General features: G+C 60.1%; 54 protein-coding genes and 1 riboswitch (1 of these 55 running past the window's edge). Of the genes, 42 read left to right on the forward strand and 12 right to left on the reverse strand.

Features of this window, described 5'->3' with window-relative positions:
• The first annotated feature begins 123 nt into the window (after window positions 1–123).
• The 3 genes from F6V25_RS04325 (at window position 124) to F6V25_RS04335 (ending at window position 3,114) form a co-directional block, all read left to right on the forward strand.
• Window positions 124–1,443, forward strand: a complete 1,320-nt coding sequence (locus F6V25_RS04325) for a GGDEF domain-containing protein (RefSeq protein WP_151127397.1) — start codon at window positions 124–126, stop codon at window positions 1,441–1,443.
• A complete protein-coding gene (locus tag F6V25_RS04330; protein ID WP_151127398.1) occupies window positions 1,433–1,960 on the forward strand; it encodes a tetratricopeptide repeat protein in 528 nt (175 codons plus the stop codon). Before F6V25_RS04325 ends, F6V25_RS04330 begins: the two co-directional genes overlap by 11 nt.
• Before the next feature lie 485 nt (window positions 1,961–2,445).
• Window positions 2,446–3,114: a hypothetical protein gene (locus tag F6V25_RS04335; protein ID WP_151127399.1), complete on the forward strand. Its 669-nt coding sequence runs from the start codon at window positions 2,446–2,448 to the stop codon at window positions 3,112–3,114.
• Between the two features lie 28 nt (window positions 3,115–3,142).
• Here F6V25_RS04335 and tgt read toward each other — a convergent pair whose 3' ends face one another.
• Window positions 3,143–4,270 carry a tRNA guanosine(34) transglycosylase Tgt gene (gene tgt, locus F6V25_RS04340; RefSeq protein WP_151127400.1) on the reverse strand — a complete coding sequence of 376 codons (1,128 nt, stop codon included), beginning with the start codon at window positions 4,268–4,270 and terminating at the stop codon, window positions 3,143–3,145.
• 450 nt (window positions 4,271–4,720) lie between these two features.
• On the opposite strand from tgt, the gene F6V25_RS04345 reads away from it, so the two are divergent.
• The 18 genes from F6V25_RS04345 to F6V25_RS04430 all read left to right on the forward strand — a co-directional run bounded on the left by F6V25_RS04345 (window position 4,721) and on the right by F6V25_RS04430 (window position 22,907).
• Complete coding sequence (locus tag F6V25_RS04345; protein ID WP_151127401.1) at window positions 4,721–5,389, forward strand: succinate dehydrogenase cytochrome b subunit; 669 nt, start codon at window positions 4,721–4,723, stop codon at window positions 5,387–5,389.
• 10 nt (window positions 5,390–5,399) lie between these two features.
• The gene (locus F6V25_RS04350) at window positions 5,400–7,313 is read left to right on the forward strand and encodes a fumarate reductase/succinate dehydrogenase flavoprotein subunit (protein ID WP_151127402.1); all 1,914 of its coding nucleotides are present in this window, start codon (window positions 5,400–5,402) and stop codon (window positions 7,311–7,313) included.
• Window positions 7,313–8,071: a succinate dehydrogenase/fumarate reductase iron-sulfur subunit gene (locus F6V25_RS04355; RefSeq protein WP_149305619.1), complete on the forward strand. Its 759-nt coding sequence runs from the start codon at window positions 7,313–7,315 to the stop codon at window positions 8,069–8,071. Before F6V25_RS04350 ends, F6V25_RS04355 begins: the two co-directional genes overlap by 1 nt.
• A gap of 326 nt (window positions 8,072–8,397) precedes the next feature.
• The gene (gene cas6, locus F6V25_RS04360; protein WP_151127403.1) at window positions 8,398–9,078 is read left to right on the forward strand and encodes a CRISPR system precrRNA processing endoribonuclease RAMP protein Cas6; all 681 of its coding nucleotides are present in this window, start codon (window positions 8,398–8,400) and stop codon (window positions 9,076–9,078) included.
• 91 nt (window positions 9,079–9,169) lie between these two features.
• Window positions 9,170–10,006: a polysaccharide deacetylase family protein gene (locus tag F6V25_RS04365; RefSeq protein WP_151127404.1), complete on the forward strand. Its 837-nt coding sequence runs from the start codon at window positions 9,170–9,172 to the stop codon at window positions 10,004–10,006.
• Window positions 9,988–10,650: a glycosyltransferase family 2 protein gene (locus tag F6V25_RS04370; RefSeq protein WP_151127405.1), complete on the forward strand. Its 663-nt coding sequence runs from the start codon at window positions 9,988–9,990 to the stop codon at window positions 10,648–10,650. The genes F6V25_RS04365 and F6V25_RS04370 overlap by 19 nt, the downstream gene beginning before the upstream one ends.
• A gap of 55 nt (window positions 10,651–10,705) precedes the next feature.
• Window positions 10,706–12,082, forward strand: a complete 1,377-nt coding sequence (locus F6V25_RS04375) for a radical SAM protein (RefSeq protein ID WP_151127406.1) — start codon at window positions 10,706–10,708, stop codon at window positions 12,080–12,082.
• Window position 12,083: 1 nt separating this feature from the next.
• Window positions 12,084–13,001, forward strand: coding sequence for a lysophospholipid acyltransferase family protein (locus tag F6V25_RS04380; protein ID WP_151127407.1), 918 nt, complete (start codon window positions 12,084–12,086; stop codon window positions 12,999–13,001).
• A 47-nt stretch (window positions 13,002–13,048) separates the two neighbouring features.
• Window positions 13,049–13,306, forward strand: coding sequence for a phosphopantetheine-binding protein (locus tag F6V25_RS04385; protein WP_151127408.1), 258 nt, complete (start codon window positions 13,049–13,051; stop codon window positions 13,304–13,306).
• Entirely contained in the window at window positions 13,303–14,589 is a 1,287-nt protein-coding gene (locus F6V25_RS04390; protein WP_151127409.1) for a B12-binding domain-containing radical SAM protein, read from the forward strand. The genes F6V25_RS04385 and F6V25_RS04390 overlap by 4 nt, the downstream gene beginning before the upstream one ends.
• 76 nt (window positions 14,590–14,665) lie before the next feature.
• Window positions 14,666–15,994, forward strand: a complete 1,329-nt coding sequence (locus F6V25_RS04395; protein ID WP_151127653.1) for a B12-binding domain-containing radical SAM protein — start codon at window positions 14,666–14,668, stop codon at window positions 15,992–15,994.
• Complete coding sequence (locus F6V25_RS04400) at window positions 15,991–17,430, forward strand: B12-binding domain-containing radical SAM protein (protein WP_151127410.1); 1,440 nt, start codon at window positions 15,991–15,993, stop codon at window positions 17,428–17,430. The genes F6V25_RS04395 and F6V25_RS04400 overlap by 4 nt, the downstream gene beginning before the upstream one ends.
• Window positions 17,427–18,263 carry an ACP S-malonyltransferase gene (locus F6V25_RS04405; RefSeq protein WP_151127411.1) on the forward strand — a complete coding sequence of 279 codons (837 nt, stop codon included), beginning with the start codon at window positions 17,427–17,429 and terminating at the stop codon, window positions 18,261–18,263. Before F6V25_RS04400 ends, F6V25_RS04405 begins: the two co-directional genes overlap by 4 nt.
• On the forward strand, window positions 18,260–18,682 hold the full coding sequence (locus tag F6V25_RS04410) for an acyl-CoA thioesterase (RefSeq protein WP_151127412.1): 423 nt from the start codon (window positions 18,260–18,262) through the stop codon (window positions 18,680–18,682). The genes F6V25_RS04405 and F6V25_RS04410 overlap by 4 nt, the downstream gene beginning before the upstream one ends.
• On the forward strand, window positions 18,679–20,058 hold the full coding sequence (locus F6V25_RS04415) for a lipid biosynthesis B12-binding/radical SAM protein (protein ID WP_151127413.1): 1,380 nt from the start codon (window positions 18,679–18,681) through the stop codon (window positions 20,056–20,058). Before F6V25_RS04410 ends, F6V25_RS04415 begins: the two co-directional genes overlap by 4 nt.
• Window positions 20,059–20,074: 16 nt before the next feature.
• Window positions 20,075–21,262, forward strand: a complete 1,188-nt coding sequence (locus F6V25_RS04420; protein ID WP_246166956.1) for an MFS transporter — start codon at window positions 20,075–20,077, stop codon at window positions 21,260–21,262.
• Window positions 21,263–21,419: 157 nt separating this feature from the next.
• Window positions 21,420–22,406 (forward strand): aldo/keto reductase, encoded by a 987-nt coding sequence (locus F6V25_RS04425; RefSeq protein WP_151127414.1) that lies wholly within the window; start codon window positions 21,420–21,422, stop codon window positions 22,404–22,406.
• Window positions 22,407–22,442: 36 nt separating this feature from the next.
• Window positions 22,443–22,907, forward strand: coding sequence for a pyridoxamine 5'-phosphate oxidase family protein (locus tag F6V25_RS04430; RefSeq protein ID WP_151127415.1), 465 nt, complete (start codon window positions 22,443–22,445; stop codon window positions 22,905–22,907).
• A 134-nt stretch (window positions 22,908–23,041) separates the two neighbouring features.
• On the opposite strand, the gene ribB is transcribed toward F6V25_RS04430, so the two are convergent.
• Complete coding sequence (gene ribB, locus F6V25_RS04435) at window positions 23,042–23,689, reverse strand: 3,4-dihydroxy-2-butanone-4-phosphate synthase (RefSeq protein WP_151127416.1); 648 nt, start codon at window positions 23,687–23,689, stop codon at window positions 23,042–23,044.
• Window positions 23,690–23,809: 120 nt separating this feature from the next.
• Window positions 23,810–23,961: riboswitch (FMN riboswitch) on the reverse strand.
• Between the two features lie 195 nt (window positions 23,962–24,156).
• Between ribB and fabG the strand changes: the two genes are divergently transcribed.
• The 7 genes from fabG to F6V25_RS04470 all read left to right on the forward strand — a co-directional run bounded on the left by fabG (window position 24,157) and on the right by F6V25_RS04470 (window position 31,674).
• Window positions 24,157–24,897, forward strand: coding sequence for a 3-oxoacyl-ACP reductase FabG (gene fabG / locus F6V25_RS04440; RefSeq protein WP_151127417.1), 741 nt, complete (start codon window positions 24,157–24,159; stop codon window positions 24,895–24,897).
• 92 nt (window positions 24,898–24,989) lie between these two features.
• Window positions 24,990–26,195, forward strand: a complete 1,206-nt coding sequence (locus tag F6V25_RS04445; RefSeq protein WP_151127418.1) for a beta-ketoacyl-[acyl-carrier-protein] synthase family protein — start codon at window positions 24,990–24,992, stop codon at window positions 26,193–26,195.
• Window positions 26,192–27,277, forward strand: a complete 1,086-nt coding sequence (locus tag F6V25_RS04450) for a beta-ketoacyl synthase N-terminal-like domain-containing protein (RefSeq protein WP_151127419.1) — start codon at window positions 26,192–26,194, stop codon at window positions 27,275–27,277. Before F6V25_RS04445 ends, F6V25_RS04450 begins: the two co-directional genes overlap by 4 nt.
• On the forward strand, window positions 27,267–27,647 hold the full coding sequence (locus F6V25_RS04455; RefSeq protein ID WP_151127420.1) for a hotdog domain-containing protein: 381 nt from the start codon (window positions 27,267–27,269) through the stop codon (window positions 27,645–27,647). The genes F6V25_RS04450 and F6V25_RS04455 overlap by 11 nt, the downstream gene beginning before the upstream one ends.
• A complete protein-coding gene (locus tag F6V25_RS04460) occupies window positions 27,644–28,306 on the forward strand; it encodes a LolA family protein (protein WP_246166957.1) in 663 nt (220 codons plus the stop codon). Before F6V25_RS04455 ends, F6V25_RS04460 begins: the two co-directional genes overlap by 4 nt.
• Window positions 28,307–28,434: 128 nt before the next feature.
• Window positions 28,435–29,136, forward strand: coding sequence for a lipoprotein insertase outer membrane protein LolB (locus tag F6V25_RS04465; protein ID WP_191966073.1), 702 nt, complete (start codon window positions 28,435–28,437; stop codon window positions 29,134–29,136).
• A 3-nt stretch (window positions 29,137–29,139) separates the two neighbouring features.
• Complete coding sequence (locus tag F6V25_RS04470) at window positions 29,140–31,674, forward strand: MMPL family transporter (protein WP_151127422.1); 2,535 nt, start codon at window positions 29,140–29,142, stop codon at window positions 31,672–31,674.
• 6 nt (window positions 31,675–31,680) lie between these two features.
• Here the strand turns inward: F6V25_RS04470 and F6V25_RS04475 are convergent, their stop codons facing one another.
• The 5 genes from F6V25_RS04475 to F6V25_RS04495 form a co-directional block, all read right to left on the reverse strand.
• Window positions 31,681–32,268, reverse strand: coding sequence for an acyloxyacyl hydrolase (locus tag F6V25_RS04475; protein WP_151127423.1), 588 nt, complete (start codon window positions 32,266–32,268; stop codon window positions 31,681–31,683).
• Window positions 32,269–32,320: 52 nt separating this feature from the next.
• Window positions 32,321–33,214 carry a YihY/virulence factor BrkB family protein gene (locus tag F6V25_RS04480; RefSeq protein WP_151127424.1) on the reverse strand — a complete coding sequence of 298 codons (894 nt, stop codon included), beginning with the start codon at window positions 33,212–33,214 and terminating at the stop codon, window positions 32,321–32,323.
• Between the two features lie 2 nt (window positions 33,215–33,216).
• Entirely contained in the window at window positions 33,217–33,930 is a 714-nt protein-coding gene (locus tag F6V25_RS04485) for a TVP38/TMEM64 family protein (RefSeq protein ID WP_191966074.1), read from the reverse strand.
• Between the two features lie 67 nt (window positions 33,931–33,997).
• Window positions 33,998–35,416, reverse strand: coding sequence for a B12-binding domain-containing radical SAM protein (locus F6V25_RS04490; protein WP_151127426.1), 1,419 nt, complete (start codon window positions 35,414–35,416; stop codon window positions 33,998–34,000).
• Window positions 35,413–35,811, reverse strand: coding sequence for a cupredoxin domain-containing protein (locus F6V25_RS04495; RefSeq protein WP_151127427.1), 399 nt, complete (start codon window positions 35,809–35,811; stop codon window positions 35,413–35,415). Before F6V25_RS04495 ends, F6V25_RS04490 begins: the two co-directional genes overlap by 4 nt.
• A gap of 217 nt (window positions 35,812–36,028) precedes the next feature.
• Between F6V25_RS04495 and ruvB the strand changes: the two genes are divergently transcribed.
• From ruvB to F6V25_RS04515, 4 genes are all read left to right on the forward strand, one after another.
• Window positions 36,029–37,048, forward strand: a complete 1,020-nt coding sequence (gene ruvB / locus F6V25_RS04500; RefSeq protein ID WP_151127428.1) for a Holliday junction branch migration DNA helicase RuvB — start codon at window positions 36,029–36,031, stop codon at window positions 37,046–37,048.
• A 2-nt stretch (window positions 37,049–37,050) separates the two neighbouring features.
• Window positions 37,051–37,761 (forward strand): DnaA/Hda family protein, encoded by a 711-nt coding sequence (locus tag F6V25_RS04505; protein ID WP_149305646.1) that lies wholly within the window; start codon window positions 37,051–37,053, stop codon window positions 37,759–37,761.
• Window positions 37,758–39,086, forward strand: coding sequence for a J domain-containing protein (locus tag F6V25_RS04510; RefSeq protein WP_151127429.1), 1,329 nt, complete (start codon window positions 37,758–37,760; stop codon window positions 39,084–39,086). The genes F6V25_RS04505 and F6V25_RS04510 overlap by 4 nt, the downstream gene beginning before the upstream one ends.
• Window positions 39,087–39,217: 131 nt before the next feature.
• Window positions 39,218–41,509: a Tex family protein gene (locus tag F6V25_RS04515; protein ID WP_151127430.1), complete on the forward strand. Its 2,292-nt coding sequence runs from the start codon at window positions 39,218–39,220 to the stop codon at window positions 41,507–41,509.
• 138 nt (window positions 41,510–41,647) lie between these two features.
• On the opposite strand, the gene metG is transcribed toward F6V25_RS04515, so the two are convergent.
• Window positions 41,648–43,168: a methionine--tRNA ligase gene (gene metG, locus F6V25_RS04520; protein WP_191966089.1), complete on the reverse strand. Its 1,521-nt coding sequence runs from the start codon at window positions 43,166–43,168 to the stop codon at window positions 41,648–41,650.
• 55 nt (window positions 43,169–43,223) lie between these two features.
• Between metG and F6V25_RS17215 the strand changes: the two genes are divergently transcribed.
• A complete protein-coding gene (locus tag F6V25_RS17215) occupies window positions 43,224–43,514 on the forward strand; it encodes a hypothetical protein (RefSeq protein ID WP_246166958.1) in 291 nt (96 codons plus the stop codon).
• 62 nt (window positions 43,515–43,576) lie between these two features.
• Here the strand turns inward: F6V25_RS17215 and F6V25_RS17220 are convergent, their stop codons facing one another.
• From F6V25_RS17220 to tmk, 3 genes are all read right to left on the reverse strand, one after another.
• Window positions 43,577–44,215 (reverse strand): PSP1 domain-containing protein, encoded by a 639-nt coding sequence (locus tag F6V25_RS17220; RefSeq protein WP_476739185.1) that lies wholly within the window; start codon window positions 44,213–44,215, stop codon window positions 43,577–43,579.
• 162 nt (window positions 44,216–44,377) lie between these two features.
• The gene (holB, locus tag F6V25_RS04530; protein ID WP_151127432.1) at window positions 44,378–45,352 is read right to left on the reverse strand and encodes a DNA polymerase III subunit delta'; all 975 of its coding nucleotides are present in this window, start codon (window positions 45,350–45,352) and stop codon (window positions 44,378–44,380) included.
• The gene (tmk, locus tag F6V25_RS04535; protein ID WP_151127433.1) at window positions 45,339–45,995 is read right to left on the reverse strand and encodes a dTMP kinase; all 657 of its coding nucleotides are present in this window, start codon (window positions 45,993–45,995) and stop codon (window positions 45,339–45,341) included. The genes holB and tmk overlap by 14 nt, the downstream gene beginning before the upstream one ends.
• A gap of 174 nt (window positions 45,996–46,169) precedes the next feature.
• Between tmk and rnc the strand changes: the two genes are divergently transcribed.
• From rnc to F6V25_RS04575, 8 genes are all read left to right on the forward strand, one after another.
• Window positions 46,170–46,871 carry a ribonuclease III gene (rnc, locus tag F6V25_RS04540; RefSeq protein ID WP_151127434.1) on the forward strand — a complete coding sequence of 234 codons (702 nt, stop codon included), beginning with the start codon at window positions 46,170–46,172 and terminating at the stop codon, window positions 46,869–46,871.
• 1 nt (window position 46,872) lies between these two features.
• Window positions 46,873–47,931 carry an elongator complex protein 3 gene (locus F6V25_RS04545; RefSeq protein WP_151127435.1) on the forward strand — a complete coding sequence of 353 codons (1,059 nt, stop codon included), beginning with the start codon at window positions 46,873–46,875 and terminating at the stop codon, window positions 47,929–47,931.
• A 3-nt stretch (window positions 47,932–47,934) separates the two neighbouring features.
• Complete coding sequence (locus F6V25_RS04550; protein WP_151127436.1) at window positions 47,935–49,008, forward strand: M42 family metallopeptidase; 1,074 nt, start codon at window positions 47,935–47,937, stop codon at window positions 49,006–49,008.
• Window positions 49,009–49,284: 276 nt separating this feature from the next.
• A complete protein-coding gene (gene guaB, locus F6V25_RS04555; protein WP_149305656.1) occupies window positions 49,285–50,754 on the forward strand; it encodes an IMP dehydrogenase in 1,470 nt (489 codons plus the stop codon).
• 145 nt (window positions 50,755–50,899) lie between these two features.
• Window positions 50,900–52,450: a glutamine-hydrolyzing GMP synthase gene (gene guaA / locus F6V25_RS04560; protein WP_149305657.1), complete on the forward strand. Its 1,551-nt coding sequence runs from the start codon at window positions 50,900–50,902 to the stop codon at window positions 52,448–52,450.
• Between the two features lie 80 nt (window positions 52,451–52,530).
• Window positions 52,531–53,001, forward strand: a complete 471-nt coding sequence (locus F6V25_RS04565) for a chemotaxis protein CheX (RefSeq protein ID WP_246166960.1) — start codon at window positions 52,531–52,533, stop codon at window positions 52,999–53,001.
• A gap of 3 nt (window positions 53,002–53,004) precedes the next feature.
• Window positions 53,005–54,249, forward strand: a complete 1,245-nt coding sequence (locus F6V25_RS04570; protein WP_151127438.1) for a polysaccharide deacetylase family protein — start codon at window positions 53,005–53,007, stop codon at window positions 54,247–54,249.
• A complete protein-coding gene (locus tag F6V25_RS04575) occupies window positions 54,246–54,902 on the forward strand; it encodes a YkgJ family cysteine cluster protein (RefSeq protein ID WP_151127439.1) in 657 nt (218 codons plus the stop codon). Before F6V25_RS04570 ends, F6V25_RS04575 begins: the two co-directional genes overlap by 4 nt.
• Before the next feature lie 3 nt (window positions 54,903–54,905).
• Here F6V25_RS04575 and F6V25_RS04580 read toward each other — a convergent pair whose 3' ends face one another.
• Window positions 54,906–57,023 carry a thioredoxin domain-containing protein gene (locus tag F6V25_RS04580; protein WP_151127440.1) on the reverse strand — a complete coding sequence of 706 codons (2,118 nt, stop codon included), beginning with the start codon at window positions 57,021–57,023 and terminating at the stop codon, window positions 54,906–54,908.
• Between the two features lie 134 nt (window positions 57,024–57,157).
• On the opposite strand from F6V25_RS04580, the gene F6V25_RS04585 reads away from it, so the two are divergent.
• On the forward strand, window positions 57,158–57,671 hold the 5' portion of the coding sequence (locus F6V25_RS04585; protein ID WP_151127441.1) for a DUF4410 domain-containing protein. 80 nt of this gene lie beyond the right edge of the window; 514 of the gene's 594 nt are visible here — the first part of the coding sequence; the start codon lies at window positions 57,158–57,160; its stop codon lies beyond the right edge, outside the window.

The following is a 57,671-nucleotide window of genomic DNA, read 5'->3' on the forward strand; positions in this document are numbered from 1 at the left end:
GACGTGCATGCGGCGACAATGAATTGCATTTGCCCCCGTTTCTGTACTACCATAGGCGGGCCGTGTCGGATACCCTTACCTGCCGTGCCACCGAACGGAGTTTACGCACTAGAGGCTGATGCCATGCCATTCCCCGGACATTTTCGCTTGAGCCTGATCCAGAAGATGATCATCAGTTTTGCCCTCTGCGGTATATGTATGATGGCCGCGCTGATATATGCCGTTGCCGGACTGGGGTCGATGCATCGCATGGAGGAGGAGATCGCCAGAAGCGATCTGTCCGCGGCCACCATTACCATTACCCTGCGCGAGATGATGCTGACGCAGGAACGCTATGTCGGCAAGTTTCAAATTCTGCGGCAGGCGGAATTCCGTGAGCTTTACAACCAAAATGCGGAAAAATTCCGCTCGGAGTTGGCTTCTTTGCGGCGTGTCTACCAGGGCAAGGACGGCGACAAGCTTGTTGCGGCGTATGCGGCCTATGCAAACCTGGCCAGGCAGGTGTTCAGCGGCAGGGAGGTCGACGCCAAGGCCATGAAACAGGTTACGGCACGGGTGGAAAATCTTATCGAACAGATTCGGGTGGAACAGAAGGAATCCCTGGCGAACAAGTTGAAAGTATCCGATGAAAAGGAGGCCAAGACCGTCACCCGCTCCATAGGGTTGGCTTTTGTTGGCGTGCTGTCCGCCTTCTTGGTGGCAGTCTATCTGATCTATACCTTCGCCTCCTCCATCGGCAAGCTGCAAACCGCCACCCACCGCATTGCCGCCGGCGACTTCGACCACGATCCGGGTATTCCGCCGGGTGACGAGATCGGCACCCTGGCGCAAGATTTCACGCGGATGGCGGCCAGACTCAAGGAGTTGGAACAGATCAGTCTCGACGCCAGCCCCCTGACCCGGCTGCCGGGAAATATCGCCATCGAACGTTCCATCAGCCGGCGGCTGCGCGAACGGCTGCCGTTTGCCATGTGCTACCTGGATCTGGACAATTTCAAATCCTACAATGATCGCTACGGTTACATCAAGGCCAGCGAGATACTGCGTGAGACCGGCGAACTGATTCATAATGCGGTCAAGCGCCTGAATGATCCCCAAGCCTTTGTCGGGCACATCGGCGGCGACGATTTTGTCGTCATCGTCGGCGCGGGGCTGGCCAAGACGGCCTGCCAGACAATCATTCAGGAATTCGACGCCATGGTCCCATTCTTTTATTCGGAAGAGGATCGCGCTGCCGGCTCATTTGAAGGTGTTGACCGTTATGGTGTGCCCCGGGTGTTTCCGCTCATATCCATGTCGATTGCCGTATTGGTCTGCGAGCCGGGCGATTATGCCACCGCAGCCGAGATCGCTACGGCTGCGGCCGAGGTCAAGGATCACGTCAAGGAGTCATCGGGGAGTAACTATATCATCGTGAGAGAGGCGGGAAACTATGATGTTTGAGCGGGCTGCCGTTGCGCTCATACTGTCGTTGGTGGTGGCGTTTTCCGGTGGCTGTAGCATGTTGCGGGGCAAGCCGCCTTCAACGGCCACTCCAGTCATGGAACAGGAACGCCGTTTTGCCGGCGCGCTGCAGTATCTGATACAGGGGAAAGAACGGGAGGCACAGGGGGGGCTGGAACAGGTCGTCGCTGGACAGGCGTTGCCCGGTGTGACGGATGAAGCGCTTTTCCGGTTGGCTTTGCTTCACCTGCGGGACGAGGGAGGAAAGGGGGACGCCCATGCCCATGCCTTGTTGGTGCGATTGAAAAAGGAGTACCCTCGCAGTGCCTGGACCCGACAGGCGGCGCCCTTGGCCGCCTACCTGGTGGGTGTGAGCGCTCTTCGCGACAGCCTGCACGACGTGAGAACCCTGCGGGAGCGAAATCTGTCCCTCACCCGGGATAACAAGGAACTACGCCAGAGTCTCGAACGTTTGAAAAATCTTGATCTTGAGTTGGAGCAGAAGATAAAACGCTGAAAAAAACTTTTGCGTGCCAATTTTGCTCTGCCGTTGGACAGCAAAGCGCTGTTCGCCCTCGCCCCCCCTCTTTCGAAACTTGAATCAATTTTTCCATGGGAGGATCCACGGAAGAAACGGTTCGTTTTTTTTCGCCAATTCACCGGCCATGGCTGTGCAAAGAAGCAATTTGGCGGCACCGCTTGTGCGATAGCTCTCCGCTTTTATAAACGCCCCACGACAGAGGTTCTTCTTTTTGATCGTAAAATCCGGGTATTGTGTGAAATGGCTGATCAACCTTGATCCTGGTTCGATACTTGCTTCTTTTAAATATGGGTGCCGCAACGCTTGGCAGGCAAAAACAGGAAAGGGTGGCAATCAATTCGCAATTCGTTCATATGGGTATTGAGGCAGAACGACGTCGCTGGTTGAGGATGGACCTGCTTGGGCTTGAACAGTTTCCGCTTTGATAGCTTTAAAAATGATCTGTGGATTTTAGACTTAGAATGATCATGGCTTCGGTTGTACCGATTGTATTCTGTTATCTGAATGCAACGGCAGCTTTTTGCGGCTGGTATGCCGGGACGGGTGTTTCCGGGTCAAAGCATGATCTCAATATGTTCAGTAGCTCAAGCGACCTGCAGGAGCGGGTTTGTATCTACTGCCACGTTCCGCATCATGCTGCTGGAGATACCCTGGCCTCGACCCCGGTCTGGGATGAGGTAAAGTCCGGCAAGGTGTTTACGCCATACAAAAGCGCAACATTCGATGCTACCGTCGTTGATCCTCTCGTCGGGCCGACAAGGTTGTGCCTCTCATGCCACGACGGCGTCGTGGCCAGCGATAACCACCCAAACTTGAGAAGCGACAGCTATGGTGGGGCGGGTATTGCGATTAATGGTGATCTGAGCAACGATCATCCTGTCGGTTTCAGCTATCTGGAAGTGGTAAACAATAAGCCGAATGCGTACAGGTCGCCGAATGCGCTATGGCTTGACGGAAACGGCTCAGTCACGGTGGCAAGCTGTCTGTATAATAATGCCATTGTTACCTGTGTTACCTGTCACGACCCTCATAATAAAAAGAATGTGTCAGACCCCAACAATACCTATAATTACTTTGTCTATTCCCGGCAGGCACACTCATCTCTCTGCCAAAGCTGCCATATAAAATAGTACCTCCTGCAGCAGGCAATGAGGCGCATCACTCGTCGCGCTTCACCTTCCGTTCATTCCCCAGGTATTCCCTCAGAAACGCACCCTTGTATTCCATGAACCGGTCATTGGCGATTGCCTCCCTGATCTCAGCCATCATGGTCAGGTAGAAGTGGATGTTGTGCAGGGCGGATAAGATCGCCGAAAGCACCTCGTTGGCCACAAACAGATGGTGAAGGTAAGCGCGGGTGAAATGGCGGCAGGTGTAGCAGTCGCAGCTGGGGTCAATGGGGAAAAAATCCCGTTTGTAGTTCTTGTTGGTTAGACGGATCTTGCCCCGCCGGGTGAAGAGTGTCGCGCTCCGGGCGTAGCGGGTGGGAATGACGCAGTCGAACATGTCGACACCACGCTCAACGCTCTCCAGGATGTCTTCCGGGAGGCCGACTCCCATCAGGTAACGCGGCTTGTTTTCCGGCAGATGCGGCGCCGTCCAGCCCACCACTTTTTTGAGCAGTTCCAATCCTTCGCCGACACTGACACCGCCAATGGCATAGCCGGGCAGGTCCAGCTTGCGCATCTCCCGGGCGCACATGGCCCGCAGATCCTCGTACACACTCCCCTGGACGATGCCGAACAAGGCCTGGCCGTTGTCGGTCATGGCGTTACGGCACTCCTTGAGCCAGCGGATGGTCTTTTTCGTGGACTGCTCGGCGTACGCCTTGTCGCAAGGGTAGGGGATGCACTCGTCGAAGGCCATGATGATATCGGCCCCCAGGTCCTGTTGAATACGGGTGGCGCTGGCCGGGTCGAGATAGATTTCCTCACCGGTCACCTCGTGTTTGAAGAAAACGCCATCCTCGGTGATCCGTTTATTGGGAAGGGAAAAAACCTGAAATCCGCCCGAGTCGGTCAGAATCGGTTTGTCCCACGACATGAATTTGTGCAGACCGCCAGCCTTTTTCACCAGACCTTCGCCCGGTTGTAAATGAAGGTGATAGGTGTTGCTGAGAATGATCCGCGCCCCGGTTTCCTCTATCTGCGCAGGGGTGAGCGGTTTCATGGCGCCGTGGGTGGCCACCGGCATGAAAATCGGCGTGGGAATCTCCCCCCGCGAGGTAGTGATAAGGCCCAGTCGGGCGGCACAATGCTTGTCTTTTTTTATTAATTGGAATAACATCTAACCCCTCGTTATCAATTCTGTTCTAAATCTTGTTCGCATCGTAGCTACGGTGACCGGGTCACGGAGAGGTACAGGTGTGAATCATATCATATGTTCGTAACAAAATGCTTACGATAGCGTGTAGTTTACTATCAGAATGTCGCTCCAAATGCAATCCCGGTGATGCTTGACGCCTGGAGCTGTTTCGCCTGTATTCTGTATACACAAAACCCTTGCAATTTTTTATAACGGTGTTTACTATGCCCTGTCTGGATTCCACAGAGAAAATGACATGGCATTAATTGCATGACTGCCGCATCAAATACACTCGAAGGAGGATAGAATGCAGGTCGTCTCAAGGTCGTGTTGGCGTGGTCCCCCGCCTTTCCCTTATCATCTCGCTATCCCCATGCTTTATTTCCATTGATGCTCCGAGCGTTATTACCATCTTAAAAAGGAAGGAACTCTATGCAACTACTATCATCGTCTATCGGCAGAAAGATCGTGATGGCGATCACGGGACTGCTCATGATCTTGTTTGTCGTGGTCCATCTGATCGGCAATACGACCATTTTTGGCTGGATCAGCGGAGGCATCAACGCCTATGCCCACCACCTCCATGCGTTTCCTCCCCTGGTGTGGGCATTCCGGGCCTTCATGCTGGCTGCCGTTTCCATCCATATCTGGTACGGCATTCAGTTGACCATTGAGAATCGCGGCGGCCGGTCCCAACCGTATGCCGTCAAGGCGACCCAGAAGGCCACGTTTGCCAGCGAGAACATGATCTGGACCGGCCTGCTCCTTCTCTGCTTCATTATTTATCACCTGTTGCACTTCACCATGAAGGTCGTCCCCGGCATGGCCCTGGTGCCCGATGCCGAAGGGGCGATCAACGTCTTTACCATGGTAGTCTCCAGCTTCCAGAACTTTTTTGTGGCCTTCATCTATGTGGCGGCTATGGTGACCCTGTTTCTGCATCTGTCACACGGCATCCAGAGCTTTTTCCAGACGATGGGGTGGAGTACCGACAGGACGCTGCCGGTCTATGTCAAGGCTGGCACCCTGGTTGCGCTGGTTTTGTTTCTGGGGTACGTCGCCGTTCCGTTGTCAATCTTTGCTGGAATTCTGAAAGGTTAAGGGGGTTACCGTGATACTTGATGGAAAATGTCCAACCGGACCGATTGAGCAAACCTGGGACAAACACCGCTTTGACCTGAAACTGGTCAATCCTGCCAATAAACGGAAGTACAACGTCATCGTGGTCGGCACCGGCCTGGCCGGGGGCGCTGCCGCGGCTTCCCTGGGAGAGTTGGGCTACAATGTGCAAGCGTTCTGTTATCAGGACAGCCCGCGCCGCGCCCACTCCATAGCCGCTCAGGGTGGTATCAATGCTGCCAAGGCATATCCCAACGACGGCGACTCCATCTATCGCCTGTTTTATGACACCATCAAGGGGGGGGACTTTCGCGCCCGCGAAGCCGACGTCTGGCGTCTGGCCCAGGTGTCCAACAACATCATCGACCAGTGTGTGGCCCAAGGCATCCCCTTTGCCCGCGACTATGCCGGCTATCTGGATAACCGCTCCTTCGGCGGCGCCCAGGTCTCCCGAACTTTCTACGCCCGCGGTCAGACGGGTCAGCAACTCCTGTTGGGGGCCTACTCGGCTCTGTCCCGCCAGATCAAGGCCGGCACGGTCAAGATGTATAACCGCCGCGAGATGCTTGACCTGGTCGTGGTGGACGGCGTGGCTCGCGGTATCACCGTGCGCAACCTGGTGACCGGCGCGCTGGAAAGTTACGCCGCCGATGCCGTCTGCCTCTGCACCGGAGGGTATGTCAACGTATTCTACCTCTCCACCAACGCCATGGGGTGTTCGGTTACGGCCAACTGGAAGGCCCACAAAAAGGGCGCCCTGTTTGCCAACCCTTGCTACACCCAGATACATCCGACCTGCATTCCCCAGGCCGGCGACTACCAGTCCAAGCTGACCCTCATGTCGGAGTCGCTGCGTAACGACGGGCGTTGCTGGGCACCCAAGAAAAAGGGTGACACCCGTCCTCCCAACCAGATCCCCGAGGAAGATCGCGATTACTATCTGGAGCGCAAGTACCCGAGCTTCGGCAACCTGGCCCCGCGTGACATCGCCTCCCGCGCCGCCAAGGAACAGTGTGACGAGGGGCGCGGCGTCGGTCCGGGTGGCCGCGGCGTGTATCTGGATTTTGCCGATTCCATCAAACGCCTCAGCGAGGACACCATCCGCGAGCGCTACGGCAACCTGTTCGAAATGTATGAGAAGATCACCGACGAGAACGCCTACAAGTCGCCGATGCGCATCTACCCTGCACCCCATTACTCCATGGGTGGTCTCTGGGTCGATTACAACCTGATGAGCAATGTCCCCGGCCTGTTCGTGCTAGGTGAGGCCAACTTCTCGGTCCACGGCGCCAACCGCCTGGGGGCGTCGGCCCTGATGCAGGGGTTGGCCGACGGTTACTTCGTCATTCCCTATACTATCGGCGGTTATCTGGCCACCGTCAAGCCGGGTCAGGTCAAGGAAGATCACGCCGAGTTCAAGAAGTCCATGGAGGACGTCAACAAGGACGTCAACAAGCTCCTCTCCATCAATGGTAAGCGCACTGTTACCGACTTCATGCGGGAACTGGGCACCATGATGTGGGAAAATTGCGGCATGGCGCGTACCAAGGAGTCCTTGGAGGCAAATATCAAGAAGATTCCGGCCCTGCGCGAGGAGTTCTGGAAGAACGTCAAGGTCTCCGGCAGCGGCGCCGATCTCAATCAACAGTTGGAGAACGCCGGCCGCACCGCCGACTTCCTGGAGTTCGGCGAACTCCTGTGCCGCGACGCATTGCACCGCAACGAGTCCTGCGGCGGCCATTTCCGGTCGGAATACCAGTACGATGACGGCGAGGCCAAGCGCGACGACGTCAACTACTGCTATGTGGGCGCCTGGGAGTTCAAGGGCGTGGGTGTTGAACCCGAACTGCACAAGGAGCCGTTGAAATTCGAGAACGTACATCTCGCCGTAAGGAGCTACAAATAATGAGCGATCACAAGACCATGACACTGACACTGATCGTGTGGCGCCAGAAAAATGCCAGCGATCCGGGCAAATTTGAAACCTATACCGCTAAGAACATCACCGAGCACCATTCCTTTTTGGAGATGCTCGACTGCGTCAACGAGGACCTGATCCTCGAAGGCAGGGAGCCGATCGTATTTGACCACGACTGCCGCGAGGGTATCTGCGGCATGTGTTCCCAGGTGATCAACGGCGCACCCCATGGCGGTCAGGTGCGCACCACCGTCTGCCAACTCCATATGCGCAAATTCAAGGATGGCGATACCATCTACATTGAGCCCTGGAGGGCGCGCGCCTTTCCGATCATTAAAGACTTGATCGTCGACCGCTCCGCCCTGGATACCATTATCCAGGCCGGTGGCTATACCTCCTGCCATACCGGTGGGGTGGCCGACGGCAATGCCATCCTGATCCCCAAGCCGGTAGCCGACGAGGCCATGGATGCCGCCGAATGCATCGGCTGCGGAGCCTGCGTGGCTGGTTGCCCCAACGGCGCCGCCATGCTGTTCACCGGGGCCAAGGTTTCCCAGTTAGCGCTCCTGCCCCAAGGCAAGACAGAGGCGGCCGCCCGCGTCACCGCCATGACCAAGGCCATGGCTGAATGCGGTTTCGGCAACTGCACCAATCATTACGAGTGCCAGGCCGCCTGCCCCAAGGGGATCAACGTCAAGTTCATCGCCCGCATGAATCGGGAGTTTTTGAAGGCGCAATTCGCCTAATTCTGATACGTTTTACGGCAATATGTGTTACAATCGGGGCATCCTGCAGGACGCCCCGATTTTTTTATCGAGAATGAGGATTTTACTTGGATTTCAGTTTCGTTCACCTGCGTTTTACCATCCATACCAGTGATGTTTCCCGTGTGGTTTCGTATCTGTACCGCAGTGGCCCGGACTTTGCCGAGGTGTTCAGAAAGCTCGTCTGCACTGGAAATGCATTCGCATGCTCAACGGGCTCCGATTGTACGGAGTGCCCCTATTGTGTATTGTTCAGCCAGCAGCTTGGTGCCGACCCTTCTGCAGTGAGGTGCCATCAAAAGCCCCCCTTGCCGTTCATCTTTTCGTTCCCGCCCCACGGCGCCGCCCCGAGACAGGCCGACAATTTCGCCTGCACGCTGGTTCTGGTGGGAAAAGCGCTCAACCATACGTCGGAGTTCATAAGCGCATTCCGTTCCCTGCTCGCAAACGGGCACAACGCGGGGCACTTTGCTACGGCGGCAATTTCCCGGGTGGAATCCTTGGACTTCCACGGGAATCCAGCCGTTATAGCTACAGGGGATGGTGCGCCGGATCTGGGAAACCTGGTTACCCTTGACGCCCACGGCATTGTTGATAGCCGTTGCCGTCCGACCGATGCCGTGGGGGTCGCTTTCATAACCCCGCTGAAGCTGGCGAAGAGCGGCAAGGTCATGAACTCTTTCGATGCCGGGCAGTTTGTCCGTTCACTGATGCGCAGGGTCTCTGCCCTGGCCTACTACTATTGCGGCTACGAGATGCGGGACAACTTCAGGGAGTATGCCCATGTTGCCAACCGTATCGAACTGCTTGAAGATAATTTTTTTTACGCCGACGCCGGCCGCCGTTCCATGGCCCTGTCCGGGGTCATGGGAGATGGCGTGCTGAACGGCGATTTCAACGATCTTATGCCATTTCTGGCGCTGGGGGAGTATCTGCATTTGGGCAAGGGTGCCTCCTACGGGATGGGGCATTACCGGTTGGCGTGGTGAAATGCCCGGTTTTAACTCGCAACTTTGCAGGCCGCTCGGTATAATTGACGAAAAAATATAATTACTGTATTTTTTAAAATCTTGGAGGATTGTGGCGAAGCAAGCGGTACATAGCCTATCGGTTGACCTGGAGGATTGGTTTCACGTCTGTGGCCTCAAACAGCAACCGTGTATCCCGCCTGATGACTGGCGTGTCCACAGAGCCACGGAGGTGCTGCTTGACCTGTTCGCAGAGTTTGGGGTAAAAATAACCTTTTTTGTCCTTGGCTGTGTGGCAGAGGCTGATCCGGAGTTGGTGCGCACTATTCATCGGCAGGGGCATGAGATCGCCTCCCACGGCTATTCGCACCGTCTGGTCCACGAACTTAGCTCGGCGGAGTTTGCGGATGAATTGCAAAAGACCGAAGACGTTATCATAGGGATCACCGGTAGCTTGCCGGTCGGATTTCGCGCACCCCAGTGGTCGGCAACAGCCCATACCCCCTGGTTTGACGACATCCTGGCGCAGCGCGGCTATCGCTACGACTCCAGCCGCAACCCGCTGCCCTTTATCGGGGAGCAAAACGCTGCACGTCACCCGTACCGGATTGAGACGGCGCACGGGGCATTGTGGGAGATACCTCCCATGGTGTCAGGATCACCCCTGGGAAATCTGCCCACCGGCGGCGGATGGGGATTCCGCCTGTTTCCATTCGGGATGATCGCGGCGACGGTCGAGAGGTATGGTCGGGCCGGTCGGCCGGCAGTGTTGTACCTGCATCCTCGTGAGGTTGACCCCATGGGGCCGCGTCTCAAATTGCCGCTCCTGAAACGATTTGCCTCCTACGGGACGCGGCGGGATGCGCTGCCGCGGCTGCGGAGGTTGCTGGGCAGCTACACGTTTACCACCTTGCGGGAAATGGTCGATTCATGGCAGCCTGCATCCTGATCCCGGCGTTCAACGCCGCGAAAACCCTGGCTGCGATCCTGGACGAGTGCTCCGGCCTGGGGTATCCGTTGGTGGTGGTGGATGACGGGTCGACCGATGCCACGGCGAGCATAGCTGCCGGACATGGGGCGCTCCTGCTGCGCCATAATCGCAATCGGGGCAAGGGAAGGGCGCTCAGAACCGGTTTTGCGTGGGCGCTGGAGCATGACTGCGATGCCGTAGTAACCCTTGATGCCGATGGCCAGCATGATGTATCCTCGGTTCCCCGGGTGGTCGCTGCCGCCCGGGATGGCAGTTTCGATATCCTGATCGCCTCCCGTTTCAGCCAGTTCCAGGAGATGGGCGGCCTGCGCAAGGTCTGGAACCGTTTCGGGGTCTGGTGCATGCGCCAGCGGACCGGGTTTGAGATCAGCGACAGCCAGTCCGGGTTCCGTTGTTATTCCGGGCGGCTGCTCCGCTCGGTCGCGCTTGCTGCCGACGGTTATAACCTGGAGATGGAGATTCTCATGAAGGCTTGGCGCGGCGGGTTTTCCATCGGTTCCCTTGCGGTGCCGGCTCGGGTGGCCGATGGCCGCGCCACGAGCCATTTTCGTCCGGTGAGGGATACCTGGAACATCTGCATGACGTTCCTGCGCTACATGTAAAGAAGAGAACACCGACGTACTAACCGAACTGATTCAGACGAGTGGAGTGGAAAGCATGATCCAGACACTGAAAAACTATACCAGGGAAAAAGTGCTCTCGTACCTCCTGTCCATGGCGACGAATTCATCGGATGAGACGCTGATCAAGATGACGCACCTGATGGAACTGATCCCCAAAAAAGATTACTACAAAGAGCGGATCCGCTGGATTCGCGGCCTGATCCGCGACAAACACCCCAGCATCGAGTTTCCCCGCCGCATCTTGCGCGATCTGCACCCCAACCAACGGGACAAGTGGATCAGCAACCTGGCCATCAATCACCTGCTGAACGGCACCAACAAGCGCAAGGAGTGGGCCGACCAAAACGGCTTCTATCCCCCCTCCACCGTGGTTATCAGCCCGACCATGCGCTGCAATCTCTCCTGCTACGGCTGCTATGCCGGCGATTACAAAAAATCCCTGGAACTCTCCCTGGACGAACTTGACTCGGTGCTGAACCAACTCAAGGAGATGGGAATCTATTTTGCGGTCATCTCCGGCGGCGAGCCATTCTACATGAAGGGCATCTTCGAGATCTTCAAGAAGCACAGCGATATGGCCTTTCTGGTCTTTACCCACGGCGGCCTGATCGATGAGCAGATGGTGGAGCGGTTGACCGAGGTGGGCAACGTCATGCCGGCTTTCTCGCTGGAGGGATATGAGCAGGAGACCGACGAACGCCGCGGGGCCGGGCATTTCAAAAAGGTTATGCGGGCCATGGACCTGCTGCGGGAGGGGGGGCTCTCCTTCTGCGGTTCGTTCACCCATTCCCGCAAGAACACTGACATCATCACCAATCCCCGTTACATCGACATGCTCCTGGATAAGGGGGTTTTTGCCATGTGGCTGTTCTCCTACGTGCCGGTGGGGCGCAAACCTGACACGGAGCTGATGCCGACCCCCGAGCAGCGCGATCTCCTGCGCCGAACGGTGATTGGTTACCGGGCCACCAAGCCGATGCTGTTCGTGGATTTCTGGAATGACGGCCCGATGATCTCCGGCTGTCTGGCCGGAGGGCGAAAATATTTCCACATCAATGCCAACGGCGATATCGAACCGTGCGTTTTCTGCCACTTTGCCGTGGATAACATCCGTCGCACGTCACTGCGCGATGCGCTGGCGTCGCCGCTGTTCCAGAAGATCCGTCAGAAACAGGGGGAGCACGATAACCTGCTGCGCCCCTGCATGCTGATCGATCACCCCGATGCAGGCCGGGAACTGTTCGCCTCGGAAGGAGCCTACGCCACCCACGAGGGAGCCGACGAGATCTTTACCGGCCTGGCGGACAGTATGGACGACTATTCCCGACGCTACGGCGAGATCGCCGATGAGGCGTGGGAGGCCGAATTCAAGGGGCACCCAGTCAAAAAGGGAAAGGTGTCGCGCACCTAAGATGGCCCTCTACAGCGGTATCAACCTGTTCCTTATCAATCTGTTTACCATTGTGGTGCCGCGCAGGCTGTTTCCTCCGGCCGCCTTTTGCTTCGTGATGTTTTTTTACCTCCTTCTTGGTAAGAAGCGCCGCGGCTTTCGGGCAAACATGCGCACCGTCACCGGACGCGCAAATGTGGAGCGGCTGGTGGTTTCAGCCTACTACAAATATGCACGCAACTGGTGCGATGTGATGCTGATGATGCGCCTCACCGGCCCCCGGTTGCAGGCCCTCATCGGCCGGCGCAGTACCCAGAAACCGTTGGATGACGCCCTGGCCGCGGGAACCGGCGCCATCCTGGTTTCGCCCCATTTCGGCAACTGGGAACTGGGCGGACTAGGACTAGCTGACCTGGGATACAAGGTCAACGTGCTCACCTTCCGGGAGCCTGACGAGAAGGTGAACGAACTGCGGGAGAAGGTGCGCGGCACGCGCGGTATCGGCTTTATTTACGTCGATCGCAACGATACCTCGCCACTTGCGATCATTGAGGCGGTCAACGCCCTGCGGCGCAACGAGGTCCTCTGCCTCCTGGGGGAGCGCGACGGCTCTTCCCACACCAGCATCATTGATTTTTTTGGAAAGCCGACCCCCTTCCCGGTGGGGGCCGCCTATCTTTCCCTGGCCAGCGGAGCGCCGGTCATCCCGGTCTTCGTACCGCTTGAGGGGGATCGATACGCCACGTTGATGGATGAACCGATCTATTTCAAAGGAGGCCACGGGGGGCATACCGAGGCGATTCGGAGCGGCATGGAACAACTGGCTGCGGTGTTCGAACGCTATATCGGACGGTATCCCGACCAGTGGTACAATTTCTTCGATTTCTGGGGCGAGGACCGCCCCACCGCGGAACCCCGCAAACGCAGGGAAGAACGCTGATAAAAATGCACGTATGAAACACTATAGAGTGGTGAGAGGACTTGTGAATGAGTGAAGAGTTTATTCCAAAAGTGAAACAGATGATCATTGAAAGCCTGCGCATCGAAGGGATGTCCCCCGACGAGATCGAGACCGACGCCCCCCTGTTCGGCGAAGGCCTGGGTCTCGACTCCATAGATGCTCTGCAACTGGTTGTGGCCATGGAAAAGGATTTCGGCGTGGTCGTGCCCGACGCGGCCACCGGCACGAAGGTGTTTGCCTCGGTGCGCAGCATGGCGGAGTACATCGCGGAACATAAAAAATGAAGGTGCTCTTCGTCTCGCCCGGCTGGGAAAAGGGGCGTCTGTGGGGGGAGTTGGCCTTCAAGTTTCCCACCCTGTCCCTGGCGTCGATTGCCGCCGTTACCCCACCGGAATGGGACGTCGCCTTCCTTGACGACAATTTCGAGACCATCGATTATTCCTGCACAGCCGACCTCATCGCCCTGACCGCCATGACCCCCCAGGCGCCACGCGCCTACGAGATCGCCGACGAATTCCGCCGCCGGGGGAAGACGGTGGTCATGGGGGGCTTCCATGCCAGCAACCTGCCGGACGAGGCACTCGGCCACGCGGATGCCGTGGTGGTGGGGGAAGGGGAACTGGTCTGGCCGCAGCTTCTGTCCGACTATCGCCAAGGGGACCTCAAACGCCTCTATCAGTCAGGCACCCAGATGGAGATGGCCGCCATTCCCCGCGCCCGCCGCGAGATCTTCACGGGTAAGCGCTATCTGCTCACCAACACCATCCAGACCACCCGCGGCTGCCCCTTTGACTGCGAGTTCTGCTCGGTGACCGCTTTCTACGGCCGCAAATACCGCAAACGACCGGTGGCAAACATCCTGCAAGAACTTGAGCAGCTCCGCAAAGCCAACTCGTTTCTCTTTTTTGTAGACGACAACATCGTCGCTGACCGGAAGTACGCCCTGGAACTGTTTGCCGGCATGAAGGGGATGGATTTCAAGTGGCTTTCCCATTCACCCATCGATTTTGCCGCCGACCGGGAGTTGATGAAGGCGGCGGGGGAATCTGGCTGCGTCGGGATGTTCGTGGGCTTCGAATCCCTGAATCAGGAGTCCCTGTCGGCCATGGGCAAGGTCACCAACCGGGCCCGCTCCTACTTGGAGGACGCCCAGGCCTTCCGCGACAATGGCATCGGCATCCTGGGCTCTTTTGTCATGGGGTACGATGGCGATACCCCGGCCATCTTCGAGCAGACGTTGCGCTTTTGCGAGGACGCCCGTCTCGAGGCGGCCATTTTTCCCATCCTGACCCCGTATCCCGGCACCAGCGTCCGTCGCCGCCTCGAGGCCGAAGGGCGCATCTTTTCCAACAACTGGCGCGACTACGATATGGAGCACGTTACCTTCCGGCCGCTCGGCATGAGCGCCGAACAGCTCCAGCAGGGGTACGAACAACTCTGTCGCTCATTCTACTCCTTTTCGTCCATGTACCGTCGTATCTTCAAACTCCACCGCTCGGTACAGGTCTTCGGACCGATGAATTTCGGTTTCCGCGCGGCTCTGAAGCGCAGGAAGGTGACGACATGACGCATCAGGCCGTTTGTTCTGCGGCAGGGGAGGGCGCCATGGTGCCGCCGTGCCACCCGGGGGCGGTATCGTTGTGATGACTACCGCTCCGAGACTGCTGTTGATCTATCCCGCCACCGAAAAATTGGGGTGGGTGCGCCGTTTTCAGCTCCCGTCCCTCTCCCTGAAGCAGGTCGCCGCGGCAACGCCGCCCGAGTGGGAGGTGCTGCTGGCCGACGAGATCCATGAAGACATCCCCTTTGACGGCCAATTCGACCTGGTAGGAATTACCGCCATGACCCATCAGGCGGTCCGGGCCTATGCGATCGCCGACCGTTTCAGGCAACGGGGTATTCCGGTGGTTTTGGGCGGCATCCATCCCACGGTGCTTCCCGAAGAGGCGTCACAGCATGCCGATGCGGTGGTGATCGGCGAGGCGGAACCGGTCTGGGCGCAACTCTTGAACGATCTGCGGGCCGGGCGCATGGCGCCGCGCTACCGCTCCATCCCACATGGTGATCTTCTGGAGATTCCCTGGTCGCGGCGCGACTTTCTGGCGGGCCGCACCTACCTTACGACCCAGACCATTCAGGCCAGCCGCGGCTGTCCCTACGACTGCCCGTTCTGCACGGTTACCCCCTATTTCGGCCGCACCTTCCGCTATCGCGACCCCGACGACATCCTGGCGGAATTGCGTACCTTTGATCGCAAGCTGACGGTATTTCTCGACGACAATATCCTGGGAGACCCGGAACGGGCAAAGCCGATCCTGCGCGGCATGGCCGGTCTCGGACTGCGCTGGGGCGGGCAGGCCAATCTCCGCTTTGCCGAAGACCCCGAACTGGTGAGCCTGTTGGCTCAATCCGGTTGCATCGGCATCTTTGTCGGCATCGAATCGGTCTCCGGGCCCCAGGCCAACCACCCCAAGACCGGCAGCAGATTCAGCCAGGCCGACCTGATCAAACGGGTGCGGGACACCGGCATCGTGCTGGAGGCCTCCATGATCTTCGGCTTCGATGACCACGACGAGAGCGTTTTCGAGACCACGGTCCGGTATCTGGAAGAGTGTGCGCCCAGTATCCCGACCTTTCACATCCTGACCCCCTATCCCGGCACGGCGCTGTTCGAGCAGTTCGACCGGGAGGGACGCATGCTGCATAAGGAATGGCAGCACTATGACCATAATCAGGTGGTCTTTCGTCCCAAACAGATGACTCCGGAGCAGTTGTACAAGGGGTGGCGGGCGGCGCGCCGTGAGGTCTACCGCTGGCCCTCGGTCCTCTCGCGGGTCATGCAGGGAAACGGCAAGCTCATCAATCTGGCGTACAATGTCTTGCGCCGGGGCGGCGTCTACGGGGACGATGAAGTCGTGTACCCCAAGGGCCCTGACGGCTCCCTTGGTCACAACCAAGGAATGAAGCCATGAACATCCTGTTGCTCCGCCCCCATCCCGGCAATGACCGCTTCGGGCTCGGCCCCTTCTTCCGGGTCGAGCCTCTGGGGCTCGAATACATCGCCGCCGCCCTGCTGGGTACAGGACACCATGTCACTATCGCCGATCTGCGTTTCCGGCCAGGTGCCGCAACCTGGGTACGCCGCACACGCCCACGCCTGGTGGGCATCAGTTGCCTCCACTCCCTGGAATTCGACCGGGTGCTTGAAACCGCCCGCGAAGTCCGGCTGGCCTCGCCGGAGGCCTTCATCGTGGTGGGAGGGCATGCCGCCGCGGCCTTCCCGGCGCCTTTGGAGCATGACCCGATTGACGCCATTATGGTTGACGACGGCGAAGAGGCGGTTGTGCGCCTGGCAGCCTGCCTGGAACAGGGGGGCGAACTTGCCCGGGTGCCGGCCTTGCGGCTCAAGACTGCCGATGGCTGGATCACGACCCCGCCCCTGGAGGAACGGACCCCGCTTGACGTGGTCCCCCTGCCTGCCCGCAACTTGGTGCAGCGGCATCGCAACGGGTATCACTGCCTGCTGTTCAAACCGGTCTGGCTGATCGAGACCGCCCGAGGCTGCCCGCATCGCTGCTCGTTCTGCTCGGTGTGGCAGCTTTACGGCCGCACCTGCCGGGAGCGTTCCATCACGGCGGTGGTGGAGGATTTTGCCACCTGCGGCGATGCTATCTTTGTGGCCGACGACCTGTTCTGGTATAATCCCGAGCGCAGCCTCGAACTGGCCGCCGCCCTCAAGCGCCGGGGAGTTTACAAACGCTGGATTCTGGTCCAGACCCGCACCGACCTGATCCGCCGCAGTGGCGAACTGATGGCCGCTTGGCGTCCCCTGGCCAAGGACTTCGACATTTTCCTGGGGTTGGAGGCGGCCAGCGACGACGGTCTGACCGGCCTGTCCAAGGATGCCGGCATCGGCGACAGCATCGAGGCGGTGCGAATCGCCCGGGAATTGCGCTACGGCATCAACGGCAACTTTCTGGTGGACCCGGATTGGGATGAGGCGCAGTTCCGGGAATTGTGGGCGTTTGTGGAACGCCACGGCCTGCAGCGGGCCGGTTTCACCATCCTGACCCCCCTGCCGGGGACCGACTACTACCAAAGCGAGTTGGCCCGCACCGCCGGGCAGCCGTGGGCCAACTTCGACATGCACCACCTGCTGTGGGAGCCGCGCCTGGGGGCAGAGCGCTTCTTCGAGCTGTACGCCGAGACCTGGCGCCGTTCGATCCTCAATACCGCCGGCAACAAGAGTCTCATGGACTGGGTCCGCCAGGTCCGCCCCTCCCAGATACCCTATATCATCCGGGTCCTGCTGCGCACCCAGCGCATGATGAAGCCGGCCGAATACCTGCGGGAACACCGCGCGAACCGCTGCCGGGCCCCGCAAATCCCCTGTGAAGGTAAAAAATGATCTGTTTCATGTTTCCCGGTCAACCCCTGGCCCACGATGCCATACTCCCCTGCGACGCCGATTTCAGCGCGGTCGCCGCGCTGGTCCGCGCCCATACCGGGCTGGACGTGGCTACCTTTACCTGGGCGGAGGGGACGCATACGGAACAGGTGGCCCTGCAGGTCTACGGGGTGGCTGTGAGTCTCTATCGCCAGCGCTGCCTGCGGCTGGAAGGGTTGAGACCGGCACTGACGGCCGAGCACAGCATGGGAATCTATGCCGCCCTGGCGGCCTGCGGCTCGGTCAGCGAAGGGGAGGCCCTGGAAATTGCCTTTCGGGTGGGGTCCTGCATGGAACAGCGCTTCCTGGGACGGGATTATGCCCTGGGATGCCTGGTGGGGCTTACGGCGGAGAAGCTGACGGTACTGGCCGCAGAAGGCGCGGTTTTTCTTGCCAATCACAACACGTCGCACCATTTTCTGCTGGCCGGTAGGCGTCATGATATGGAGGCCACCCTGAGCGAAGCGCTCACAGCGGGGGCCTTTTCGGCCAAGCTCTTCCCCTGCGACGCCCCGCTGCATACCCCGCTCCTGGCCGACGCGGAAGAGGAGTTGACGGCCATTTTCCGGGACTATCGCTACCGGGAACCGGCTATCCCACTCATGAACCACATTGATCAGGAGTTCCTCACCGCCGCCGAGATCCCCTCTTTCCTGATGCGGGAATTGACGGAAACGGTCCACTGGGAACAGACCTATCGCGCCCTGAAACGGTCCGGCGCCACCCGTTTCGTGGAAGTGGGGGCGGGGGATTCGCTCAAGAAATACAATCGTTGGATCGAGAGCAGGCTATGAACTACCACGAAACAGCCCTAACCGTGCGCTTCAACGAGGTGGACGCCTACCAGGTGGCCTGGCACGGGCATTACGTTGCCTGGATGGAGATCGGCCGCAGTGAACTGGCCGGCAGATTCGGGCTGGATGCCTTCCAGTTGGGGGCTCTCGGCTATCTTGGCCCGGTGGTCGCGCTGGAGATAAAGTACCTGCGTTCCGCCCGTTACAACGACGTGTTGACCGTCCGCACCACCTTGACACCGAGCGAGACGGCCACCCTGGTCTTTGAAAGCGTCATCCTGGACCCTGACGGCAAAAAACTGGCCACCGGCCTGACCCGCCATGCCCTGACCGACCTGAACGGCGTCCTGCAATTCCAGATGCCGCCTGCGGTTGCCGAGCGGGTCGAGCGGATGAAGGCCTGGCTGGAGGCGACATGAAGATTCTCCTGGTTTCGGCCAACCGCGAACATTCCCCCTATCCGGTGTTCCCCATCGGTCTCTCCTATCTGGCTGCCCCCCTGGCCACTGCCGGGCATGAACTTGCCGTGCTCGACCTCTGTTTCGAACAGGAGCCTGAAACGGCCTTGGAGGAACGGCTCGCCTCATTTTCGCCGGCCCTGGTGGTGGTATCCCTGCGTAACATCGATAATGTGACCTGGCCCGGTTGCCGTTCCTATCTGGCTGGGGTGCGGGAGGTGGTCTCCGTCTGCCGTAGGAGTGCCCGGGTCGTGGTGGGCGGTTCCGGTTTTTCCCTGATGCCCCGGGAGATCCTGGCCTATGTGGACGCCGATTATGGCGTGGTGGGCGAGGGGGAGGAGGTGCTGCCCCGGCTCGTGGAGTCGATCGGACAGGGCACCAGCACCTCCGGCCTGCCAGGGGTGCTGGTGCGGGGTGTTGATGAGTTCCTGCCGGCATTGCCGGTGGAGCGGATCGTTACCCCTGACCGGAACCTGTTTGATGTGGCGCGCTACCAGCGCCAGGGGGGCATGGCCAATGTGCAGACCAAGCGTGGCTGTCCCTTCGCCTGTATCTACTGCACCTATCCACTGTTGGAGGGGCGTCGGATGCGCCTGCGGCCGACCCAGGACATCATCGCCGAGGTACGCGCCCTGGTGGAGGACCACGGGGTCAGCTATATCTATTTTGTGGACGATATCTTCAACTACCCGACCGAGTTCGCCGAACAGCTCTGCCGGGCCATGACCGCGGAACGGCTGGCGATCAACTGGTCGGCCTTCATCAATCCGGCCTTCATGCCGCCCGGCCTGCTGGATGTCATGCTGGCCGCCGGGTGCGATGCCGTGGAGTACGGCACCGAATCCGGCTCACCGGCCATGCTGAAGAATCTGGGTAAGGCCTTCACGGTGGCTGACGTCCGTGAAGGTTCGCGTCTGTGCCGCGAGCGGCAGGTGGATTTCGCCCATTACATCCTTTTTGGCGGACCGGGTGAGACGCGGGACACTATCCTGGAAAGCTTCAGCCTGATGGACGAACTGGAACCGACCGCGATCATCGCCATGACCGGTATCCGTATCTTCCCCGGTACCCCGTTGCACCGGACCGCCCTGGCGGAAGGGGTCATCGATAGCGCCACCAACCTGCTGGAGCCGGTCTTCTACATCTCGCCGGCCGTCAGGGACGAGTTGACCGAACTGGTCACGTCAGAGGCGATCAAGCGCAAAAACTGGGTCGTGCCCGGCCTGGAGGTTAATATCAGCGACGCCATGCTGGAGGCCCTGCGCATGTTCCCGGTCAAGGGGCCGCTCTGGAAGCTGATGAAACGCCTGGGCAGAAGCCGTATCAGGCCGCTGTGATACCCCGTTGACTCCCGTGATTACTTCTTCCAAATCATCCAGACCCCGCATCGACCTGCGCCTGGCGGCGCTCCTCATCGGTATCACCCTCTCCACGGTGGATTCCAGCGCTCTCAACCTGGCGTTGCCGTCCCTGGCGGCCCATTTCCATAGCCACGCCGGCGACGTCCAGTGGGCCTCCACCCTCTATCTGGTCGGTTCGGCACTCGCCTTTCTGCCCCTGTCCGGTCTGGCCGGCAGGGTCGGTACGGTGCGGGTCTACCGCGCCTCGCTGATCAGTTTCAGCATGATCTCCTTCATTTTGGCGCTTTCCCCCAACCTGGCGGTATTGTATCTTCTGCGCTTTCTGCAAGGGGGGGCCGGAGCGGGCATCGTCGGCCTGGTGCCGGGCATGACCGCAGCCACCTTTCCCGAACGTCGCGGCTGGGCCCTGGGGATGGTGGCAGGTGCGGTCGCTGCCGGCACCATGATGGGGCCACCCCTGGGTGGTTTCATGGTGGACTGGTTCGGCTGGCGCAGCATCTTCTTCATCAATCTCCCTTTCGGGCTGGCGGCCTTTCTGCTCTCCGGCCGTCTGACCGAACTACGCGGCGTGGGGCTACGGGAAGGGCTGCGCCGCGCCATCCGCGCGCCCCGTTTCCTACTGGCACTCCTGGCCACGGTCTGTTTCTTTGCCCAATCCTTCGGCAGCAACCTGTTATGGCCCTTTTACCTGGAAGCGAGGGGCATGACCCCCAGTCGGGTCGGGCTCGCCATGCTGCTTCCCCCGGTGCTGCTGATGATCCTCGGCCCGCTGGCGGGGCGGCTCTCGGACCGTGTCGGCTACGAGCGGGTCAGTTGGCTCGGCAGCGCCGTGCTGGCCTTGGCCTCCTGGACCCAGGGCATCACCGGCCGGGTCGTGCCCGGTCTGGCCGGTATCGGCATCGGCCGGGCGTTGTTCCAGGCCGCCAACAATGCCGCCGTGCTCTCCCAGGCTCCACTCGAGACCGAAGCGGTCGCCTCAGGGCTGCTCTCCATGGCCCGGGTGGCCGGTCAAGGGGTGGGCAGCCTGCTGGCGGGGAGTATGTGGGGCGCGTTGGAGCATCATGGAGCGCGGCATGCCTTTCTGGTCTCCAATCTGGTTCTGGGCGCTATTGCGGTGCTGGCTGGTGTGCTGATCCTGTCGCGCAGGCGGGTAGGGACCATGGGGAGACATCCGGAATAGCCGTTGTATTTTTGCACGGGATAGCTTTCTGAACTCGCAGCTCTTGTGGCAGCTTGCCTGCGGCCCATTTCATCCTGCGTGAAGTTGCATTCCTTCGCAAAATTTCTTCTTACTAAATTTATTTGGCCCGTTCACTGACACCACAAGGAGATAGAGCATGGAACAGAGAACATTGGGAACGCAGGGATTGGTTGTCTCAGCCCAAGGGCTGGGGTGCATGGGGATGTCCGATTTCTATGGCCAGCGGGACGAGGCTGAAGCCATCGCCACCATCCACCGCGCCATGGAACTGGGCGTCACCCTGCTGGATACCTCCGACATGTATGGCCCGTTTACCAACGAGGAGCTGGTCGGCAGGGCGATCAAGGGGAAACGCAAGGCTGTGGTCGTGGCGACGAAATTCGGCATTGTCCGTACCGAGGACCCGAACTATCGCGGCGTATGCGGCCGGCCGGACTATGTGCGCTCGGCCTGCGACGCCTCTCTGAAACGACTGGACGTAGATCATATCGACCTCTACTATCAACACCGGGTGGACCCGGAGGTGCCGATAGAGGAGACCGTGGGTGCCATGGGCGATCTGGTGACCGCCGGCAAGGTCCGCTTCCTTGGCCTGTCCGAAGCCGGTCCGCTCACCATCCGCCGCGCCCACGCTGAGCATCCCGTCAGTGTGCTGCAAGGCGAATACTCGCTCTGGAGCCGTGACCCGGAGGACGAGGTGCTGCCGACCCTGCGGGAGTTGGGGATCGGCCTTGTGGCCTACAGTCCCCTGGGGCGCGGGTTCCTGACCGGACAGATCACCCGATTCGAGGACTTCGATGCCGATGATTACCGTCGCCTGTCCCCACGCTTTCAGGGTGAGAACTTCGACAAGAACCTGCACCTGGTGGAGCAGATCAAGGACATTGCTGCGCGCAAGGGGTGCACACCGGGGCAACTGGCCCTGGCCTGGGTGATGGCTCAGGGAAACGACATCGTGCCCATACCGGGGACCAAACGCAGAAAATACCTGGAAGAGAATGTGGCCGCCGCAGCGGTGACGATCAGCGCTGCCGAAATGGCGGAGATCGACAGGGTGCTCCCCAAGGGCGCGGCTGCCGGTGAGCGCTATCCGGCGGCCATGATGGCGATCATCAACCGGTAAGCCAGAGTAATCCCTACCTGTAAAGGAGTTGTTGACATGCACCATGAACTGCGCCGCAAAGAGCGGGCCCTTACGGAACCTGAGGCGAGGGAAATCCTGGAACGGGGCGAATACGGAATCCTTTCCACCTGTGACCCGGATGGCCAGCCGTATGGCATCCCGCTCAGCTACTGCTTCGAAAACGACGCCATCTACTTCCACTGCGCCGTGGAAGGGCACAAACTGAACAACATTGCCGCCGACAGCCGGGTGTCCTTCTGTGTGGTCGGTACAACCGAGGTCCTGCCCGACCAGTTTGCTACCAGGTACGAAAGCGTCGTTATCTCCGGCAGGGCGACGGAGGCCTTTGACGAGGAGAAACAACGAGCCTTGGAAGGGCTTCTGGCCAAGTATTCCGCCGAGTTTCGCTTGCCGGGGCTGGACTATATCGAGGCCATGCGGGAACTGACCAGGGTGTTCAGGGTCAGCATCGAAGATATCAGCGGCAAGGCGCGAAGATGATGGTACGACTCCAGACAACCGGGAAGTGACTCGATGTATCCCGTCGGTTGTTGATTCCGCATCTGTGCAGACGTAGTTTCCTGCACAGATGCGGAATCTTCCAAACTATCCCCGATTTATTGCCCCTGTGCCGTTCAGACGTGTCCGCCCTGCTGCCGATAGGCTACCAGGTCGGCGACGGTAACCACCGGAAGGCTATGCTGCTTTGCAAAGGAGATGATTTGAGGCATCCGGGCCATGGTGCCGTCCTCGTTGGTCAACTCGCACAGTACGCCGCACGGTTTGAGCCCGGCCAGGCGCATCAGGTCAACCGTTGCCTCGGTGTGCCCCCCACGTTCAAGTACGCCGCCGGGACGCGCCCGCAAGGGAAACACATGGCCGGGGCTGTTCAAATCCGAGGGGCGCGCCTGGTCGGCAATGGCGGCCTGGATGGTGGTCACCCGGTCTTGGGCGGAAACCCCGGTGGTCACGCCTTCCGCAGCCTCGATGGTGACCGTGAAGGCGGTCTGATAGCGGCTGGAATTCTCCGCCACCATCATCGGCAGGCTGAGCGATGCAACCTTTTCGGGCGTCAGGCAGAGGCACACAATCCCACTGCACTCCCGGATCATGAGCGCCATCTGGGCCGGGGTCAGGGACTCGGCGGCAAAGATGAGGTCACCCTCGTTTTCCCGTTCCGCATCATCGGTGACCAACACGCCGGCACCGGTCCGCAATGCGGTCAGGGCAGTTTCAACACGTTCAAAAGGGGTACCAAAAGAGACCAGCAGTTCCTGAGACATGATTCGACTCCTTCAACAAGGGGAATTGGTCTCAGGGCGGCAGGACGGCAGACGGGACATACCGGCGCGCACAAGAGTGCGGGGCGGTTGGATGTCGGTTACCAGTTGGGTGGGTCGCTGCCTTATCCTCTTTCATCCGGACTGTTACCGTCGGCCCTGGCATCTCACCAGATCTGCTGACCCTCCTCCCCGCAGGAAAGAAGCGCTCGCGGGCTCCCCGGAAAAACCGGGATACCGCCGGTGGGGAATTTCACCCCGCCCCGAGAATAAGTGAAATCACAATACAAGCGTACCGGCGGCGCTGTCAAGAGTCTTCATGCGGAAGCAATCCCCTCCGTCGGCGGAAAAACCATATGACGAAAGGAGTTGCATCTATGTGGATGAGCACAATTGATGTCAGTTCTGGACATGCTCCGGCGAAAACGTTAGAATGAAAACCTTGTAATCAGATGCTCACCGGGGTTTCGATGGAATTTAAAGACCATATCGTGGTGGTGACCGGCGGCACGCGCGGCATTGGCCGGGCCGTTTCGCTTCTGTTCGCCCGTCAGGGAGCACGCGTCTTTGCCGCCTACCTGAGCAACGACCAGGCGGCGGCGGCTCTGGTCGCGGAAGCACAGGGGCTGGCCGGCACGATCAGCGTGATCAAGGCCGACGTGGGCACGGCCGCAGGGGCTCAGGGGCTGATCGACGCAGCTTCGAGGGAGAACGGCCATATCGACGTACTGGTCAACAACGCCGGCATCATCCGCGACGGCTGGCTGGCCATGATGGCGGAGGAGGATTGGGATGCGGTCATGCGCACCAACCTTTCCCCCCTGTTCCACTGTTGCAAGTGGGGGGTGCGCAAGATGATGGCCCGCCGCAGCGGCAGCATCGTGACGGTATCCTCCATTTCCGCCCTGACCGGCACCGCCGGCCAGACCAATTACGCAGCCTCCAAGGGGGCCGCCATCAGTTTTACCAAATCCCTGGCCCGGGAGGTGGGGGGGATGGGCATCCGCGTCAACGCCGTCGTGGCCGGCCTGATTGCGACCGATATGACCGCCGGGCTGAAGCAGGATGTGGTGGAACGGATCGTCAAGGGCTCGGCCCTCGGCAGGATCGGCACCCCCGAGGAGGTCGCCGAAGCGGTTCTTTTCCTGGCCTCCCCGCGAGCCTCTTACATTACCGGCCAGATCTTGGTCGTGGATGGCGGCACGGTCTAGGGGCAGATGTGCCTTTGGGTGAGGATTCGGGGAATCTGTTTTTCAAGCTTCACTTTATATTGTTAATATAACGTATCGATATTTGGTGCTAAATGGTTAAAAAACGCGTTGTCATAACCGGGCTGGGGGTTTTTTGCGGGGCCGGCAAGAATGTGGCCCAGTTCAGCGATGCCCTGCTGAACGGCATCAGCGGCATCGGGCCCTTGGATCTGTTCGACGTATCGGCCTTTCCTTCCCATATCGGTTGCCAGGTCAAGGGGTATGACCCGCTGGACCATTTTGACCGTGCAATGGCCCGGAAACTTTCCCGTGCCGACCAGTTCGGCCTGATCGCCGCCGCTGAAGCCCTGGCGGACAGCGGCCTGTCCGATACCTATTCACCCTTTGACATGGGGATTTCCATGGGTGGGGGGGCAGCCGGCATGTTCCAGGCGGAGCAGTGGCTGAAAGCGCAGCTGGTTGGAGAGAACGCGCCGCCGGTGTTGCTGCGCGGCGTGCTGCCCGACAAGACCGCCACCGAGATAGCCCGGGCCTGCAACCTTGCCGGCTACCAGGGAACAGTCACCACGGCCTGCTCCTCGTCGGCCACCGCCATCGGTTGGGGCGCCGAACTGGTTGCCACCGGCCAACAGCGGGCTGTGCTGGCTGGTGGTTCCGATACCCTGTCGCTTTTGACCTTCGGCGGCTTCAATTCGCTGAAGGTGGTCGATCCCGAGCCCTGTTCCCCCTTCAGTCTGGGGCGCCAGGGAATTTCCCTGGGAGAGGGGGCCGCTTTCCTGGTGTTGGAGAGCGAAGAGGATGCCGTGGTGCGGGGAGCCCGGGTGTATGGGGCAGTACTCGGCTATGCCCTGGCCGGCGAGGCGTATCACATGACCGCTCCGGAGCCGACCGGTTCCACGGCGGCGAGGGTCATGCGCAACGCCATTGCCGTTGCCGGTATCGACGGCGGTCGGGTAGGGTGGGTCAACGCCCATGGCACCGGCACGCCGCTCAATGATGTGGTGGAGTCCAATGCCATGAAGCTGGTCTTCGGCGATCGGATTACCTCGGTTCCGCTGATCTCCACCAAGGCCATGACCGGCCACTGTCTGGGGGCGGCCGGCGCTATCGAGGCCCTGGCCACGGTCATCGCCCTCAATCACCGCATCATTCCCCAAACCTTGAACTTCCGTGGCCGCGACCCGGAATGCGATCTGGACTACTGCCACGAGGGGAAACGTTCCTGCGAGGCCGACGTCGCCATGTCCAATTCCTTTGCTTTCGGGGGCAACATCACATCACTGGTGCTGGGTATATGATCTACTCCTTCAACGATATCGTCGTCAGCGGCTTCTCGGCCGTGACCGCCGCCGGCAACGGCATGGATGCTGTGCTGGAACTCCTTGGGTCGGGGCGGAACGCCCTGTCGGCCGTACCAGACGACGTGCCGGGGGGGGCGGGCCAGCGCTGGGGCAAGGCGCTCGGCTTCAAGGCCTCGGATTTCATGCCGCCGCTCAAGGCCCGCAAGATGGACCGGTGCAGCCACTTTACCGTTGGTGCCTCGGGATTGGCTCTCAAGGATGCCGGGATTGATCTGAAGTGCATCGATCCCGAGCGGATCGGGATCGCCCTGGGGTGCGGTTTCGGCGGCGTGGCCAATTCCGCCGAATTCCTCAGCGGTTATTTCAAAAGCGGCGCCGAGGGGTTGGCGCCGGTGCTCTTCCCCAATACGGTTTCCAATGCTCCCGCCAGTAACGCCTCCATCGAGCATGGCCTGAAGGGCCCCAACGTTACCCTGGTGCAGCGCTTCTGCTCAGCCGAGTCGGCCTTTGTCATGGCCTGCCGTTTCATCGCCGAAGGGCGGGCCGACGTCATGCTGACCGGCGGGGCCGATGACCTGACGCCGCTGATGATCTCAGGTTTTGCCGCTACCGGCCAACTGCGGCGTTATGCCGCCTGTTTCGGCGAGGGGAGCGGCATTCTGGTGCTGGAGAGCGCGGCTCACGCCGCCCGACGCAATGCCACGGTCAAGGCGACGGTGGAGACGGTCGCCACCATCGGGCTGCTCCCGGTCGGTCGTGAACAGGAAGGGGTGGAACGTCTGTTCCGCGGCGTTGATCGGTGCGATCTGCTCTCCCTTTCCGGCACCGTCGGCGACACCCCGCTTCTGATGCAACGGGTCGAGGCCCAGGGCATCATCGACACCGCCTCCATCCTGGGACACTCCCTGGCCATGGGGGGCACGGCCATGGCTACCCTGGTTGCCAAGCTTCAGCCCGACCAGCAGGGGGTGCACCTGGCGGCCTCTCCCGAGGGCCCCTACTACGCCATCCGCTTCACGGGAGGCGCAGCAACGGCGTGCATCCCCGGCGAAGTGAAGGGAGCTTCGCATCAAGTCTGATCCTGCGGCATATCTCCCCCACCGTTACCCTTTTCTGCTCCTTGACCGGGTCGTCGAACTGGAGACCGGCGCCCGTGCGGCCGCCCGGGTTGCCGTTACGTCGGGCCGCAGCTTTCCCCAGGTGCTGCTGGTGGAGTGCATCGCCCAGTTGGCCGGTATCCTCACCATTCAGGACGAGGGGGAAGGTGGTTTTTTGGCGGCCGTCGACCGGGCCGAATTCTCCGGCGCGCCCCGGGCTGGAGATGAGCTTTTGGTCTCGGTCCGGGTGGTCAAGGCCTTTGGCAGGCTTTTCATGGTGGAGGGAAAGGTGGTATGCGACGGCCGGACGCTGGTGACGGCCCAACTTACCCTGGGAGTAGGTAAACTATGATGTTGATTGCACGAGGTTCTCGCTTTTTTCTGATCCCCGCCGCCTACTGGCGGACCGTTGCTGCATGCGCCGCGCTGCTTCTGCTGCTCGTGGGCGCTTTCCCCTGTCAGGCCCGCCAGATCCCTGCCGTGGACGGGCTTGAAGCTCTTCGCAAGGCCTTTACCGGGGTCACGGACTTTACGGCCGATATCAGCCAGGAAAAGCGCCTCTCGGTGATGAAGCGGGCCATGACCATGAACGGAACGGTGCGCTTCCGCAAGCCTGACCAGTTCTACCTTGAACTCAAAGCACCCTATGCCAGCCGCATGGTCCTGCGGGACAGTACCATCGAGCAGGTCATGGGTACGGGCGGGGAACGAAACCGGATCGTCCTCCCCCCGGAGCAGGGACTGAAACGGTGGTTCGCGCGACTTGCCACACCGATCACCACCCTGCCGGAAGGTCTGGGCGTCCACGCCGATGCGACCGGTCCGGTCTATACCGTCACCATTGCGCCCCACGGCAAGGGTCAGGTCAAGGAACTGGTCATAACCTTCCTGGAAGACGGCACGATAAGAAAATTGGTCATCATGGAGCGGAACGGCGACCGTGCCGTGATGACCTTTAAAAAGGTGCGCCGCAACGTGGGGCTGACGGACCGCGATTTCCGCCTGGAGTGATAAACCTAACCAATGCGGGTTCTTTTGCCCTCACGTAAATGCCCTATAACATCATGCCGCGTTGTCTCCGCGACGCTGCAGCAAATGTTTTTTCGGGATAAACCTTGCGACCAATGATCGGACCTTCGATGAAACGTCATTTTCCCCTCTTGTTCCTGCTCTCCACCTTATTCCTGGCTTCCGGCTGTGCCATCTTCACCCCCAAGCCTCCCCTTGAGTATCGGCCCGGCGTCCAGGTGGATACCCTTTCGGCGGGCGTGTCCCTCTCCATCACCAAGGGTGAACAGGGCATGGGCGCAAACGGCTTTCTGCTCTATCAACGCCCCGACCGGATGAGGATGGTGATCCTTTCCCCCTTTGGCACCACCATAATGGAAACCGTGGTGGTGGGCGAAGAGGTTACGGTTGTGGACAATTCCAAGGGGGTGGCGTTCCGCGGCTTGCTGGCCGAGCTTCCCCAACAGGGGCAGGGGGATACCTGGCGCCAGGCGCGCTGGGTCATGGAGGTGCCGGCCCCCGGCAGTTCGTTGCGCGACGGTACCGTGGAGCGGACCAGCAGTATGGGGCTGAAGGAACGGGTGACCTTCGAGAACGGGCTGGTGGTTGTCAAAAGTCTGGCCAACGGCGACGAGGCCCATTACAACGATTACGAGGTAGTGAACGGCGTGCCCCTGGCCACGGAGATCATCATGTACAGCCACGACGGCGGCCGCTTCCGCATCAGGATCACCGAACCGGAGGTCAACACCGACCTGGCGCCGGAGGCCTTCACCCCCCATGTGGACAACCTGACCATCTACCCGTTGTCCGCACTGCAAGGAAAGCAATAATCCATGTTCCGCGCGTGGTCCTCACGTATCATCGCAGCCAGCAACACCCTTACGCGCCGTCATCTGGAATGGGTCTTCCGTGTCGCCTCGACGCGCCCCCTGGCCGTCATCTGCCTGTTCGCGGCTGCCGTGGTTCTGTCGGTCGCCATGATTACATCCATTCATTTCGAAACGGATATCTTCCGGCTTTTCCCGTCCCGCCAGCCAGCCCTCAGGCTGTTGCTCGATTCACTTGAGTGGACCGGCAGCGCCAATGAAGCCTATTTTCTGCTGGAGGGTGATCCACCGTCCCTGCCTGCAGAGGCCGGACGTTTTGCCGAGCGTCTGGGACAGGCCCGCGTCGATGGGCAGCCCGCCTTCAAACGAATCACCTGGAGGATCTACGACGAAAGTCAGGCGGCATCCTTCAAAGAACTGATTGCCTATGCCGTCATCCATCCCCAGCTCTTCATTCAGCCGGATGATCTGCCTCGTTTTGTTGCCCGTTTTGCCCCCGACCAGGCAAACGCAGCCCTGCAACAACTCCAGGCCAACCTGGCCGGGCAGTTCGGCGGTTTTGCCAGCGGCTTGGCCACCGTTGACCCGTTTTCCCTGCGCGACCTGATCCTGCCGCGTCTCAAGACCGGCGGTCAAGCCCTCGACCTCGATCCGGCATCCCCCTATTTTCTCTCCCGCAACGGTGCTGTGCTGATCATGATCGCCGAACCTGCCAGACCGGTCCAGGACATGGTGTTCGCCCGCAAGCTGGTGGCGGCCATCAATGATGCCCGCCGTGGTTCTCCGATCTCGATCTCCTGCGCCGGTGCACATATCAGCGCCGTGCTGGATGAAGCGGCGATGAAGTCCAATGTCCTCGTCAGCATCGTTATCTCGCTCTTGGTGGTGTTGGGCATTTTTTACATCGCCTACCGGCGCTTGTTGCCTACCCTCCTCATTCCGCTGATCCTGGCGTGCGGCGTGTTGTTCGCCCTGGGGACCGCCGGGCTGTTTCTCCGGTCGATCCATATCATTTCCTTTGCCTTTACCGCCCTCATCACCGGCATCGGCACCGACTATTCGATCCATATCTATGACCGTTTCCATAGTGAGCGGGCTGCCGGCAAAACATCCCAGGAAGCGTTGGAACTGGCGATCCTCGACACCGGTCGCGGCGTCTTCACCGCTGCCATTACCACGGCGGTCCCGTTTTTGGCGTTGATGGTGTCCGATGTCCGCGCACTCTACGAACTCGGCCTACTGGTGGGGCTGGGGGTGATCTATTCCCTCTATGCCACGTTGTTTTTCCTGCCGCCTCTGCTGCTGTTCATGGAACGCCGATTTCCCATCACCTACCGTCCCATACCCTGCCTCGGCCTGCCATACCTCTGGCGCGCCGTGCTGCGGCATCCGGCGGTGGTTGCCACAGGCTCCCTGTTGATGACGGCAGGGCTCTGCTGGGCGGCTTTTTCCATCACGTTCGATGGCGAACTCAAAAACCTACAGCCGCGCCATTCCGAGGCTTTTCTCGCGCAGGAAAAGATCGAACGGAACTTGAGTATCGCGCCGAAACAGATACTGGTGGCGTTGGAGGGGCGTGATCTTTCCGATGTTCTGGAGCGGGTTTCGCGGCTGGACGCACTGGCGGCATCCCTTCAGGCGCGCGGACAGATCGTGGCGTGGTCATCCCTCTGCCGTGTGATCAACAGCCAGAAGACACAGATGGAGTTGTCTCTCCGGCTACGGGAGCGGTTTGGCGATGCGCACCTCGAAAAGTCCATGCTGGGGGCGCTTGACCGGCAAGGGTTTGCCACAGAGCAGTTCCAGCCATTTCTGAATGGGATGAGCCATCTACAACGAGCCGTACCGATAAGCCCCGAAGAGGCGGTGGCCCGCCTTTCGGCCTCGCCCCTCAAGGGGGTTGTCGATCGCCATCTGGTTAAAACCGCTACCGGTTACCACGCCTTGGCGTATCTGCACTATTCCGGCTCCTCGCTTGATCTGCCCGCCTTTCAAGCCGCGCTGGCGGCTCTGGACCCTACGGCTCGCATGACCGGTATCGACCTGATCAGCAGCCAGTTGAAGGATGCCGTACGGAACAGCTTTACCGGCGCCTTCCTGTTGGGTGGGGTGCTGGTGCTGTTCTTTCTATTGGCTCATTTTGCCAGCATGCCGTCGGGGGTGCTCTATTCTCTGTTTCCGGTGGCGGCTGCCTCTGGTTGCATGTTGGGGACCATGGCTTTGAGCGGCATGGGGCTCAATTTCATGAATGCCATGGTGTTGGTGACGATTGTGGGGATGGGGAGCGATTTCGGCCTGTACATCCGCTTCCGGGTCACGGCGGAGACGCCCGGCGAACGGGAGCGGCAGTACGTGCAGATCGGCCGGTCGGTCTTCCTTTCGGCCATGACCACCATTGTCGGGTTCGGGTCCCTAGCCCTTACCGACTACGGCGCCATGTCTTCCATCGGCTGGGCCACGAACCTGGGAGTAGGATTCATTACCTTTTTTTCTCTGGTGACCCTGCCGGCGGCCATGTCCCTGAAGAAGTGCGATAGATGAAGCGATTCAATGATAGAACGTCATACCCACCAGGAACTTGCTGGAATTGAGCGGCTCGTTGGGCGCGGCGGTTCCGGCGTTGGAGATGTGATGGTAGCGGTACTCGGCCATGAGTGCCGTATTCTTGCGTACGAAGTACTGCACCCCCGTTCCCCCCTGGTAGGAAAAATCCAGCTTGGTCCCCATGGTGGGCAGCCCCAGATCCACATAGAGTATCCCCCCGCCGGCAAAGACGTAGGGGGAGATGCCCTCCAACCCGGTAAATTTCCAGCTTCCCAATAGATACCCTCCCACCATGGACCTGGCGTCATGGTCCACGGCCATGTGATAGGGCACCTCCACCAGCAGTTCGTGCCGCCCCTGATACCAGCTTCCCCTGCCGACCTCCTGGGAGAGGAAACGGCCATAGCGGGCGATGACGTCCCAGGTCTGCACCTGGGTGCGGGTGGCGCCGAAATAGCGGTGGGTGATGCCGTAGCCGGTCAGCAGGGCGCATTCCGATTGGGCCGTGGTGACGGCGGTTTCTGCCCGGGCCGGGAGCGGGGCGAGGAAGGCAATGAGGGCAAGGGTGATCAGGATTGTATTTTTTGTCATAGGAGAAATTCACCGACCTGTTGTGTGGAGTGGTATTGATGGTTGTTCGCTATCATGTCTCGAACCTGTCCAGCTTATCCGCAGCCGTTAAACGGGTGGTTTCGAGTTCGGCAATGACCTGGGCGCCCAGGAGCAGGATCAGGGCCGACACCTCAATACTGAGCAGGGTCACCACCACCGTGGCAATGGAACCGTAGATGATGTTGACCATGGAGAGGGAGGCGTAATACCAGACCAGTATGCGGCGGGTGATCTCCCATAACAGTGTGGCAGCCACTCCGCCGATCAGGGCGTGGCGAAAGGTGACCCGTACCACCGGCATCACCAGGTAGATGGATGTGAGCATCAGCAGTTCGCCGGCGATCCCCAGGACATACAATGCAATCCTCTCCGTACCGGCCAGGCTCACGCTCCGGTTGAACAGGACCAAATGCCGGCTTTCAAGGGTCTCCACCGCACCCACCACCACCGATACCAGTACGATGCCCAGGGCAAGGGCGCAGATATAGACAAAGGGGATCAGGGCGGAGACGAGGAAGCCGCGGCGTTCATGCCTCACATGATGGAAGAAGATCACCGAGATGGCGTTTTCCAGGACCGTAAAGGCGATGGAACTGAAAAACAGCATGACGATAAAACCGATGATGCCGATCACCTGGCGGTTTTCCACAAATACCCGCACCTGTTCCAGCAGGGTGGCGGTATAGCCGGGCACCACCATCTCCAAGTAGGTAGACATGGTGGCTACCAGCCGTTCCTCGCCGATAACGTGGGATAGCACGGTCAGGACGAGGATCGACATGGGGACCACCGACAGCAGGGTGTAGTAGGCCACGGCGCCGGACAGCAGAAAACCCTGGTTGCGCTGGAAATCTCGCACAACCGCGGCCATGAAGCTGAAAAAACGGCTGGCCTTCCCTTGGCCGCTATACGGTTTGTCCGTCATGACTAGGGTTCCCCTTCCGGTGGTCCGGCTTCCTTCTTGTGGCCGTCCCACCACCCGGGTCTACTGTGTCTGATCCAGACCGGGATGGCCAGCAGCAGGGCGACCAGGGCGAGCCCCATGATGATCTGCTGCACCAGGGAAACACCGGTAAAGAAGGTCTTGCCGTAGTAGTTGAGCAGGACCGTGCCGGGGGTCATGCCCACCAGTGTGGTCAGGGCAAAGGCGCGGAGCGACATGCCGGTCAGGCCGGCGCCGTAGCTGACCAGGGCAAAGGAGAAGACCGGCTCGAGTCGGGCGAATAGGACGATATACGCCATCTGGCGCTGGGGGTAATGGCCGCTGAAGGCGATCTTCCGGTGCAGGAGCCGGGTGATCGCCTCCCTGCCCAGGGCATGGGCCAGGAGAAAGCAGGCAATGGCCCCCACCTCGGAGCCGATGAGCGAGTAGACGGTGCCCCAGAACGGGCCAAAGAGCACACCGCCGGCCACATCCAGGGGGGCGTTGGGAACAACGGTCAGCACGATGGCAATGGTTCTGAGGAGGATATAGGCCAGGGGCGCCAGGATTCCCCTGCTCTTGATCCACGCCTCGAGCCAGCGCGAGTCCAGCCATTCGGGCGGCAGCTCACTCCAGACGAGGCCGCAGAGGACGACCAGGAGGACGGCGAGCAGCGCCCCCTTGAACAGACATACCCCCTCTTTGGCTGTTTTACTCACAGTTTCTCTCTTGCCGGCTTCGTCGGAAAACCATTTCGACCTATGACCGTATAATCGCCTGAACTTTTCACCACTTCTGCTTCCGCTCGAAGGCCAGTATCTCCGGCAGATGGCGCAGGAATACCAGGATGCTGTGGGGCGATTTCCAGAGCATCTTCGTGTAGCCCCAGTGGATGCGGGTGCGATGGTAGAAACGACGGATGAATTCGTTGTAGAGCCTTTCCAGCTGTTCCTTGGTCATCCCCGCGGGCACGAAGACGAAGTTCATGCAGTTCATCAGTTCCCAGTTTTCGTCGAATTCCCCCTGCTCGCGAATGGTCTTGTAGATCGGCGCACCGGGGAAAGGGGTGAATTTTGTGACGTTGATCTCTTCCAGCGGCAGGGAGAGGGCGTAGTCGATGGTGCGGCGGATGGCGGCCTCGTCCTCCCCCGGCAGGCCGATCATGAAGAGCCCCTTGACCCGCATGCCCGCCTTCTTGACCATCTGCAGTTTTTTACCCACCTCGTCCAGGCCGTAGAATTTGCGATGCTTCTTGAGTACCTCCGGGTCGCCCGATTCGATGCCGAAATTGACCTGCCAGCAGCCGGAACGCTTGAGCAGCCCCAGGAGTTCCTCATCCACGTGCTCGAGCCGGGCTATGCAGTTGTAGGTCACCTTGAGCCGCCTCTTTGCCTTCAGGTCGCAGAATTCCGCTACCCGCTTGCGGTCGAAGGTGAACAGGTCGTCGTAGAAAAAAACGTGGCGGATGCCGTAGTCACGGTTGAGCATGGCCACGTGCTCGACGATGTATTCGGGTGAGTTGAAGCGGAAACCGCGGGAGAAGACCGAACGGTCGCAGTAGGAACAGGCATAGGGACAGCCGCGGCTGGAGATGATGCTCGTGTTGGGGGCCGTGGGAAAGCTGAACAGCGGCAGGGTGTAGCGTTCGGGAAAGCCGGGCAGCAGATGGTAGGCGGGGAAGGGGAGGTCGTCAAGGTTGGCGATCAGTTCACGCTGGCTGGTGAATACACCTTTGCCGTCGCGGCGGAAAGCGATGCCGGGCAGGGACTCCACACCCTTGAAACCGGCCTGGGCCAACTCCAGCATGGTCTGTTCCCCCTCGCCGATCACCAGGTAATCGATGGCCGGGAAGTCGTCCAGGAGCGGCGCGCCCATGGTGCAGGGGTGGGCGCCGCCGAAGACCGTGACGATCCGGGCGTCCCGCTCCTTGATGGCGCTGGCGATGCGGTATCCCTCCCGGAAGGCGGAGGTGGTGGTGGAAAAGCCCACCGCGTCGGGGCGGCGGCGGATGACCTCATCGGCCAGGTCGTCAACCCCCAGGGGCGTTGCATAACAGTCGATGATCTCGACTTCGATGCCGTGGCGCTCGAGCCAGGCGGCGATACTCATGATCCCCAGGGGGGGCATGATGTTGAAGATGGTGGTGATGTCCTGCACGCCCGGCATGAAGTTGCTGCCGTGGGGGTGGATGAAGATTACTTTCACTCAACGACCTCCAGGATGCCTTCCATTCCCTTGTCGCGATGGCTGGCAAGGAACGGCGGCTTTTTGTCGCAGTAGAACGGATAGCTGCCCACCTTGGTGGGGGTGAAGGCGATGACCTTCGGGTCGCGGGAAAGCGATACATTTACTTTGATGCTGGCCTCAGGGGCATCGATGACGATGGTGTGGGGGATGACCCAGCCATCCTTGCGCACCAGCATCTCCACCGGCTGATTGATCTTGACCACGATGTGGCGGGGTTTGAAGAAATAGTCACCCCCCAGCACCTCCACCCTTTGGACGCCATCCTTGTCCATGGGCACGATGAACGGGGTATCATCGGCATAAATGGCTGCCCCGGCAAGCAAGAACATCAGGCTGACAATAATTGTTTTCATGGCGTATACCTCCTTGCGCACCCTCACTTCGCTCGGCCCGGAACAGGCAAAGCATTAACCGTGCGCTATTATTTTATAGACTAGCATAGCCGGCCACAAATTCCATGCATTTATTGGCCAAAACGCGTCGTGAAAAGCGGTACTCCTCCTTTGACAATTGCGGCAAAATAGGCCATAGTCTAGCGGTTCATACCGGTATGATAACAGCGGAGTAGCAATGCAGCAACGCGCCATAACACCCGAAAAAAGCGACGATGATCTCCAGTTCGATGCCACCCTGCGGCCCCGCGCCTTGTCGGACTACATCGGCCAGGAAAAGATCAAGGGCAACCTGCGCCTGTTCATCGATGCCGCAAAGGGCAGGGGCGAGGCGTTGGACCATGTCCTGCTCTACGGCCCTCCCGGCCTCGGTAAGACCACTCTGGCCAATATCGTGGCCTGTGAGATGGGGGTCAACATCAAGTCCACCTCCGGACCGGTCATCGAGCGCCCCGGCGACCTGGCGGCCATCCTGACCAACCTGGAACCCCACGACGTGCTCTTCATCGACGAGATCCACCGGCTGTCCCATGTGGTGGAGGAGATCCTCTACCCGGCCATGGAGGATTTCCAGCTGGACATCATCATCGGTCAGGGGCCGAGCGCCCGCAGCATCAAGCTCGATCTGCCCCGTTTCACCCTGGTGGGAGCCACCACCAGGGCCGGTTTGCTCTCCTCACCGCTGCGCGACCGCTTTGGCGTGATCTCGCGCCTGGAGTTCTACACCGAACCGGAACTGGCCACCATCATCAGCCGTTCCTCCCATATCCTGGGTATGGAGATCGAATCCCAGGGCGCCGTCGAGCTTGCCCGGCGCAGCCGCGGCACCCCCCGCATCGCCAACCGCCTCCTGCGGCGGGTACGGGATTTTGCCCAGGTGCGGGCCAACGGCGTCATCACCCGAACGGTTGTTCAGGATACGCTCAAATTACTGGAAATCGATGAGATGGGCTTTGACCAGATGGACCGCATGATCCTGCTGACGATCATCGACAAGTTCACCGGCGGCCCGGTGGGGCTGGATACCATCGCTGCGGCCATCGGCGAGGAGAGCGACACTATCGAGGATGTGTACGAACCGTTTTTGATCCAAAACGGCTTCCTGAACCGCACCCCGCGTGGCCGGGTCGCCACCCGCGCCGCCTATCTGCACTTCGACCGCATAGCGCCCGAGTCACCCCAGGGGAACCTATTCTGACCATGCAGCAGTTTTTCGATTTTCCCATAACCCCCGCATACAGCTTCGACAGCTTCGTCGTCTGTGACGGCAATGCCGCGGCGCTCCAATTCGCCCGGCGCATAGCCGACAGTTCCGATGCCGAGAACCTGCTCTACCTGCACGGTCCGGCCGGTTCCGGCAAGACGCATTTGCTCCAATCCATAGCCCATTCCCTGTGTCCCGCTGAAACCGCCTGCTACCTGTCGTGCCGCGACCGCTTTTCCGCCCAGGAGCTGGTTGCGCACTTTAACGGAGCCTCGGCCCTCGTGGTGGACGACCTGCACCTGCTCCCAGACGAAGCCTCCCTGCGGGCCGCCCTGTGGCAGGTGTTCAACGACTTCTACGCCAGCGGCAGGAAAGTTGCCCTGGCCGGTCTTCTGCCGCCGCGGGAACTGCCGCACCTGGACGACCACCTGATCTCGCGTCTCTTGTGGGGGCTGGTCGCCCGCGTGGATGCCTCCGACGACCACTCCCGGCGCATGATCCTGAAAAAGATCGCCGATGACCGCCAGGTGCGGGTGCCGGACGATGTGGTCGATTATATCCTGATGACCGCCAGTCGCGAGGTCGGCGCCCTGATCGAGACCTTTGAGGCGCTTTTCCGGCTTTCCATGGCCGAACAGCGCCGCATCACCTTGCCGCTGGCCCGTCAATCCCGTGAACAGATGGTGAGCCGGGGGGCAACCCCATGACGCCTCCCTTCCATAATCGTTTGAAGACCCCGGAAGAGGTCGAACTTGAACGCAAACAGCGTGAAGCAAAACGCTATCAACTGGAACTGAACGACTGGGAACGGATGTTTTCCGGCCTTAAAGCCGAGATCCGCACCTTTGAGCAGCTCTACGAGGATACCGTGGGCGGTCGGATCACCGTTCTGGAAGAGCTGGAATGGCAGCTCAATGGCATCCTCGGCACGGAAAAGGCACCTCCCCGCCAGGAAGAGTCGCCGGACGAGCAGACGTTCAGCCATTTTCAACGCACGACCGACCTGCTGGACGATGAAGATGAGGGACCACCCGACACCTCCTCCATGAACATCAAGTCGCTCTATCGCGGGGTCGCCAAGGCGGTGCATCCCGACCTGGCCTCGGACGAGGCGGACCGCCTGCGGCGCCAGGAGTTGATGGCGGTTGCCAACCAAGCCTACGAATCGGGCGACCGCAAGTGCCTTGAAGAACTTTTTTGGGACTGGGAGGTGGGGACCGGAACCGTTTCAGGCAAGGACGTCGCCTCGGAACTGGTGCGGGTCATCCGCCAGATCGCCCGGCTCCAGCAGAATATCCACGCCGTCATCCTCCAGATCGACGAATTGAAGCAGACGGACATCTATCGCTTCAAACTGCGGGTGGCCGAGGCCCAGGCCGATGGCATCGATCTCCTGGCCGAAATGGTCGCCAAAGCGGACGAGGATATCGCCCAACTGCGCAAACGGCTTTCGGTGCTGCGGGGGGAGGACGTGACCGAACCCCAAAACTCTCCCCATGTGAAAACGCGGGTCATCCGCTTTCCTGCGGACAAGAGCTACGGCACGCTCTATGTGCGCAACATAGGCTCGACGGACTACCGCGACTGGCAATGGCTGGGGAGCGCGCGGGGCATTAAGGAAGTGTTTCTGGGCAAAGGGGTGCGACTGGACGTCAAGGGGATAGACGGCAACGGGCTGGATTTTCTGGACAGTATGCAGCCGGAGGATCTGCAAGCCCTCTTTCTGAACGATATCGACGACAGCGCCCTGCCGCATGTGACGCACCTTACGGGACTCCAGGAGTTGTGTCTTTCGAACACCGCCATCAGCGAGGACGGTCTTGCGCAGCTCACCTCGCTCGGCGAGTTGCAGCGCGTCTACATCTATCACACCGCGGTCGGCGACCAGGGGCTCCACAAACTGACCGGCCTCCCGGGGCTGAAATGGCTGACCTGCAGCGGCACCATGATCAGCGAAGAAGGCTTGAACCGTTTCCGGCAGGCAATGCCCGGTTGCAAGGTTGTTAACTTCAAGTGGCGTTACGACAAATAGGGCTGTGATGACGTTATAATTTTGCCGGCCATCCGTTTTGGTAACGTATTTGCGTGTGCTCCCCCTTCCCATTTCCCTCACGCTGTTGTAGTATGCACGCCCCCCAAAAACACAAAAGAACAGGAAACAATATGCCCGTCAGCAAGGATCAGCTTACTACGATCATTCGCGCAATCATTGAAGAAACCTCCCTCACACCACAGCAGGTCGCAAACACCGTTGAACTCCTGCAAGAGGGGGCCACGGTCCCCTTCATCGCCCGTTACCGCAAGGAACACACCGGTGAACTGGATGAGGTTCAAATCCGTGCCATAGAAGAGCGCTTCGCCTATTTCTGCGAGCTTGAGGAACGCAAGCAGACGATCCTCAACTCCATAGAGGAACAAGGAAAGTTGACCCCGGAACTGCGGGAACGGATCGAGGCCACACGCCAGAAGACCGAACTGGAGGATCTCTACCTCCCCTACAAGCCCAAACGGCGCACCAAGGCCACCATTGCCCGCGAACGGGGACTGGAACCTCTGGCCGACCTGATGGCCGCCCAAGGGGCGACCGTCGGAACGCCGGAGGATGCGGCCCAGGCCTATGTGGACCCCGACAAGGGGGTGCCTGACGCGGCCGCCGCCCTGGAAGGCGCCGGGCATATCCTGGCCGAACGCCTGTCCGACGACGCCGATGCCCGGGCCATGGTGCGGCGCTTGACCTGGGAACAGGGGGTGTTCAACTCGCGGGTGGCCGCCGACAAGAAGGATCAGGTCACCAAGTTCGAGATGTATTACGACTATCAGGAACCGTTGAAAGCGATTCCCTCCCACCGCATGCTGGCCATGCGCCGCGGCGAGAAGGAAGAGGTACTCTTCCTGACCGTCACGGCGCCGCTGGAGCAGATCCTGGCCGGTCTGAAGTCCCGCCTGATCACTGCCGACAGTATTTTTAGCCCGCTTCTGGAGGGGGTGGCCGAAGACGCCTACAAACGCCTGATCGCCCCCTCCATTGAGGTGGAACTGCGCCTGGAGGCCAAGAATCTGGCTGACGAGGTGGCCATCCGGGTTTTCGGCGGCAATCTGCGCAACCTGCTACTGGCGCCCCCGGCCGGCGGCAAGCGGGTGCTGGGTATCGACCCGGGGCTGCGCACCGGGTCTAAGTTGGCTGCGGTGGACGGCACCGGGCGTTTTCTGGAACATGTCACCATCTACCCCCATACCGGGGCGGCGCGGGTACCCCAAGCCCGGCAGGATCTGCTGCGTCTGGTGGGGGCGCACGCCATCGAGATGATCGCCATCGGCAACGGTACGGCCGGTCGCGAGATGGAGCTGTTTACCAAGGAAACGCTGGCAGAGGCGGGCCGGCACGTACCGGTGGTGATGGTCAGCGAGGCGGGGGCCAGCGTCTATTCGGCCTCGGATATCGCACGGGAGGAGTTCCCCGACCTGGACCTGACGGTGCGGGGCGCCATCTCCATTGCCCGGCGACTCCAGGACCCCCTGGCCGAATTGGTCAAGATCGACCCCAAGAGTATCGGCGTGGGGCAGTACCAGCACGACGTGAACCAGACCATGCTGAAGAAGGCCCTGGACGATGTTGTGGAGTCGTGCGTCAACTACGTCGGGGTGGACCTGAACACCGCCTCCTGGGCGCTGCTCTCCTACGTCTCCGGCGTGGGGCCGGCCCTGGCCAAGGCGATTGTCGGTTTTCGAGACCGGCAGGGAGCCTTCCCGTCCCGCAAGGCACTCCTGGATGTGCCCCGCTTCGGGGCCAAGGCCTTCGAACAGGCTGCCGGCTTTCTCCGCATCCGCAACGGCGTCCACCCCCTGGATAACACCGCGGTGCATCCCGAGCGCTATTCGCTGGTGAAGGCAATGGCCGCGGATCAGGGGGTAACCCTGGCCCAATTGGCGGCCGATCCTGCCCTTGTGGCCGGTATCGACCTGCGCCGCTACGTGAGCGACGGCGTCGGTATGCCGACCCTGCGGGATATTTTGGAGGAGTTGAAAAAGCCGGGCCGCGACCCGCGCAGCCAGTTTCAGACCGCCAGTTTTCGGGATGATATCCGGGAGATAACCGATCTTCAGGAAGGCATGATTCTGCAAGGGGTCGTGACCAACGTGACCGCCTTCGGCGCCTTTGTGGACATAGGCGTCCATCAGGACGGCCTGGTGCATGTCAGCCACCTGGCAAGCCGCTATGTCAAGGACCCCAACGACGCGGTCGCGGTAGGGCAGGTGGTCAAGGTCAAGGTGTTGTCGGCGGATGCGCAGCGCAAGCGGATCGCGCTTTCCATCAAGGAGGCCGAGGCGGGCGGGGGAAAACCAAAGCCCCAGCGCAGCCCAAAGCCGGAGGCGGTAACACAGGAAGTGAAAACGAAAACCGGCCTCGATCTCAGCGCCATGGAGAAGGCCGGTTTCCGTGTCAAGCGGAAGTAAGGAATAATTCCAAGTTGCAACCAAAATCGCACTGATCTCAACCACCCCCAGCCCCTCCTGATTCAGGAAGGGGTGGAGGTGGTTAGGTATCAGCTTGAATGCTTTTGGGAATAAGTTTTTTGCTTTTCCTGCTGTGTTTTACCCCTCGATCCTCGGGAACAGGGCTTCGGTCTTGGTAATCACCGTCCCCTCCTTCAGCCCGCCCCAGGTCAAACCGACCAGTTCCTTCTCCTCCCCGCATCCCAGGCTATCAAGCGCCTTCTTCGCCGTGGCCGGCAGGAAGGCCGACAGGATGATATGTACGATGCGCTGGGACTCCAGGAGACAGTACATGACCGTAGCCAGCCGTTCCTTGAGTGCCGGGTCCTTGGCCAGGGTCCAGGGAGCCGATTCGTCGATGTACTTGTTGCCCGCCGAGATCACTTCCCAGATGGCCTGGAGCGCCTTGCTGAAGGCCAGGTCGTTCATACAGGTTTCCATGGTGACGATCATCTCTTCGGTGCGCCGTTTCAGCGCCAGGTCGCTTACATTCAACTCCCCCGGGGCAGGCAGGATGCCGTTGAAATACTTGACCGCCATGGCTGTTGACCTGCTGAGCAGGTTGCCCAGGTCGTTGGCCAGGTCGGAGTTGATCCGCTGGACCAGGGCGGGGTGGGAGAAGTCGCCGTCCAGGCCGAAAGGCACCTCGCGCAGCAGGAAATACCTGACCGCGTCCACGCCGTACTTGTCGATCAGCATGTTGGGCTCGACCACGTTTTGCAGACTCTTGCTCATCTTCTGGCCCTCGATGGTCCACCAGCCGTGGGCAAAGACCTTTTCCGGCAGGGGCAGACCGGCCGCCATCAGGAAGGTGGGCCAGTAAACGGCGTGGAAACGCAGGATGTCTTTGCCGATCAGGTGCACGTTGACCGGCCAGAAACGCTTGTAGTCTTCGGTCGCTTCGGGATAGCCCAAGGCCGTAATATAGTTGGTCAGGGCGTCAAACCAGACGTAGACGATATGCTTGTCGTTGCCCGGCACCGGGATGCCCCAGGTAAAGGTGGTACGCGACACCGACAGATCGCGCAGCCCCTCCTTGACGAAGGAGATGATCTCGTTGCGCTTGCTTTTGGGCTGGATGAAGTCGGGGTGGGAGTCGATATAGGCCAGAAGTTGGTCCTGGTACTTGCTCATGCGGAAGAAGTAGGACTCTTCCTTCAGTTTTTCCACCGGCCGGTTGCAGTCGGGACAGCGGCCGTCGATCAACTGGGTTTCGGTCCAGAAGGTTTCGCAGGGGGTGCAGTACCAGTCTTCGTACTCGCCCAGGTAGATGTCGCCTTTTTCGAGAAGATCCTTGAAGATATGGCTCACACCTTTTTTGTGGCGCTCCTGGGTGGTCCTGATGAAGTCGTTGTTGGAGATGCCCAGCCGTTCCCAGAGCGCCTGGAAACGCTTCACCACACGGTCGGCCAGTTCCAGGGGCGTTTCGCCGGCGGTTGTGGCGGCCTTTTCCACCTTTTGGCCGTGCTCATCGCTGCCGGTCAGAAAATAGACGTCGTATCCCATGAGGCGCTTGTAGCGGGCCAGGACGTCGGCCGCCACCGTGGTGTAGGCGTGGCCGATGTGGGGTACGTCGTTGACGTAATATATGGGCGTGGTGAGGTAGAACGTAGGTTTCATGTCATGCTCCCGGAGTGTTTGGCGTTGGAGTTGTGCTGGTATCGGGCTTGTCACCTTGTTTGCGGCGGTGGCCGTGTTTGCGGTGCCGATTTCTGCGGCGCCCTTCCTGTTTCTTCTGGCCATCCTGTGCCTCGTCGACGCCGGCCTCGACGGCCGGGGGAGGCGGCGTAACAGCGGCGCGCTTGCTTTCCTCCCGCGTCTCGTCCTTCTGCTGGGGTGCCGGAGCCGGGGACGACGGCTGTCGCTGGTGGTGTTTACGCTCACGCTGCTCGCGGCGGGCTTCGGGCTGCGATGCCGGAGCAGCCGCGGGCAGCGTGGGAAGCGCATCGGCGGCGTTGTCGCTTAGGATCTCGTCGCGCCTGATGGTAATCTGTTTGTTATCGTCGAGCCTGAGCGTAATGTTGCCGGTCAGGATGTTGATCTTGTCGATGACGCCGACGGCAGTTGGAGTGCGGACCCGTTTCCCGCATTTGGGGAAGTTTTTCCGCAGGCAGCAATAGGTTTCGTANTTTCGTACTCGTAATCCAGGCAGCAGAGCAGACGACCGCATTGCCCCGATATTTTGCTGGGGTTCAGGGCCAGGTTCTGCTCCTTGGCCATCTTGACCGACACCGGCTGAAACTCGCGCAGGAATGAACAGCAGCACAGCTCCCGGCCGCAGATGCCGATCCCGCCGATCATCTTGGATTCGTCGCGCACGCCGATCTGGCGCATCTCGATGCGGGTGTGGAAGGTATGGGCCAGGTCTTTGACCAGGTCGCGGAAATCAACCCGACCGTCGGCGGTGAAATAGAACACGGCCTTGCTGCTGTCGAACTGGTATTCGACTCGCACCAGCTTCATCGGCATGGCGCGTTCCATGATCCGTTTGAGGCAGAAGTCAAAGGCGCTTTTTTCCAGCTGACGATTGCGCTCCTGGGTCGCCATGTCGTCCGGCGTGGCCTTGCGCCGGATGGTGACCAGGTTCTCGGGCACCCCCTCGCTGCGTTCGACCGGTCCCCGCAAAACGGTGCCGATTCCCAGGCCCCGTTCGGTCTCCACCACCACCTTGTCGCCGGTGGCGAGATCGAGGTTGCCGGCGTCAAAATCATACAGCTTGCCGGCTGTTGAAAATTGTATGGCTACGATTCGTGGCAAAATATCTCCTTTATTCCAAGCGTCCGATGCGAGCGCCGTATAAACCGGCGGCCCGGACCGATTCGTTGTGATTTAGCACGCTGTGGCGGCAATCCGCATGAAGAGCCGGTCCAGGGCGAGCTTGCTGTTGGCGTTGCGCTGGACCGCCCGCCGGGTTTCCATGCTATCTTCCAGTATCTGCAACGTCCGCTGCAGGGGCCATTTGGCGGCAAAGCCTTCCAGCGCCGGGCGGACCGCCGCGTTGACGATGGCACTGCTGCCGGCTGCCAGGTGGGCGGTGTCCTGCATGAACGAGATGAGCATATCCAGGGTTTCCAAGGTCTCGTCCCGGCTGGTGCCCAATTCCTCGGAAGCGTCGAAAATAGTGGCGATCCTGTTCCGGTCAAGAGCTGAAAGGCGCGCCAACAGGGTATCCTTGCGGTTACTAAGGGTGTCGTTGTCCAACTCCTGAGCACGCTGGATACTCCCACCGGACATGGGGGCCAGCAGTTCGGCCGTCTCGGGAGCCATGCCGTGTTGTTCCAGCAGCAGCCGGACGTTCTCGGTGGACAGGGCCGAGAAACGGATCAACTGGCAGCGGGAACGGATGGTCGGCAGCAACATGCCGGCGTTCTCGGTCAGCAGGATGATGATGGCATTGCCGGGCGGCTCTTCCAGGGTCTTGAGCAGCGAATTGCCGGCTGACGGGTTGAAGCGTTCGGCCGACTCGATGATGCAGGCCTTGCGCGGCGCCTCGTAGGGGCGCATGGACAAGTCGCGCTGCAACTCCCTGACCTGCTCGATCTTGATAAACTGGCCGTCCGGTTCGATGTAGTGGATGTCGGCATGGGAGTCGGCGGCCACCTTGCGGCACGAGGCGCAAACGCCGCAGGCGTCATCCTCCCGCTCCGTGCAGAAAATTGCCTGTACCAGGGCGCGGGCGGTCGTTTTGCGCCCACAGCCGGCCGGCCCCTCGAACAGGTAGGAGTGGGAGGTCTTTCCGGATCGGAGTGCGCGGCGGAACACCTCCACGACCCGCTCATGTCCTATGATGTCAGCGAACGGCATGGTGCTGTTCCTCCATGCGCGAGACCACCTGCCGGGCGATGGTGGCGGCGATCCGCTCGATCGTATCGCTGCCGTTCACGAGCAGGAACCGGTGCGGCTCTCCGGCCGCCAGGGCCAGGTAACCGTCCCTGACCCGCTGATGAAAGGCCAGGGCCTCCAACTCAAAACGCTCTTCACGGGGGCCGCTGGAGGCATCTATCCTGCGGCGCGCCCGCTCAAGACCCTGAACCGGTTCGCAATCGATTAGCACGGTCAGGTCCGGCCGTATCCCTCTGCACGCCAGGGCGTTCAGGGTATCGACGGTCGCGCGGTCGATCCCCCTGCCGTCGCTCTGGTAGGCAATGGTTGCGTCGGTGAACCGGTCGCACAACACCACGCCCCCCTCATCCAAGGCCGGCTTGACGACCTCGCCCACATGCTGGGCCCGGGCGGCGGCGTAGAGTAGAAGCTCGGCGTGGGGCAGCATGGCGCGGTTATCGGCGTCCAGCAGGATACTGCGAATCTGGTCGGCAATGGCGCAACCGCCCGGCTCCCGTGTCTGCGTGACCCGCCGGCCGGCTGCCGTCAGGCGTTCGGCCAACAGCTTGATCTGGGTCGTTTTGCCGCACCCCTCGATGCCTTCGAATGTTATGAAATAGCCCACGCCCATCCCTTAGTGCCAATTATCTGCAAATGCTGAATTATAGGTGAGTTGTCGCGAATTCGCAACTGAATTTCTGCTTATATGTGCATAACTGAGCATGTGCGGCGATATGCTTTCTGTTGCCAAATTCAGGTCGTATGACTATAGTTTCCCCGTTAGGAGAACAGCAAAGCGATGATCGATTACACCCATCTGGAAGAGCGGCTTGCCTATCTTTTCAAGGATCGCAGCCTGGCGTGCCGCGCCTTGACCCATCCTTCCTGGCAGCATGAGTGCAATGAGGCGGACGGTGACGATTACCAGCGCCTGGAATTTTTGGGCGATGCCGTGCTGGGCATGTTGCTGGCCGAGATGCTCTATTCCCGTTTTCCCGAATGGCATGAAGGGGACCTTTCCCGTTCTCGGGCTCATTTGGCAGGGCAGGGGACTCTGGCGGACCTGGCCCGTTCCCTTGAACTTGGTGGTTTTATTCGTCTCGGGCGTGGCGAGGAGCAAACCTCCGGCCGTAGCAAGGACTCGATCCTATCGGATGTCCTTGAGGCCCTGATCGCCGCAGTCTATCAGGATGGGGGATTGGAAGCTGCCCGTACCCTGGTGTCGCGTCTGTTCGACAACCTGCTTGCCGCCCCCGACAGCCGGGAGGTCGGGCGGGATGCCAAGAGCGAGTTGCAGGAACTGCTCTCGGCCAGAAGCCTGCCGCCGCCGGAATACCGGCTGAGCGCAGAGTCCGGCCCTCCCCACGACCGGTTGTTTCATTTTCAGTTGCTGGTGGGGGGGGACGTGATGGGGGAGGGCGAGGGCAGGTCGAAAAAAACAGCCCAGCAGGCCGCGGCTGCACAGGCGTTGGAACGGCTTTTATCCAATCGGGAACGCTGACGTGAAAGCGGTCACGGTTCCCTTCTTCATCAGTCACCAGGGGTGCCCCCACGCGTGTGTATTCTGTGATCAGCGCGTCATTTCCGGCTCCTGCGGCACTCTGCCGAGCCGGCAGCAGATTAGCGCCACCGTCGATTCCTGGCGGAGTTCCGCCGCCGGCCGCCCCCTGGAGGTGGCCTTTTTCGGCGGCAGTTTTTCCGCCCTGCCGGAACAGGTGCAGGATGAGCTGTTGGCCCCTGTTCAGTCCTTTCTGGAGAGCGGCGTTGTGCGATCGGTCAGGGTATCCACCCGGCCGGACTGCCTGGATGGCGCTACGGTGCGTCGCCTGGCCGACCAGGGGGTTTCTGTCATCGAGATCGGCGTACAGTCCATGGATGACGACGTCCTGGCGCTGAGCGGCCGGGGGCACGATGCGGCCGCATCCGAGGCTGCTCTGCGCTGCATCAAGGAGCAGGGCCTGGTTGCCGGGGCCCAGTTGATGCCCGGCCTTCCGGGCGACACTCCCGCCGCTGTGTTCAGGTCGCTGGAACGGGTAATCGCAGCCGGGGCGGATTTTGTGCGGTTCTACCCGGTGGTGGTGCTGGCGGGGACACCGTTGGCCCGGAGTTATCACGCGGGTGAATACCGTCCCCTGGATTTGGAACAGGGCATTGCACTCTGCAAGCAGCTTCTGCATCGTGCCATGCGTGGCGGGATTGACGTTATCCGCATCGGCCTCCAGGCGAGCGATGGGTTGAACGGTGCCACGGTACTGGCCGGTTGTTGGCATCCGGCGCTCGGGCAGTTGGTGCGTTCGGAACTGTATTTTGATCTGGTGCGGCAGCTCGCAGCGACTCTGCCCGACGATGCGCCTTTCAGCTTGACCTGTCATCCTTCGCGAGTCTCGGACGTGATCGGCCAAAAACGGCGCAACCTGGCGCGCCTGCGGCCATCCGGCATCTCTGTCCGGGTCGTTCCTGATGATGCTCTTTTGCAGGAAGAGGTTATGGTTGAATACTTAGGGCATTGCTTTAAAGGTAATATTATAACGGATTTGAATTACAACATCAGCGAGGTATAAATCATGCGTAAAGAATCACTGGCATTTCTGGAAAAGCTTCTCGACGCCCCGAGCCCTTCCGGCTACGAACAGCCGGCCCAGCGGGTCTTTCGCGACTATGTCGCCCCCTACTGCGACGAGTTGACCACCGACGTGATGGGCAATGTCTTTGCCCGCATCTCCGGCAAGGGTAAGGACCTGCCGCGGGTCATGATCGTGGGGCATACCGACGAGATCGGCCTGCAGGTCAAGTACATCGACGACAAAGGGTTTCTCTACTTTGCTGCCGTGGGCGGGGTGGACGCCCACTTGACGGCCGGCAAACGGGTCAATGTTCATACCGCGGGCGGCCCTCTGGCGGGCGTGATCGGCAAGAAACCGATCCACCTCATGGACGCCAAGGACCGGGAAACCGTGGTAAAACTGGAATCCCAGTACATCGATATCGGCGCCAAGGATAAGAAAGAGGCCCAGAAGCTGGTGAAGGTCGGTGATGCGGTTACTTTCGAGAGCGCCTTCACCCGTCTGGCGGGTGATCGGGTGTCGTCGCGCGGCTTCGACGACAAGGCGGGTTGTTTCGTGGTGGCCGAGGTGCTGCGCCTGGTGGCGGCCGGCAAGAAAAAACTGGCCGTGGATCTCTACGGTGTTTCATCCGTCCAGGAGGAGATCGGCCTGCGGGGCGGCACCACCAGTTGTTATGCCGTCAACCCGGACGTAGGTATCTGCGTCGAAGTGGATTTTGCCACCGATCAGCCGGATGTGGAAAAGAAACACAACGGCGAGGTAGCCTTGGGTAAGGGGCCGATTCTGACCCGAGGGGCCAATATCAACCCCCATCTCTTCGACCTGCTCTCCGTAGCAGCCGATAAGGAAAAGATCGACGTACAGCACACCGCCAATCCCCGGGCCACCGGCACCGACGCCAACGTCATGCAGATCTCCCGCAGCGGTGTGGCCACGGCCCTGGTCAAGATTCCGCTTCGTTACATGCACACGCCGGTGGAAACCGTTTCCCTGGGAGATCTTGAAGCTGCCGCCAAGCTGATCGTGGCCACCTTGGAGCGGATTGCGTCCCGGGAGGAGTTTATTCCGCGCTGAAGCGGAAACCCGGGATTGTTGTGAGGGTAAAATACCTGAATCCGTGATGCCTTATGTCGCTCGATCCGTCATTCGGCATCACGGATTCAGAAAATAGCATGTGCGTGATAATTGCGGGGAAAAACCGTGGTACCCCTCTGCAAAGGGCCATTCTACGGCCTGTTCCTTTCACGTTCAGTCACGGTTTCAAGTATACTCCTACCTTCTCCTTTTATCTTGACTTGCCCGATTCCCTGTACTAACTTCTTTAAAATTAATCAGCGAGGAGTTTTGTATATGCCCTATGACAAGTTAACGGAAGGCCTAACCTTTGACGACGTCCTCCTTGTGCCTGCTCACTCTCTTGTTTTGCCCCGCGATGTCAACCTCTCCACCCGCCTGTCCCGCAACATCCCCCTGAACATACCGCTGGTCAGCGCCGCCATGGATACGGTTACCGAAGCCCGCACCGCCATCTGTATGGCCCGTGAAGGCGGTCTCGGCATCGTTCACAAGAATCTCAGCATCGAGGCCCAGGCCCAGGAAGTCGACAAGGTCAAGAAGAGCGAATCGGGTATGATCGTTGACCCGATTACCATGCGGCCCAACCAGAAGATCAGCGAGGCTCTGGATATCATGTCGCGCTATCGCATCTCCGGCGTGCCGATCACCAAGCCGAATGGCAAGCTGGTGGGGATTCTCACCAACCGGGACCTGCGTTTCGAAACCGATTACGACCTCTTGATCTCGGCCCGCATGACCAAGCGCAATCTGGTGACCGTGCCGGTGGGCACCACCCTGGAACAAGCCAAGGAACACCTCAAACATACCAGGGTCGAAAAGCTGCTGGTGGTTGACGATGATCACAACCTCAAGGGTCTGATCACCATCAAGGACATCGAAAAGGTCAAAAAATACCCCAACGCCTGCAAGGACAGCCTGGGGCGCCTGCGGGTCGGCGCGGCGGTCGGCATCACGGCCGAGATGGAGGCCCGTATGGAGGCCCTGATCAGGGCCGGGGTCGACGTTATTGTCATAGATACCGCCCATGGCCACTCCCAGGGGGTAATCGACGCCGTTATCCGGGCCAAATCGACCTTTCCCGGTGTCGAGATCATTGCCGGCAACATCGCTACGGCCGAGGCGGCCGAAGCGTTGATCAAGGCGGGTGCCGACGGCCTCAAGGTCGGGATTGGCCCCGGCTCCATCTGTACCACGCGCATGGTGGCCGGCGTGGGCGTGCCCCAGATCACCGCCATTCACGAGTGTTCGCGGGTTGCCCACAAACATGGCGTGCCGGTCATTGCCGATGGTGGCATCAAGTATTCCGGCGACCTGCCCAAGGCGATTTCGGCGGGCGCCGACAGTATCATGATCGGTTCGCTCTTTGCCGGGACCGAGGAGTCGCCGGGCGATACAATCCTCTACCAGGGCAGGACCTACAAGAGCTACCGCGGCATGGGCTCCATCGGAGCCATGAAGGACGGCAGCAAGGACCGCTATTTCCAATCGGACGTGGGCGAGGATGTAAAACTGGTGCCGGAGGGGATCGAGGGGATGGTGCCGCTGCGCGGACCGCTTTCGGCCAATATCCACCAGTTGATGGGCGGCCTGCGGTCAGGCATGGGCTATACCGGTTGCGGCTCGATTCCGGATATGCAGGAGCAGAGCCGCTTCATCCGCATCACCGGCGCGGGTCTCAAGGAATCCCATGTGCATGACGTGACGATTACGAAAGAGGCTCCGAACTACCGGGTCGGTAATTAGGGATAAACCGCAGACATTACTAAACGCAATCCGCCACAGAGCCCAGAGAGCCAGACGCAGTACTCCCAGGTGAAAACTCCGTGATTCCTCTGAGCCTCTGTGTCTCTGTGGCAAGGTTTGCAGAATTCAAGGTAGGATGCAACACATGACCACCGATATCCATAGCCAGAAGATCCTGATTCTTGACTTCGGTTCCCAAGTGACCCAACTCATCGCCCGCCGCATCCGCGAACAGAGTGTCTACTGCGAGATCCATCCCTTCAACATGCCCCTGGAAAAGATCAAGTCGTTCGATCCCCAGGGGATTGTGCTCTCCGGTGGGCCGTGCAGCGTCTATGACGCCGATGCGCCGCTCTCCGATCAGCGGATCTTTGAACTGGGGGTCCCGGTTCTGGGCATCTGTTACGGCATGCAACTCATGACCCAGCAGTTGGGTGGCCGGGTGGAACGCTCCGACAAGCGGGAATACGGGCGCTCCCAATTGCAGATCGACGACAATAGTGATCTCTTCAGCGGCTTCAGCGGCCATGAAGAGGTGTGGATGTCCCACGGCGACCGCATCGAGGAGATGCCCAAGGGCTTCGGCACCATCGCCCACACCGATCATTCGCCGGTTGCGGCCATGAAGGATGGGCAGCGCCGTTTCTTCGGAGTGCAGTTTCATCCCGAGGTGGTGCACACACCCCGCGGCGACGAGATGCTGGGCAACTTTATCTTTACGGTGTGTGGCTGTAAACCGACCTGGACCATGGCCGGCTTCATCGAGACCGAGATCGCGTCGATCAAGGAAAAGGTCGGAACGGGTAAGGTGATCTGCGCCCTGTCCGGCGGGGTCGATTCTTCGGTCGTGGCGGTACTGATCCACAAGGCCATCGGCGACCAGCTCCACTGCATCTTTGTCAACAATGGTCTGCTGCGCAAGGGGGAGGCCGAGAAGGTTGTCAACCTCTTTACCAAGCATTTCAAGATTAATCTGGACTATGTGGATGCGTCGGCGCGTTTTCTGGAAAAGCTCGCGGGTGTCAGCGATCCGGAAAAAAAGCGCAAGATCATCGGCAACGAGTTCATCTACCTGTTCGAGGAAGAGGCTGTCAAGCTGGGACAGGTGGATTACCTGGCCCAGGGGACACTCTATCCGGACGTGATCGAATCGGTTTCCACCAAGGGACCTTCGGCTGTCATTAAGAGCCACCACAACGTGGGCGGCCTGCCGGAACGCATGAATCTGAAGTTGCTGGAACCGGTGCGGGAACTCTTCAAGGATGAGGTCAGACTGCTGGGCAAGGAGTTGGGGATGCCGGACGAGGTGGTCCACCGTCAACCGTTCCCCGGGCCGGGGCTCGCCATCCGCTGCATCGGCGAGTTGACCGCGGAAAAGCTGGAAATCCTGCGCGAGGCGGACGCCATCGTGCTGGAAGAAATTCGCAAGGCCGGTCTGTACCGGGAGATCTGGCAATCCTTTGCCGTACTCCTGCCGGTGCGGACAGTGGGGGTCATGGGCGACGCCCGAACCTATGATTTTACCGTGGCGCTCCGGGCGGTCAATTCCCTGGACGGCATGACCGCCGATTGGGTCAAACTGCCCTACGAACTTCTGGGCACCATTTCTTCACGCATCATCAACGAGGTCAAAGGGGTCAACCGGGTGGTGTACGACATCAGCCAGAAGCCGCCTGCAACCATCGAGTGGGAGTAGATGCTGCCGAGCACCTGTCAATAACGCATTACGACAAGCTGGAGGTAACTGATTTGTCCGGAATATCCTTTGAAGAAATTATGTTTACCATCATGTCCGCCACCCAGGATACCTTCAAGAGTTACATGAATATCGACCTGCTGGCCGGCAAGGTCGAAAAGAAGGTGGGTGCGGTGGATTCGGATGTGACCGGCATCGTGGGCGTGGCCGGGGACCGGGTCGGCTACATCATCTTTGCCACCGACAAGAAAACGGCCCAGTGCGTTGCCAAAGAGTTACTGATGGTGGACGAGGCCGACGACGAGTGCATCCGCGATGCGGTCGGCGAACTGGCAAACAACATTGCCGGCGTGTTCAAGACAAAATACCACGAGCAGTACGGCAGCGTGGCCCTGGGACTGCCGCTGGTAGTTTCCGGCCAGTTGCGCGCCATTTCCGAACCGCCCGACCCCGATGAGGGCACCAGTATCAACGTGCAGTGCAAGGGTGTGACGATTCCCTTCACCACGGCCAACGGCGCCATCAACATCAAAGTCATGGTGTATATGTAGCTTGTGACAGCGTCTCTGTCCATGCGGTTCGCTTTGGGATGCTGTCTGGCGGCGCTTCTTCTGGCGCTCTCTGGCTGTGCCGCCGCAGTCCCCCACTGGCGGAGCGACGCCTATGCCAGCTTCAACGCGGCCCTTGCTGCGGCCGCCGATTCCCCGGAGCCCGAAGAAACCGATACGTTGCGCCGCACCCTTGAACTTGCCGATCGGTATTACAAGAGCGGTATGGTCGAGGAAGCCGACGGCCTGTACCGACTTGCCGGCCTGAAGAGCCGCCTGTTGTCCCGCACCCTCCTTGCCGCCCAACTGCGCCGGGGGGCCGGCGTGGATGTGGACCCGGATGGCAGCGGTCGGCACGGAGCGGACGTGGACGTGGCTGACGAGATCGTTTCTTTGAACGATGCCGTAGCGGACGAACAGCGCCGTGACGACCCTGTCGGAGCTTCCCCTGCGGCACTAGCAGGACAACCGGGTCAGGCCGTTCAAGGGGCGGATTCAAGGATAACTCCCCTCCCGCAATCCCATGATGAATCGTTCCCCGGCGTCAAGCCATTCGCCGCTGCACTACCCCTCAACGTCACGCCCAAGGCCAGGATACCATCTCCGGCACGCCCACGAACCGATCCGGGGCGCAGCATCATCTACCTTACCTTCGACGACGGCCCGTCGCGCCTGACGGTGCCGATTGCTACCTACCTGAAATCCCAAGGCATACGGGCTACGTTCTTTGTGCTCGGGTGCAATGTCAAGGGGCATGAAAAGGCCGTTACCTCGCTGGTCGCCATGGGGCACCGGGTTGCCAGCCATACGTTTTCCCATAACCTGCATAAGCTCAAGGCTTCCTTTGCCCGGAATACCAACGAAATCGGCCGGACAGCCTCCCTGATCGACCGTCTGGGCGGCGATGGCCGCATGGTGAGAATCCCCTACGGCGCTTCGGGCAGAAAGCTTGTGTCCCAGGTGGCCGCCGAAGGCGCCCAGATCTTTACTTGGGATATCGACAGTTACGATTCCACTAAAAGAGGAGCCCACAACCGCCGCCTTATAGAGAAAGCGGTGCTGGGGCAACTGGCCAAAAATCAACGCAGGCATGCCATTGTGCTCTTTCATGACGGTTCCGGCCATGATGCAACCCTTGCTGCCCTGAAGGACTTGATACCCATCCTCAAGGAGCGGGGGTATGGTTTCGGGCTTCTTTCCCACAACGAAAAGCTGGCGAGCGTATCCACTCCGGGAGGTGCGGTACCATGAAAGAGCTGTTGGGACGCTATGGAGAACTGTTGCGGGAGGTGGATCGCTGGTTCGACGGCTGCATCCAACGCCATGGGGACCAGATTGCCTGCCACCGAGGTTGTTCGGCCTGTTGCCGAGGGCTGTTCGACATCACGGTTCTCGACGCCCTCTACCTGCGCAGCGGTATCGACGCACTGCCGGAAGCCGTGCAGCACTCCCTGCGCATGAAGGCGACGGAACGCCTGGCCTCGCTGTCCGCCTGCAATCCTTCCTTTGTCGAACCGTGGATTCTCAACCGCATCCCGGAGAAAGATTGGGAAGCGTTGATGCCGGAAGAGGATGAAACCCCGTGTCTGCTCCTGGCGGAGGACGGGAGTTGCCTGGTCTACGAGCAACGTCCCATGACCTGCCGTTTGAACGGCATCCCGCTCTTGGACACCTCGGGCGAGGCACTGATGGACGAATGGTGCACCCTGAATTTCATGGGCATCGATGTCGCACAGCTGGAGGACCTCCGCCACCCCTTTCTGGATCTGTTCGCGCAGGAGCTGCTCCTGTTCCGGGAACTTACCCGCAGGCTGCTGGGGGAGGCGGTCAATGAGTTGGATACCTTCATCCCTGCGGCGGTAGTGCTTGATGCCGGGATGGTCAGCGCGCTTCGCCGGAAATGATCCTCACCCCATCATTTGTGAAGGTCTAAAGCGTGGGGCGACCCGGTCCATAATCGGTTCCAACTCGCTTACATTACGGACCGTCGGGTAGCAGGTCCCAAGGGCGCAGATGGCGAGGGCGGGGGAGTCGTCGTTCGCTTCGAAGGTCAGCGCAAGGTTGGGGCAGTAGTGCGATTTCAGGCTGTGCAGCAACTCCAGCATGGCGGGATGTTCCCGTTGCCCACTGAAACGGGCCTCGAACGGCTCGTTCTCCAGCAAGGCCATGGCATGCAGGCTTCCCAGGTGGATCGTGGGCTGGCGCTGCACGTCAGCGGCATAGCTTTCCAGCAACCGCCGGGCATGATCCAGCAGGTCGGGCCTTGCGGCGGCGCGGGCCAGGCGGATGAATGTCTGGGCGGTCAGGGAGAAAGCCGACGGCACGACACCGTCATGTTCCAGAGACGCCGCCAGGGGCATGGCTTCGGCATCACGGCCGGTTTTCAAAAAACGGCCGCTGCCGGGATCGAGAAAAATTTCCAGCGTTTGATCGGCAAGCTTCACTGCCCACTCCAGCCAGGCCGTGTCCAGAGTGGCTTCGAACAGTTCCAGCAGACCGAACGCCAGGAAAGCATAATCCTCCAGAAAGCCCGGAATATCGGCCGCTTCCCCCAGAAAACTGCGCAGAAGGCGCCCATCACTGCGGCGCAGCCTCTCCAGCAGGAACGATGCGGCACGGCTGGCAACCTCCAAGAGGGAGAGATCGCCGGCCACCGCCCCACCACGGGCCAGGGCGGCAATCATCAAGCCGTTCCAGGCGGTGATGATCTTCTCGTCCCTGAATGGGCCGATGCGCCGCTCCCGTTTTTCCAGCAGCAGTAATCGACAGCGCTCCAGCCGCGGGCCGGTTGCCGCCGGGTCCAACTTTGCTTCGGTACAGAACTCATCCAGGCCGAGCGGTGTGTTCAGGATAGTGTGCCCTTCAAAATTGCCCCCATCGGTCACACCATAAAAGCGGCAGAACAGGGGTGCCTCATCGCCGAGGCACTCTTCGATCTCCTCTTTGTCCCAGACGTAGCATTTGCCTTCAACGCCTTCCGAATCGGCGTCCAGCGCAGCATAGAAACCTCCTTCGGGTGAGGTCAGTTCGCGGGCGACAAAGCTGAAGATATTTTCAGCCATGCGGAGATAGAAGTCGTCACCCGTTACCTGGTTTGCCTCCAGTGCCGCCAGCCCGACCATGGCCTGATCGTAGAGCATTTTCTCGAAGTGGGGCACAAGCCACTTCCGATCCACTGCGTAACGGTGCAGCCCGCTGCCCATATGGTCCCAGATTCCGCCCCTGCGCATCCTTTCCAGCGTATGGAGCGCCATTCCCAGTGCATCGTGGTTTCCCGTCGCTCCCTGCCCGATGAGCCAACTCAGGTTCATGGGCATAGGGAATTTGGGAACGGTCCCAAAACCGCCATGCACCGGGTCGTATATGTTGCGTAACTGGTTGAACGATGTATCTGCAAGCTGCTGTAAATCAACACTTACAGTGTGATCAATTTTGCTGGAAAGATTATCCATGGCATCCATGATGCCGCGGCAGTTCTTTTCGATCAGGTCGGGACGCTGGCGCCAGAGTGCGGCAATGTTGGGGAGCAACTCCATCATGCCGTTCTGTCCTTCACGTCCCTGCCGGGGCAGGTAGGTCACAGCCATGAAGGGGCGTTTGTCCGGCGTCATGAAGATGTTCAGCGGCCAGCCGCCGCTGCCGGTCAACACCTGGGACACGGTCATGTAAAAATCGTCGATATCCGGGCGCTCCTCCCGGTCCACCTTGATGCAGACGAAATGGTTGTTCAACAGCGCGGCAACTTGCTCGTCCTCAAAGGACTCATGGGCCATGACATGGCACCAATGGCAGGTGGCGTAGCCGATGGAGAGCAATACTGGCCGGTTCTCGTCGCGGGCCTTCTCAAAGGCTGCATCGCCCCATTCATACCATGCCACCGGGTTTTCGGCGTGCTGCAGCAGGTAGGGGCTGCGGGCAAAAATCAGGCGATTGAAACCCTGGCCGCCGTTCGGCGGGAGCGCGCCCTTGTCCAACGCCCTGAGCCGGGCGATGTATGCGGATGTATCAAGCCTTGTATTTGCCATGGGGCACCTTTTGTGCGTCTGGATGGGAATTGGGGCATGGTTTATTTGTAACTATTCGAAATAATGCAACTTTATTGTTGACAACGACAACTGTGTTGCTATAGTCAATTGTAACAATTAAATGGGGGGGGATTATGAAAAAAGTTTCTTTGCTTGTCGTTTTTTTGCTGTGCGGCGCATTCACGGTGTTTGCCAGGGATACGCTGCCCAGTCCCGATGTTTTGGGCAAGGAATCTATTTTTACCAGCGAGCGTCTGTCCGCCTACGACACGATAGTTGTCAAGGCCTTTTCCACCGAAGGGGCTGAATTGACTAATCTCGACGATGAGGAAAAGAAGATCGTCGATGAAATCAAGCCGACCCTCGTAAAGAACCTGAAGGAAAGCCTGGTCAAGTACCTGAAAAAGGAAGGGAAGTTCAAAAACGTGCTTGCCAACGGCACGCCAAAGGGCAGGGCCATAATCGTGGAGGGCAAATTTACCAAGTTCAACGGCGGCATTGGTGCGGCCAAGTTTTTCCTGGGGTGGATGGCCCCTGAGAGCGGCAAGACCAATATTTCGGTTTCCGGTCGCCTGATTGACGCCAAGACGAACAAGGAACTGGCCACCTTCAGCGATACCCGCTCCGGCGGTGAGGGGGGGGGATTAG

It is taken from the genome of Oryzomonas japonica (assembly GCF_008802365.1).
Classification (GTDB): Bacteria; Desulfobacterota; Desulfuromonadia; order Geobacterales; family Pseudopelobacteraceae; genus Oryzomonas; species Oryzomonas japonica.

Bases quoted from the DNA above. Each gene is read 5' to 3' on its own strand.
- F6V25_RS04510 (WP_151127429.1), top strand. From the start codon at position 37,758: ATGACGCCTCCCTTCCATAATCGTTTGAAGACCCCGGAAGAGGTCGAA.
- F6V25_RS04405 (WP_151127411.1), top strand. From the start codon at position 17,427: ATGATCTGTTTCATGTTTCCCGGTCAACCCCTGGCCCACGATGCCATA.
- F6V25_RS04480 (WP_151127424.1), bottom strand. From the start codon at position 33,214: ATGACGGACAAACCGTATAGCGGCCAAGGGAAGGCCAGCCGTTTTTTC.
- F6V25_RS04395 (WP_151127653.1), top strand. From the start codon at position 14,666: ATGACTACCGCTCCGAGACTGCTGTTGATCTATCCCGCCACCGAAAAA.
- F6V25_RS04450 (WP_151127419.1), top strand. From the start codon at position 26,192: ATGATCTACTCCTTCAACGATATCGTCGTCAGCGGCTTCTCGGCCGTG.
- F6V25_RS04330 (WP_151127398.1), top strand. From the start codon at position 1,433: ATGATGTTTGAGCGGGCTGCCGTTGCGCTCATACTGTCGTTGGTGGTG.
- F6V25_RS04515 (WP_151127430.1), top strand. From the start codon at position 39,218: ATGCCCGTCAGCAAGGATCAGCTTACTACGATCATTCGCGCAATCATT.
- F6V25_RS04575 (WP_151127439.1), top strand. From the start codon at position 54,246: ATGAAAGAGCTGTTGGGACGCTATGGAGAACTGTTGCGGGAGGTGGAT.
- metG (WP_191966089.1), bottom strand. From the start codon at position 43,168: ATGAAACCTACGTTCTACCTCACCACGCCCATATATTACGTCAACGAC.
- rnc (WP_151127434.1), top strand. From the start codon at position 46,170: ATGATCGATTACACCCATCTGGAAGAGCGGCTTGCCTATCTTTTCAAG.
- F6V25_RS04370 (WP_151127405.1), top strand. From the start codon at position 9,988: ATGGCAGCCTGCATCCTGATCCCGGCGTTCAACGCCGCGAAAACCCTG.
- F6V25_RS04505 (WP_149305646.1), top strand. From the start codon at position 37,051: ATGCAGCAGTTTTTCGATTTTCCCATAACCCCCGCATACAGCTTCGAC.
- guaA (WP_149305657.1), top strand. From the start codon at position 50,900: ATGACCACCGATATCCATAGCCAGAAGATCCTGATTCTTGACTTCGGT.
- F6V25_RS04580 (WP_151127440.1), bottom strand. From the start codon at position 57,023: ATGGCAAATACAAGGCTTGATACATCCGCATACATCGCCCGGCTCAGG.
- F6V25_RS04345 (WP_151127401.1), top strand. From the start codon at position 4,721: ATGCAACTACTATCATCGTCTATCGGCAGAAAGATCGTGATGGCGATC.
- F6V25_RS04495 (WP_151127427.1), bottom strand. From the start codon at position 35,811: ATGAAAACAATTATTGTCAGCCTGATGTTCTTGCTTGCCGGGGCAGCC.
- F6V25_RS04425 (WP_151127414.1), top strand. From the start codon at position 21,420: ATGGAACAGAGAACATTGGGAACGCAGGGATTGGTTGTCTCAGCCCAA.
- F6V25_RS04385 (WP_151127408.1), top strand. From the start codon at position 13,049: ATGAGTGAAGAGTTTATTCCAAAAGTGAAACAGATGATCATTGAAAGC.
- F6V25_RS04460 (WP_246166957.1), top strand. From the start codon at position 27,644: ATGATGTTGATTGCACGAGGTTCTCGCTTTTTTCTGATCCCCGCCGCC.
- F6V25_RS04415 (WP_151127413.1), top strand. From the start codon at position 18,679: ATGAAGATTCTCCTGGTTTCGGCCAACCGCGAACATTCCCCCTATCCG.
- F6V25_RS04430 (WP_151127415.1), top strand. From the start codon at position 22,443: ATGCACCATGAACTGCGCCGCAAAGAGCGGGCCCTTACGGAACCTGAG.
- holB (WP_151127432.1), bottom strand. From the start codon at position 45,352: ATGCCGTTCGCTGACATCATAGGACATGAGCGGGTCGTGGAGGTGTTC.
- F6V25_RS04565 (WP_246166960.1), top strand. From the start codon at position 52,531: ATGTTTACCATCATGTCCGCCACCCAGGATACCTTCAAGAGTTACATG.
- F6V25_RS04465 (WP_191966073.1), top strand. From the start codon at position 28,435: ATGAAACGTCATTTTCCCCTCTTGTTCCTGCTCTCCACCTTATTCCTG.
- F6V25_RS04550 (WP_151127436.1), top strand. From the start codon at position 47,935: ATGCGTAAAGAATCACTGGCATTTCTGGAAAAGCTTCTCGACGCCCCG.
- F6V25_RS04475 (WP_151127423.1), bottom strand. From the start codon at position 32,268: ATGACAAAAAATACAATCCTGATCACCCTTGCCCTCATTGCCTTCCTC.
- F6V25_RS04335 (WP_151127399.1), top strand. From the start codon at position 2,446: ATGATCATGGCTTCGGTTGTACCGATTGTATTCTGTTATCTGAATGCA.
- F6V25_RS04400 (WP_151127410.1), top strand. From the start codon at position 15,991: ATGAACATCCTGTTGCTCCGCCCCCATCCCGGCAATGACCGCTTCGGG.
- ruvB (WP_151127428.1), top strand. From the start codon at position 36,029: ATGCAGCAACGCGCCATAACACCCGAAAAAAGCGACGATGATCTCCAG.
- F6V25_RS04470 (WP_151127422.1), top strand. From the start codon at position 29,140: ATGTTCCGCGCGTGGTCCTCACGTATCATCGCAGCCAGCAACACCCTT.
- guaB (WP_149305656.1), top strand. From the start codon at position 49,285: ATGCCCTATGACAAGTTAACGGAAGGCCTAACCTTTGACGACGTCCTC.
- F6V25_RS04380 (WP_151127407.1), top strand. From the start codon at position 12,084: ATGGCCCTCTACAGCGGTATCAACCTGTTCCTTATCAATCTGTTTACC.
- ribB (WP_151127416.1), bottom strand. From the start codon at position 23,689: ATGTCTCAGGAACTGCTGGTCTCTTTTGGTACCCCTTTTGAACGTGTT.
- F6V25_RS04445 (WP_151127418.1), top strand. From the start codon at position 24,990: ATGGTTAAAAAACGCGTTGTCATAACCGGGCTGGGGGTTTTTTGCGGG.
- fabG (WP_151127417.1), top strand. From the start codon at position 24,157: ATGGAATTTAAAGACCATATCGTGGTGGTGACCGGCGGCACGCGCGGC.
- F6V25_RS04355 (WP_149305619.1), top strand. From the start codon at position 7,313: ATGAGCGATCACAAGACCATGACACTGACACTGATCGTGTGGCGCCAG.
- F6V25_RS04325 (WP_151127397.1), top strand. From the start codon at position 124: ATGCCATTCCCCGGACATTTTCGCTTGAGCCTGATCCAGAAGATGATC.
- F6V25_RS04375 (WP_151127406.1), top strand. From the start codon at position 10,706: ATGATCCAGACACTGAAAAACTATACCAGGGAAAAAGTGCTCTCGTAC.
- tgt (WP_151127400.1), bottom strand. From the start codon at position 4,270: ATGTTATTCCAATTAATAAAAAAAGACAAGCATTGTGCCGCCCGACTG.
- F6V25_RS04410 (WP_151127412.1), top strand. From the start codon at position 18,260: ATGAACTACCACGAAACAGCCCTAACCGTGCGCTTCAACGAGGTGGAC.
- F6V25_RS04390 (WP_151127409.1), top strand. From the start codon at position 13,303: ATGAAGGTGCTCTTCGTCTCGCCCGGCTGGGAAAAGGGGCGTCTGTGG.